Source organism: Streptomyces sp. NPDC026417 (assembly GCF_055567695.1).
Window position 1 is genome coordinate 41,067 of the sequence record NZ_JBVHPY010000022.1, and the last position, 54,013, is coordinate 95,079.

Genomic DNA, 54,013 nt, shown 5'->3' on the forward strand with positions numbered 1-54,013 from the left:
GTTCTTCTCCTCCCTCCCCCCCCCCCCCCCCCCCCCCCCCCCCCCCCCCCCCGCCCCCCCCCCCCCCCCCCCCCCCCCCCCCCCCCCAGCCGCACGGGTCCTGGTCCCTCAGGTGGGGAACTCCCCGAGCCAGCTGCGCTGGAGCAGGTGCCGGGGCAGGTACTCGGACTCGACCTCGACCGGCATGCCGACGTCGAGGGCGAGGCAGGCGATGGCCAGCGGACCGAGAGCGACCGCGCCGTCGGTGGACAGCCGGCGGTCCTCGTCCTTGGTCCAGTACGCCTTGTGCAGCCGCAGCGCCTGGACCAGCCCCTCGTTGAACTGCTCCGTGTCCCGCTTGAGGAACTGCAGGAACAGGTTCAGCGGCGGGTAGAGGATCTGCAGCATCAGCTCCCGGTCGGCGACCCGGAGCCGGTCCGGGTCGGTGCCCTCGAAGGCCGCGGAGAACTTCTCGCCGAGCCCGGGGCGTTCCGTCCAGTACGTCTGGAGCGCGTCCACCCAGTCGTAGATGTAGTCGTCGTAGACCGCGCCGGAAGCCCGCAGCACGTCGATGGGCACCCCGGCCAGCTGGGTCATCCGGGTCTGGTCGCGGCACACGACCGCCAGCCAGAACGCCGTGATCCAGTTGCCCGCGTCGGTGAAGTGCTTCGGCCCGGTGGCGGGGATCGTGCGCGTCTTGTGCGCGATGACGCACTCGACGGTGTCCTGGTCGGTGGTCGCCGCGGCGAACAGCGCGGAACCGACCTGCATCGCGGCGACCCAGGCCTCCCACGTCTCGGAGGTGTTGGCAGTGGGGTCGTGGAGGCAGTGCAGGTTCGCCGTGCTCAGGGCACTGCTGAAGGTCAGTCCGAACATCTCGGGCGAGTCCGAGAGCGACTCGACGGATTCGATCAGGTCGCGGTCGACGCTCGCGATGAACTCGGTCGGATCCCCGGACGGAGGCAGTTCCTCGCGGACAACGCGCTCGGGCATCATGGGCTCCTGGTTTCGCTGAGGTCGAACTTCTTCATCTCGTAGCCGGCGTACTTGCCGCCCGGCGCGGCGTCGGCCTTGACCACCACATACTCTACTTTTCCTGCGGCGAGGGCCTCGCGCAGGCTCTTCGCCAGGTTCTTCTCGGCGACGTCCCGTGTCCTCAGGGAACGCTTCTCCATCTCCCGGAGAATCGTCTCGAAGTACTCCCTGGTGCCCTGCTGGACCCGGTTGCCCAGGTAGCTCGTCCGGTCACCGAGGCCGGCCTTGAGCGAACCCTTCGCCTCCACCACGACGTATCGGCCGTCCTGCGTCCGGTAGACCTGGTCGAAGCGGTTGTTGCCGAGCGCGCGGTTGTCCACCCGGGTCGCGTTCTCGTAGTGCTCGGGGATCGCGTGCGTTTCCGCGACGTTCTCGCCGAACATCTCGCTCTGCCTGAGCATCTGGCCGTGCAGAGGTGAGTGCGCGGTCTCGGCCGCATCCCTGGCCGCCTCCAACTCCGCAGTGGGATGGGCCTTGTAGGCCTCCTCGGCGTGCTTGAGGTCCGTTTCGGCGATGTTGTCGGCATCGATCGCCGACTGGCGCGCCTTCGCCCACTCGTCGAGCTGCCCCAGGGTGTCCTTCGGGACGTCGACCCGCGTGCCCACCGCGGGGTTCGGGTCGAGGTACTTCGCCGGGGTCGCCGGCGGCAGGTCGCTCTTGGAGATCCACTTGCCGGGGTTGGCGGGGTCGGGCACCAGGGTCGGCAGCCGCTGGCCGAACACCTCCTGGTCGGCGAACCTGCGGTAGCCGTTGGACCGGTAGTGCTCCTTGAACCAGGCCGGGTCGTTGTTGGCCAGGTCGACCTGGCGCTGCATGATCTCGCGCGGGGTGCCCTCCGCCGGGCGCCCGCCCTGCGGGTCCCCGGGGGTGTGGTCGCCGCCGGTGGGTCCGGCGGTGTCGTCCGCGTGGGTGCCGCCGCCGAGGCCGTCGTCGCCGCCGCGGCCCAGGTCGTCCAGGCCGTCGAAGCCGCCGGTACCGCCCGTCCCGCCGGTGCCGTGGCCGCCCGTGCCGCCGGTGCGCGGCGGCAGCGTGTCGGTGCCGTGGCCGCCGGGCAGGTGGGAGCCGGTCCCGCCGGTGCCGACCGGGTCGCCGCCCCGGCCGACCGTGCCCACGGTGTCCGCGGTGTGCGCGCCGACCCCGACCAGCTCGCCGTCCCGGCCGGGGGTCGCCCCGTGCTCGGAGGTGACGCGCTCGGCGGCCGTGCCCTCGTGCGCGATGTCCGCGAGGGACTCCCGCACGGTGCCGTCCGCGTTGTGCATGACCAGCGTCTTGGTGTCGAGGTAGACGACCTCGCCCTTCGGGGTCTCCATGCGGACCGTGTTCTCGGGGGTGAGGCCCGCGGGCAGCACGTCCGTCTTCAGCGGCTGGTCGGTGATCTTGAAGGTGCTGTCGGCGAGCTTGATGTAGGTGCCGTTGGTGACCGCCTTGAGGCTCGCCATCACGTCGCCGAGACGCGTGATGCCGACCCCGACGCCCTTGGCGACGTACGTCATCGGGTCGACGATGCGGCCGGCCTTGCCGGCGAAGGAGATCGCCTTGGCGATGGCGCCGGTCTTCGCGGCGGTGCCCGAACCTCCGGTGAAGATGGTGGTCAGGACGTTGAAGGTGACGGCGCCTGCCGCGCGCGAGGGGTTCTTGCCCCACTCGTCGTATGCGATCAGGGCCTTGCCGGTCTCGACGACCGCGGTGCGCGAGTCGCGCAGCCAGGACGGCAGCTTGTCGTCGGGGACCAGCCAGTAGGCGGTGCCGACGATGGGCATGCCGGTGATGACGAGGCCGGTCAGCAGTTTGCCGAGGCCGGTCCAGGCCTGCCCCGCCGCGTCCCACCCGTCGAAGCCGACCAGGGTGCCCAGGCCCTTGATGGTGCCCCACACGCCGTCGACGAAGAAGCCCTTGGTGAAGTCCCACAGGTGCTCGTGGATCTGGTACCAGGGCGTGGACTCCTCGACCGGATCGCCCCAGGGCAGACCCTCGGCGAGCTTCAGGTCCTCGGCCCGGTAGCCGTACATGCCCTCTTTGTTGGACCCGTCGTTGACGATGAGGGGGGAGCCGCCGATGAGCGCGACGATCTTGCCGTAGCAGGTGCGCTCGGCCGCCTGGAACGCGGTCCAGGCGGCGTTGACCTCGTCGCGGCGGGCGTTGTTCTCGTCGACCAGGTCCGCGTCCTCGCGCCAGTCGTCGTCGTCCGCGATGCTGCTCGCGAAGGCGGCGGCGTCGCGGCGCAGGCTCTCGAACTTGGCGACGATGGGGCGGATCTCGGTGGCGTAGGCGCCCAGCGCCGAGGCGACCGTGCCCACCTCGGTGCACAGTTCGTCGCCCGCCTTGGCCACCGGGGCGGTGGTGGCGAACAGCTTCTCCGCCTCGGGCGCCTCGTAGTAGGCGGACAGGCCCTTGAACCGGGTGTCGATCTGGGACCCCGCGTCCCACAGGTCGAACGCGTCCGTGCTCAGCGCGGAGACGTCCTTCTCCAGCTGCTCCAGGCTGCCGGTGAACTTCGGTATCTCGTCCGGGTTCAGTGCGGTCTGGTCGCTCATTTGGCACCGCCCGCGGGAGCGCCCGGCAGGTCGATCTTCGGTTCCTTGAGCGCCGCCGCCTGCGCGTCGGCGGCCATGTCCAGGTCACCCTGGTTGTAGGCGTTGGTCGCCGCCACCGCGCCCTTCAGGGAGTTCACGGTCCGCTGCGCCATGTACGCCAGCTTCTTCTGGCGCTCCTCCAGGTACTGGCTCAGCGCGGCGGCGACCGGGCCCACCGGTACGCGCGGCGTGCCGGCCGGGACCGGGCCGACCATCGGCCCGTGGAACTGTCCGCCGGGCACGGCCGTCCCCGCCGAGGACGCCGCGCTGGCCATGTTCGTCACCAGGGAGGTGGCGGCCTTCTCCAGGTCCCCGCCCGCCTCGCCGGTCGTCGTCAGCGTGGCCTGCACGCCGACGGGATCGATGTCCCAAGCTGTCATTCCAGCCCCCGTAAAGCCTTTGACAGTCACGTTCATCAGCAACGTTTTCTCGGCAATGGCCGATCATTCGTACCAAAGAGACGCGTGTGGGGGCAACGCAGTTCCCCGCAGAGGCAGTTGGGGCCTAGGGAGTCTCGGGCGGAGGAGTGGGCGCGCCGGGCAGCCGAACCGTCGCGACCGTCCCGCCGCCCTCCGCGGGCGCCAGCGAGACCTCGCCGCCGGACTGCTGGACCGTGCGGGCCACGATGGACAGGCCGAGCCCTGAGCCCGGGAGCGCGCGGGCCGACGGGGAGCGCCAGAACCGGTCGTAGACGTACGGCAGTTCGTCGGCGGGGATGCCGGGACCGTGGTCGCGGACGGTGAGGACCCCGCCGTCGAGCGCGACCTCGACCGTGCCGCCCTCCGGGCTGAACTTCACCGCGTTGTCCAGCACGTTGACGATGGCGCGCTCCAGGGCGGAGGGCTCCGCGCGGACGAACCACGGGTGCAGGTCCGCCGAGATCGTCAGCTCGGGTCCGCGCAGCCTCGCACGGCGCAGCGCCGCGTCCACCGTGTCCTGCAGCGCCACCACCTGGACGCGGTCGCCGGTCTGGCCGGAGTCCGAGCGCGACAGCGTCTGCAGATCGCCGATCAGCGCCGCCAGTTCGGTCATCTGCGCCGTGACGGAGGCGAGCAGCGCCTTGCGGTCCGCCGGGGGGATCGCGCGGCCCGTCTCCTCGCTGCGGGCGAGCAGTTCGATGTTGGTGCGGAGCGAGGTGAGCGGCGTCCGCAGTTCGTGGCCCGCGTCCGCGATGAGCTGCTGCTGCACCTCGCGGGAGTTCGCCAGCGACGCGGTCATCGAGTTGAAGGAGCGGGACAGCCGGGCGATCTCGTCCTCGCCGTCCTCCTCCACCGGGATGCGGATGGTGAGGTCCTCGGTCCGCGCGACGTGCTCGACCGCCTCGGTGAGCTTGTCCACCGGCCGCAGCCCGGCGCGGGCGACCGCGAGACCGGCGGCCCCGGCACCGACGACACCGATCCCGGAGACGAGGAGGAGCAGCAGGGCGAGGTCGTCGAGCGTCTTGTCGGTGTCCTGGAGGGGGAAGGCGATGAGGAGAGCGGCGTCCTTGTACAGGCGGGGGCCGCTGGGACCGCTGCCGATCAGGGGGGAGGTCAGCACCCGTACGGCGTTGCCGTCCTCGTCGGTGCTGTTGTGGATCGGCCCGGTGCCCCGGGTCGGGTTCTCGGCGACGGTGGTGTCGCTGCCGGTCACCTTCACCGCGCCCGCGGAGTTCGAGAAGACGCAGGCCGTGCCGTCGGACTTGATCACCTGGATGTAGTAGGTGGCCGGCTGAGGGCCGGGGTCCTCCTGCTCGGCGGGCGTCGTGGTGCAGTTCGCGACGACCGCGTCCACCAGTTCGGACCGCAGGGGGCCGCTCGCCGCGCGCAGATCGCTGTCCACCTCGTCGTACAGCTTCCCCTGGACGATGAACCAGCAGGTCACCGACACCGCCGCCACCCCGAACGCCACCGCCGCCGCGACCAGCAGGGCCAGCCGGGACCGGATCGGCAGGGAGCGGAAACGCCGGCGGACTCCCTTCACTCCGCGCCGCCCGAGCGCAGCACGTACCCCACGCCCCGCACCGTGTGGACCAGGCGCGGCTCCCCGCCCGCCTCGGTCTTGCGGCGCAGGTACATGACGTACACGTCCAGGGAGTTGGAGCTCGGCTCGAAGTCGAAGCCCCAGACGGCCTTGAGGATCTGCTCGCGGGTGAGGACCTGGCGCGGGTGGGCCAGGAACATCTCCAGGAGCGTGAACTCCGTGCGGGTCAGCTCGACCTGCCGCCCGCCCCGGGTGACCTCACGGGTCGCCAGGTCCATGCGCAGGTCGCCGAAGGTGAGCGCGTCGTCCTCCGGGGTGCCGATCGCCGTGGCCGCGTACGAGCTGCGCCGCAGCAAAGCCCGGATGCGGGCGAAGAGTTCGTCCAGTTCGAAGGGCTTGACCAGGTAGTCGTCGGCGCCCGCGTCGAGCCCGGTGACCCGGTCGCCGACGGTGTCGCGGGCGGTGAGCATGAGGATCGGCGTGGTCGTGCCGGCGCCGCGCATCCGGCGGGCCGCCGTCAGCCCGTCCATCCGGGGCATCTGGATGTCCAGGACCACCAGGTCGGGCTGGTACGCGGTCGCCTTCTCCAGCGCGTCCGCGCCGTCCACGGCGACCTCGGTGCCGTACCCCTCGAAGGCGAGGCTGCGCCGGAGTGCCTCGCGCACCGCGGGCTCGTCGTCGACGATCAGAATGCGCTGGGGTTCACGGTCGCCTTCGGCGGGGCTCATCGGCGTTCTGTTCCTCGGGTGCGGTGGGACGGGTGCGGGGACTTTCAGCCTCGCACGTTTCCGGACTGCTCAGCAGGGACCGGGCCCGTACGGGAGCCGGGAGCCGGGAGCCGGGACGTGCGGCGGACGGCCTCAGCCGCCGGCGACGGCGCGGCGCCGGTCGCGGGACCGGCGGGCGGGCCGGGCGGCGGCCGGGGCCACCTCGGGGGCCCGCCCCACGGGCCGGTGCAGCGCGCGGGCGACGGTGAGGGCCAGGCCGAGCCCGGCCGGGTCACCGTCCGCGAGGGTGTGGCGGACCTGCCGGAACGGAACCTGCGTGCTCATGTCGACCTCCTGGATGACGGGTTCCCGGACGGGACGGCTCAGCTGCCCGAGCCCGCCCGCAGGGAGTCCAGGTCTGCCTTGACGGTGTTGACGGGGATCGCGAAGCCGAGGCCGACGCTGCCCGCGCTCGACGAGCCGGACGAGGAGTCCGAGGCGGCCGAGTACATCGCGGAGTTGATCCCGATGATGTTGCCGTTCATGTCGATCAGCGCGCCGCCGGAGTTGCCCGGGTTCAGCGAGGCGTCCGTCTGCAGCGCCTTGTACGTGGTCGTGGAGGAGCCGGTGTCGCCGTTGAACTCCCGGCCGCCGTACTCGAAGGGCCACTGGCCGCTGCCGCCGCCCTGCTCCTGGCTCTCCTCGGTGGAGACCGTGACGTCGCGGTCGAGCGCGGAGACGATGCCGCTGGTGACGGTCCCGGTCAGGCCCTCGGGGGAACCGATCGCGACGACCTCGTCGCCTACCTGGACGGCCGAGGAGTCGCCGAGGGTGGCGGCCTTCAGCCCGGACGGCGCGTTCTCCAGCTCGATCAGCGCCAGGTCCTTCTTGCTGTCGGTGCCGACGACCTTCGCGGTGTACGACTTGCCGTTGTCGGTCGTCACCTTGATCGAGGAGGCGCCGGAGATGACGTGGTTGTTGGTGATGATCTCGCCGCCGCCGGTGATGATCACGCCGGAGCCGGTGGACCGGCCCGAGTTCGACGTGGCGCTGATCTCCACGATGCTCGGGCTGACCGCCGAGGCGACCCCGGCGACCGTGCCCTTCTTGCTGACGGGGACGACGTGCGTACTCGTGCTGCTCGACACGGTGTCCTTGCCGGTCAGCTCCTGGAACGCGTACGCCGTGCCGCCGCCCACGGCCGCCGCCGCGATCGCCACCGCGGCCAGCAGGGCCAGCGGGCCCCGGGTGCGCCGGGGGGCCGGGGCGGCTCCGGGCGCGGCCGGGACCGCGGTCGGGGCGTCCGGCGGTCCGGGGTGGCCGGCGAAGGGGCCCGCGCCGCCCTCGCCGCCGTGCCCGCCGCCGTACCCGGACGCCGGCCACACGGTGGTGCCCGGCGCGACGGCGACGGGTGTCACCGGGTCGTAGGCCGGAGGGGGCGGCCACTCGGGGTTCACGGGGGAGGAGGCGGGCTGCTGCCGGGGGTACGCGGGCTGCCGGCCCTGGCCGTACCCGGACTGGTCGCCCTGCTCGGGGTGCTCGTACGCGCCGCTGCGGCGGAAGCTCTCGGTCATGGATGCAGACTCGCGCCCCATCATGAGAGCTCCCTGAGTGGCCGCTGAGAAGCCCGACAGAACCTCGTATGCCCGATATAAAGACGCTCGGCCCCGGCAAACGGGGGGTTGCGCCGGCGTGAGGGCACGGAAGGCCCCGGGCGAATACTTGTCTGCCCCCTGCGCGGCCCGTGTGCCGGACGGCGGCCCCGGCCTACGATCACCGCGCCGGAGGGGGGCTCCGCGGTTTCGCCCGACTGCCAAGCGCGGTCCGGGCCGGTGCGTCGTACGCCCTTCTCGGGCCCAGCCAGTCCCTTTCCGGGCCCCGCACGTCGCCAAGGGTCCGGGCGACACCCACCGACCAGGAGCCCTGAGTGATACGTGCCCTGCGCGCCCGTCTGAGACGCCCCGCCGCGGCGTTTCCCGCGGCCGCACTCGCGCTGGCGCTGAGCTGCGCCGGCGTCCTCGCGCAGCCCGCGACCGCCGCCGACACCCCGCCCGGACTGCCCGGGGCGGGCGTCGCCCGGTCCGCGGCTCCCGCGCCGGCCGCCTCCGACGCGGAGCTGCGCGCCCGCTACCTGAACGCCGTACAGGACCAGGCGACCCCGGAGAAGGCACCCCGGAAGACCCCGTTCATCATCGGCGGCAGCACGACCGGCATCGCGTCCGCGCCGTGGATGGTCCAGCTCTCCTACTACGACCCGGACACCGGCGACGGCTACTTCTGCGGCGGCACGCTGGTCGCCCCGAACAAGGTCCTCACCGCCGCGCACTGCGTCGCCGGACTCGACTGGGCCGGAAACGGCGCCGTGGTGGCCGGTACCGCCGGTCTCCTCGACGACACGACCGGCACCGTCGCGGGCGTCTGGCGCCAGTGGAACCACCCGCGCTACAACCCCGACACCATCCAGAACGACATCGCGGTGCTCACCCTCGACCGACCGCTGGAGCAGCCGTGGATGCGGCTGGCGGCCGCCAACGACACGCCCTGGTACACCCCGGGGCAGGAGGCCACGGTCTACGGCTGGGGCCTGACCTCCGGTGCGGCGGACGCCGACCTGTCGGCGACGCTGCGCAAGGTGAGCCTGCCGATGGTCGAGGACGCCACCTGCGACTCCGCGATGCGCTCGGTGCTCGGCGAGGACGACTTCGTCGAGGGCTCCATGTTCTGCGCAGGGACCCCGGCGACGGGCACCGACGAGGGCACCAAGAGCCCCTGCAACGGTGACTCCGGCGGCCCGGTGGTGTTCGGCGGCAAGGTCGTCGGCATCGTCTCCTGGGGCGTCGCCGGCTGCACAGCCCAGGGCGCCTACCCGGTGTTCACCAAGGTCTCCTCGTACACCTGGGCGGCCCAGCCGCGGATCGACGACACCGACGAGTCCTTCGACGGCCGTGCGGACCTGCTGGCGCGCACGCCGTCCGGCGGCCTCTTCGAGCAGGACAGCAAGGGCACCTCGCTCGCGCAGCGGCAGTACGTGGGCGGCGGCTGGGACGGCATCGGCTGGGGCCTGCAGGCCGACCTGGACCGCGACTCCTTCCAGGACTGGATCATCCGCGACAAGGCCGACGGCAAGCTCCACCGCCTGTACCTCGACCACGCCTCCGGCGAGTACACCTGGATGCAGATCAGCTCGGTGTGGGGCGGCTACACGTCGTACGCGATCCCCGGCGACATGACCGGTGACGCCCGCCCCGATCTGGTCGCGGTGGACGCCGACGGCTCGGTCTACCTCTACCCGGGCAAGGGCACCGGCCAGTTCTACGGACGGGTCAAGGTCGTCGACAGAGCCTGGAAGAACGTGAAGATCTTCGGTCACGGCGACCTGTCCGGCGACGGCCGGGCCGACCTGCTGGTCCGCAACAGCTCGGGCGTCCTGTACCTCTACCGGGGCACGCAGCAGGAGCACACGCCCTGGTCGGCCCGGATCCAGGCCCGCACCGGCTGGAACTTCACCGCGTACGTGGCGAACGGCGACACGACCGGGGACGGCATCGCCGACGTCGTGACCCGCGACTCCGGCGGCACGCTCTGGCTGTACCCCGGCACCAACAAGGCGTCCGGCAGCCTGTTCGGTCCGCGGATCAGCCTGGGCACCGGCTTCAACCAGTACAACCTGCTGTTCTAGGGAGCCGGAGGGGGCGCGGGCCGGCCACGGCCGGCCTGTGCGTCCGCCGCTACTCGCAGCCGCAGGACCTGCGCACGACCAGTCGCGAGGGGAACTGCTTCAGCCGTTCCCGCCGCGACCCGGCGACCCGCAGCCCGTCGTCGAGGACGAGGTCGACGGCGGCGCGGGCCATCGCGGAGCGGTCCGACGCGATCGTGGTCAGCGGCGGATCGGTCAGCGCCGCTTCCTTGACGTCGTCGAAGCCGGCCACGGCCAGCTCGCCCGGCACGTCGATGCGCAGCTCGCGCGCGGCCCGCAGCACGCCGATCGCCTGGTCGTCGGTGGAGCAGAAGATGGCCGGCGGCCGGTCGGGCCCGGCCAGCAGCTGAAGGCCCACCTGATAGGCGTCGTAGCGGTTGTACGGGGCCTCGAAGAGCCGGCCCTCGGTGGGGATGCCGGCTTCCTGCATCGCGCGCCGCCAGCCCTCGACGTGGTCGGAGACCGGGTCACCGACGGCGGGCGTATCGGCCGTGCCGCCCAGACAGGCGACGTACTCGTAGCCGTGCTCCAGGAGGTGGCGGGTGGCGAGCTGGGCGCCGCCGGTGTCGTCCGTGACGACCGCGACGTCGTCGATGGCCTCGGGACGCTCGTGCAGCAGGACCACGCGGGCGTCCCAGGCCTCGATCTCGGCGGCAGCGTTGTCATTGAGGGCGTGGCTCACGAGGATCAGCCCGGACACCCGCATCCCGAGGAAGGCCCGCAGATAGTGGACCTCGCGCTCCGCGATGTAGTCCGAGTTGCCGACCAGCACCATTTTTCCGCGCTCGGCGGCGGCCTGTTCGACCGCGTGCGCCATCTCCCCGAAGAAGGGCTGGCGGGCGTCCGGCACGATCAGGCCTATGAGCTCGGTCTTGCGCGAGGCCATGGCCTGGGCGACCCGGTCCGGCCGGTAGGCCAGCTCCTTGATCGCCGCGAGGACACGCTCGCGCGTGGCCGGGGCGACCGGCCGGGGTCCATTGTTGATGACATAGCTGACGACGGCGGTAGAGGTACCCGCCAGTCGCGCCACATCATCCCGAGTCACCTTGGCCACGCGCGGAGTCTACGCGGATGGACCTACCTCTGGGCAGGTCGTACGGCGGCTTCCTGCACCTTCGCCGCCGCCCCGGAGGCGTCCGCGGCATCGAGGTGAACCGTCTCGTCCGCCTCATCCGGCTTTGGCTGCGCCGCCTTGGCCTTCTTCTCGTCGGCTCCGCGGTCGACCTTTTCCGGCGTAACGAATCGATAACCGACGTTCCGGACGGTTCCGATGAGCGACTCGTGCTCCGGTCCGAGCTTCGCGCGCAGCCGCCGTACGTGGACGTCGACCGTGCGGGTGCCGCCGAAGTAGTCGTAGCCCCAGACCTCCTGCAGCAGCTGGGCGCGCGTGAAGACGCGGCCCGGGTGCTGCGCGAGGTACTTCAGGAGCTCGAACTCCTTGAAGGTCAGGTCCAGGACCCGGCCCTTGAGCTTGGCGCTGTACGTCGCCTCGTCCACCGAGAGGTCGCCGTTGCGGATCTCCATGGGGGAGTCGTCGTTGACGATCTGCTGGCGGCCCATGGCCAGCCGCAGCCGCGCCTCGACCTCGGCCGGACCCGCGGTGTCGAGCAGGACGTCGTCGATGCCCCAGTCCGCGGTGACGGCCGCGAGGCCGCCCTCGGTCACGACGAGGATCAGCGGACAGCCGGGCCCGGTGGACCGCAGCAGCTGACACAGGCTGCGGACCTGCGGGAGGTCGCGGCGGCCGTCGATGAGGATGACGTCGGCACCGGGGGTGTCCACGAGCGCGGGGCCCTCCGCCGGGGCCACCCGCACGTTGTGCAGCAGCAGGCCGAGAGCGGGCAGCACCTCCGTCGACGGCTGAAGGGCATTGGTCAGGAGCAGCAGAGAACTCATCGCGCCCCACCTGCCTGGGTCGTCCTGCGTTCGTGCACGGTTTGCTCGCCCATAACGTCTGGTTCCTCCTCGGTCCCTGCTGGGGGCACCTCCCACGCCTTTGGGGCGTGGGGGAGTCTGCGGCACTGCTTCGTACTCCGGTGCGGATCCCGCGCCCGGGAACCCGCTGCGCCGGTTCCGAACCGCTTTCGTATACCGGCTTCGTATACAACGCTTCAGAAAGCACAAAAGGACCCGGGGGCGTCTCTGCCCGAGTCCTCTGCCCAGGAGAATAGCCCACATGAGCTCAGGTCCGGCAGGTCGTGTGACGCGATCTCCCAGAATTCCACCAGGTGAGACAGGCGCCCGCACGCCTCTGCGGAGGTTTCTGCGTACCGCCGACGGGGTGACGGTCGACGCCGCGTACACCCCCGGAACGGGTCCGTCCGGGGACCTGGTGATCGTCGTCGCGCACGGTTTCACCGGCGACCTGGAACGCCCTCACCTGCGCAGGGCGGCGGACGCCTTCGCCCGGTACGCGGCCGTCGTGACGTTCTCCTTCCGAGGCCACGGGGCCTCCGGCGGCCGGTCCACGGTCGGCGACCGGGAGTTTCCTCGACCTCGCGGCCGCGGTGGCGTGGGCACGTGAGCTCGGGCACACCCGGGTGGCCACCGTCGGCTTCTCGATGGGCGGGTCCGTGGTGCTGCGCCATGCGGCGGGGGGCGGCTCGGCTGCGGGCGTGGAGCACGAGGGGCGCACGGAGGCGCGCGTCGACGCCGTGGTGGCCGTGAGTGCGCCGGCTCGCTGGTACTACCGCGGTACCGCCCCCATGCGGCGGCTGCACTGGCTGGTGACCCGCCCGGCGGGCCGCGTCGTCGGCCGCTACGGCCTGCGCACCCGCATCCACCACCGCGAGTGGGACCCGGTGCCGCCGTCCCCCGTCGAGTCGGTCCCGCTGATCGCCCCCACCCCGCTGCTGATCGTGCACGGCGACCGGGACGGCTACTTCCCGGTCGACCACCCGAGGATGCTGGCCGAGGCCGCCGCGGGCCACGCCGAACTCTGGCTGGAGCACGGGATGGGCCACGCCGAGAACGCGGCCGGCGACGAGCTGCTGGACCGTATCGGGCGCTGGACCGCCGCACACGCGGGCTAGCCTGGCCGTGCCGGCGCCACGGACGACGCCGGCACCGACTTCACCATTGATCGAGGAACCAGATGGCAAAGGGCACGGTGCGGTACTGGGCCGCCGCCAAGGCCGCGGCCGGCGTCGCCGAGGAGCCGTACGAGGCGGGCACGCTCGCCGAGGCGCTCGACGCGGCGCGCGAGCGACACCCCGGTGAACTCGTCCGGGTCCTGCGGCGATGCTCGTTCCTCGTCGACGGCGACCCCGTGGGCACCCGCGGACATGAGACGGTACGGCTGGCCGAGGGCGGCACGGTCGAGGTGCTCCCGCCGTTCGCAGGAGGGTGACGAGAGCATGAGCAACCAGCCCTACGAGCCGTACGAACCCCCGTACGAGGGGTACGACCCGTACCAGCAGGCCCAGCCGCGGAATCCGGCCCGGCCGCAGCCCGGCTGGCCCGGGCAGCAGGGGTACGACGAGGAGCAGCAGGCCCACCAGTACACGCAGCAGTGGGAGGGGCAGACCTGGGAGACCCAGGCGCAGCCGCACGCCTCCGCCGCGGACACCGCGTACCTGCCTCCGCAGGGATACGCCGATCCGGACCCGCACGGCACGCACGGCCGGCCGCTGCCGCCGGAGGCCCCGGCGGAGCAGTGGCGGGGGCCCGCCGACCCCGGCGTCCAGTGGGGTGCCCCGGCGCCCGACGCGGCATGGACCGGTGCCGCGGACTCCGGGAACACCCCGTGGGACGGGGCGGCCGGATCCGGCCCCGACACGGGCCACGCGGCGGCCGGACCCACCGGGCCCGCCGAACCGGTCGGGCCCGTCGGCGGTGCTTCCGCGGAGGGCGCCGCCGCGGCCGGATACGGTCCGCCGACCGTCACCGGAAATCCCCGGATCACCGACGCCCAGCGGGCCCGGGCCGAGGGCCGGTCGCCCATCATCGAACCGGGCCTGCAGCCGGCGGCCCTCACGGCCCTGCTCGGGCTGCTGCTCGCCGGTGCCGCGACGGCCGGGCAGTACGCCCTCGCCGTCCCCCTGGTGCTGCTGCAGGCCGTCACCGCGGCCGGCTGGTTCCGCCTGAACGGCATGTGGCCCGCCCGGCAGGGCATCGCGCTGGCCTTCGCCGGAGCGCTGGTCGCGGACGCCGCGGTGCTCGCGGCGGGGCGGGAGAACGCGCCCGCCGCGATCCTCGGCACCCTCGGGGTGTGGGTCCTGCTCACCCTGGTGCTGCAACTGCGCAGCCACGCCGATCCGGACACCCGGATGTACGGCCTGACGGCGACGGTGGCCTCGGCCGCACTGGCGATCATCGCCACCGGGCACCTGGCCGCCGAGCCGGACGCGGTGACCGTCGGCGCCGCGGCGGTCGCGGTGGCGGTCCTGGCGCGCGCCCTGCCGCTGCCGACGGCGGCGTCCGTGGTGGTGGCCCTGCTGGCCGCCGCGGGTGCGGGCATCGCGGTGGGAGGCATGACGGACCTCGGCACCCAGGGCGCCCTGCTCGGCCTCGGGGCGGGTGTCTGCGCGCTCGTCGGGCACCGGGTCGCGAGCTACGACTACCCGTCCCGCTTCGTCCACATGACGGCCGGCGTGGCGCTCCCGCTGACCGCGGCGGCCCCGGCGGTCTACCTCCTGGGACGCGCCCTCGGCTAGCACGGGTTCGTCACAGCTGATCGACAACTCCGCGGGGCCCTCCGATCGGGGGTCCCGCGGGATTAGGCTCACGCTGGACGGCCACTCAGGTCGTTGGCCGGCCGCCGAGTGGGGGAACACCGAGCATGCGCGCACTGCGAATACTTCTGATCGTCGTCGTGATCCTGGGCGGTCTCTTCGTGATCGCGGACCGCGTGGCGGTCGGGTTCGCCGAGGACGAGGCGGCCGACCGGATCAAGACCAGCGAGGGCCTGACCGAGACCCCCGACGTGTCCATCAAGGGCTTCCCGTTCCTCACCCAGGTCGCGGGGGGCGAACTCGACGACGTCGAGATCGGCATCCGGAACTACGAGGCCTCGACGGGTGGCAAGTCCGCGGCCGAGTCGATCCGCATCGACGACCTGAACGCCGAGATGCACGGCGTCGCCTTCAGCGGCGACTACAGCTCCGCCACCGCCGACCGGGCCACCGGCACCGCCACCATCACCTACGACGAGTTGCTCAAGACCGCCAAGTCCGAGCCCGTCCAGGTCGCGCCCGGTGTCACCGCCCGGGTCGTCGGCCTCTCGGACGGCGGCAGCGGCAAGATCAAGGTCAAGGTCGAGGCGACCGTCCTCGGCACCAAGCTGCCCCAGCCGGTCTCCGTGCTCAGCTCGGTCAGCGTCGCGGGCGACACGGTGAAGGTGCACGCCGACACGCTGCCCAAGCTGGGCGTCGAGCTCGCCGAGGGCAAGATCCGCTCCATCACCGACTTCGAGCAGAAGATCGACGAGCTGCCCGGCGGCATCGTGCTCGACAAGGTCCAGGCGGCGGACGGCGGCGTCGAGATCACGGTGAAGGGTTCCGACGTCCGGCTGGTCGGATAGGACGGGCGCTCCCCGGGTAGGACGGGGCGGAGCGGACAGGACGGGCCCCTCCCTGGGCAGGACGGGGCGGCCGGCGGGCCGTCCTCCGCGGGGTCGCGTCCCCGTCGGGCCCGGTTCCTTGCGGCCGGACATGCGTCCGATGGGCGAGACGGGTGGTCCGCCGGGCAGGCGCCGGGGCGGGCCGGGCGCCCGGAAACCGGGCCGGAGCCGCCGCGCCGGGGCGTGGCATCCCACATCACGGACGATCGCGTCTCATAATGCGACACACCGGTGACATCCGCGCCCGTCCGTCCCTACGATCGCAGTCATGAAGCGACAGGCGGATCTCACGAAGCGGCGGGCAGTAGACCTGTGCCGCGTCGCCGCCATGCTCTGTCGCACCTTCTGAGCGGAAGCCGCGTACTTCCGCATTCCCGGCCCTCGGGCCATCCCCGTCAGGGCCCTCGTGTGCCGCGGACGCCACCGCTGTCGTGACCGTGTACCGCGCACCCCGCCCCACCGCACAGCCCCGCCGCAACTGCCCCGGAGGAGAACGAGCATGAGCCGCAGCGACGTCCTGGTAGACGCCGACTGGGTCCAGGAGCACCTGGACGACCCGAACGTGGCCGTCGTCGAGGTCGACGAGGACACGTCCGCCTACGAGAAGAACCACATCCGCAACGCGATCCGGATCGACTGGACGAAGGACCTCCAGGACCCGGTCCGCCGTGACTTCGTCGACCAGGCGGGCTTCGAGAAGCTCCTGTCGGAGAAGGGCATCGCCAACGACACGCTGGTGGTCCTCTACGGCGGCAACAACAACTGGTTCGCGTCGTACGCCTACTGGTACTTCAAGCTCTACGGCCACGAGAACGTCAAGCTGCTCGACGGCGGCCGCAAGAAGTGGGAGCTCGACTCCCGCGACCTGGTCGACGAGGTCCCGACCCGCGCGAAGACGGAGTACAAGGCCAAGCCGCAGAACACCGCGATCCGCGCCTTCCGCGACGACGTCGTCGCCGCGATCGGCTCGCAGAACCTGGTCGACGTGCGGTCGCCCGACGAGTTCTCCGGCAAGCTGCTGGCCCCGGCCCACCTGCCGCAGGAGCAGTCGCAGCGTCCGGGCCACGTCCCGAGCGCCCGCAACATCCCGTGGTCGAAGAACGCCAACGACGACGGCACCTTCAAGTCGGACGAGGAGCTCAAGGAGCTCTACGCCGACGAGCAGGTCGACCTCGCCAAGGACACGATCGCGTACTGCCGCATCGGTGAGCGCTCCGCGCTGACCTGGTTCGTGCTGCACGAGCTGCTCGGTGTCGAGAACGTCAAGAACTACGACGGCTCCTGGACCGAGTACGGCTCCCTGGTCGGCGTGCCGATCGAGCTCGGCGCCAACAAGTAACCCGCGGCCTCCGCGACCCCTCATCACCCGAAGGACAGAACTTATGTGTGGAGCGAAGGCCGGCGGCCCCGACGCCTCGACGATCAAGCCCGGTGAGACCACCATCCAGGGTCAGGTGACCCGCGACGGCGAGCCCGTCACCGGTTACGTCCGACTCCTGGACTCGACGGGCGAGTTCACCGCCGAGGTCCCGACCTCGGCGACCGGACAGTTCCGCTTCTACGCGGCCGAGGGCACCTGGACCGTCCGGGCGCTGGTCCCCGGCGGCACCGCGGACCGTACGGTCGTCGCGCAGACGGGCGGCCTCGCCGAGGTCGCGATCGCCGTCTGACGACGCCCCATGAACGGCCGAAGGGCCGCACCCCCGGGTTGGACGCTCGGGGTGCGGCCCTTCGGCTGTTCCCGCCCTACGCTGGACGTATGTACGCGCGACGGCGGCACGCCTACTTCGCCCTGATGGCGACGTGCATCGGGCTGTTCGTGCTGGCCTGGTCGGTGGTGCGGATCTGGTCGGTGCCCGCGGCCGTCGGCATGTGCCTGGTGGCCATGGTGATCCCGCCGGTGGCGGCGATGGTGGCCAACCGGCGCGGTCCCGAGGACCGGTGGTGGGACGACCCCTCGGGGGACCCGAAGTCCGACGAGTGGTGGGACGAGCTGGACGGCAAGAGGCGCCGGCAGTCGTAGGCCGCCCCCTGGGCCGCTCAGTCGGGGCCGCTCAGTAGACGAGCGCCTGCGTCCCGTCGGCCATCGCCTCCTGCACGAACACCTGGGCGCCCGCGATGCGCACCCCCTGGAGGACGTCCTTCTCCGTGATGTCGCGGCGGGCCGCGCACTGGGTGCACAGGGTGATGCGTCCGGCCGACATGATCGAGTGGATCAGTTCGGGCAGCGGGGCCGCGTGCGGCAGCTCGAACTCCGCGGCCCGGCCCGGCAGGGCGAACCACGCGGACTCGCCGGTCAGCCAGAGGGAGACGTCGACACCGCTGGCCACGGCCACCGCCGCGACGGTGAACGCCTGCGAGCAGCGCTCGGGGGCGTCGGCCCCCGCGGTCACCTTGATCACGAGCTTTTTCGCCATGGCCGAATGGTAGTCCGAATCGTGATCAAGTCCCGTACAACTCGGTGCACCATCCATGGGTCTCCTGTGCGCGCGGATACGGAATCCGTGCTTCACGTTCTGTGGGGGGACGTCTTGGAAGAACCCCGATCACCTGAAGATTCCGGAGTGCCGGAAAGACCCGGACAGATCCCGGCTCCACCGGTGCTGCCGGACGCACCCGCGGACCCGGACACCCCGGCGCCGCCGGACGCCGCCGGCGCCGTCCCGCCCGTGCCGCGGGTCCGTCGGCGCGGACGCACGGCGCTGCTCGTCGCCGCGGCCGCCGTGCTCGGCGTCGTCGCGGGCACGTGCACCGGTTACCTGGTGCAGGTGGACCGCGATCCCACCGCGCTGCCCCCGCTGTCCCAGCCCGTCGTCAAGCAGGCGAAGGGCGAGGTCGAACCGCTCTCCGCCGCGCAGGACCGCCGGGTCAAGACCGAGGGCGACCTACGCAAGCTGCTCGTGAAACGACCGAGCGGGGCGCGCGACGCGGAGTTCAGCCTGGTGGACGACGGCTGGCTGAGCATGGCCGACTACGCGGAGACCTTCAAGAAGCCCGCCGTCGCCTTCGAGCACTCCTACGGGGACGAATGGCGGCGGGCCGCCGCCGTCGCCTGGCGCGAGGGCTCCACGCGCAGTGTCGAGGTCCGCCTGGTGCAGTACCGCCAGGAGGAGGCTCCCGCGGCGGCCGGCTCCGCCGACAACGGCCACTACTGGGCGGGCCGCGAGGCCGACAACGACAGCTGGCCCATCCCCGGCACCGGCGACGGCGAGGTCTACGTCGCCACCAAGCCCGAGGCCGAGCCCGGCTACGTGCCGGTGTACTCGGCCGAGGCGCATGCCTGGCGCGGCGACATCGCCCTGGAGATCTACATCTACGACACGAAGCCGATCCCCAAGAAGAAGATCATGGACCTGGCCAAGCGGCAGATGGAGCGGCTGTGACGGACGACCGGAACGGGCCCGAGGAGCCCGTACAGCCCGCGAGCGCCGCACCGGCCCCGGCTCCCGCGACCGGTACCCCCGCGGTACCGGTTCCCGCGGAGCCGGCCGCCCCGGCCGCACCCGGGGCTCCCGCACAGGCCCCGGTGCCCGACGCCGAGGTGCCCGTGCCGGACGCGCAGCCGGCACCCCGCACGCCCCGTCGGCGCGGCCGCATCGCCGCCCTCGCCGGCGCCGGCGTCCTGCTGCTCGCGGTCCTGGGCGGCACGGGATACACCGTGGTGTCCGTGCAGGACGCCGACCGCGACCCCGGCCGTCCGAGCTGGCAGTTCCCGAAGACCGTGGCGGACGACAAGCCCGCCGAGGCCCGGAAGACCGGGCTCGGCGCCCTGCTCCTGCCCTTCGGCGGCAGCAGCGGCTACGGGCGCGGCCCCGACATGGGCGAGTTCGGCTCGGACGCCGAGCTGACCGGCCGCCAGGCCACCGAGCTGCGCAAGGAGTCGGTCAGGGACCTGCCGCGCTCCCAGCGCCGGCAGCTGGAGCGGCTGATCGACAGGCAGCGGATCAAGGGCATGGCGATGCGCAGCTACCTCGGCTCCGCGAGCGCCGGCTCCTCGTTCGCCGACGAGAAGCCCTTCGTCGTCGACATCGTGCTGTCGCGCATGGGGAGCCGGGGCGCCGTGCGCTCCGTCGCCACCGCCCAGCAGGACTTCTTCGACACCCTGAGCATCTTCCGCGAGGGGCCGAAGATCGAGGGCCACAAGAACGCCCGGTGCTTCCTGCCGCCCACCGACGCGGACGAGAAGCTCGACATGATGATCTGCTCCGCCTACGAGGGCGACATCCTGATCTCCGCCACGGCGACCGGGAGCAAGAAGCTGGACAAGAAGGGCGTGGCGAGCCTGCTCCGCGAGCAGCTCGACCTCGTCAGCGACCCGGGGGAGGCGGTATGACCGAGCAGCAGGTCTCCGGGCCCGAGACGGCCGCACAGCACGTCTCCGGGACCCACACGGCCGAGGCGCCGGCCACCGGGGCGCCGGCCCCGCAGCCCGCCCCGCAGCCCGGGCCCCTCGTCGCCCCGCCGATGCCGGGACTCCCGCCGGCCGGGTACGCGGACGGACAGCCGTCCCCCGCGCCCGGGCCGCCCGTCAGGAAGGACCGCAGGGTGCTGCGGGCCGTCCTGCGCTGGACCGCGGCCGTCACCGTCTTCGCGGCGGTCGGCGCGTCGACGGCGTACGGCATCACACGGATGGAGCGCACCGACGTGCCGGGTCTCGCGACCGAGTCGGACGGGCGCTGGGACTACCCGCAGCTGACCAGGCCGCCGGTGCCGGAGGGCAGCCCGCGGCCGTTCGCCGACGAGAACACCGCCGGTGCCCACTACGCCGACCTGCGCGCGCTGCTGCTGCCCGCGCCCCGCGGTGCCACGGCGGATCCGGCGCTGACGGGCGAGGACGGCTGGCTGCCGACCGAGGACTTCCTGGCGGAGTACACCTCGAAGGACGACCGCGAGGAGTTCGGCCAGACCCTCACCGACAACGGGCTGCGGCACGTCGCCGCCCGCGGCTGGACCACGAAGGACGGCACCCACACGCGGATCTACCTGCTGCAGTTCGGCACCGCGGCGGTGGCGGAGGACGTGTACCGGGGCGACGACCTCACCGCGTTCGGCGGCCCGAAGTACCCGGTGCGCGGCGCCGCCGAGTCCGTCGGCGACGAGGACTACCCCGAGGCCGCGCGCATCGAGAACGTCAACCGCTCGGTCTACGTCGAGGCCAAGCCGTACGGCCCGGAGCAGGTCAGGCAGGCGTACCTCTCCGCCGGCGACACCGTGGCGCTGATCGTGCAGTCCCGCAAGGGGCTGGCCGCGGCCGTGCCGTTCCAGCAGACGGTGACCCTGCAGAGCCAGCTGCTGGACTGAGCCGCCCCGGACGCACCTCGCTGAGAGAGCCGGGCCCCCGCCGCGTAAGCTGGGGCCCGGCTCTTGTGTACACCGCCCAACCGCTCAATCGAGGAGCACCCCGTGCTTGAGGCATTCTTCGAAGCCCTGCTGGTCCTGGTCTGCGTCGGCGTCCTCGCCTTCGCCGGGCTGACCGTGAAGAAGCTGTACCAGGGCCAGCGCTGACCGCGCGTCGTCCCTGACCTCCGCGACGTCCCCGACGACTCCGACGAAAAGCTGCTCATGATCGAGATCCCGTCCGACCTCCACAAGGACCTCGTCCCGCTCGCCTTCCTGCTCGGCAACTGGGCCGGCGCGGGCGTCCACGACTTCCCCGGTTCCGAGAAGTGCAACTTCGGGCAGGAGGTCTCCTTCAGCCACGACGGACGGGACTTCCTGGAGTACCACTCGCACACCTGGGTCCTGGACGCCGACGGGAACAAGGTCAGGCCGCTGGAGTCCGAGTCCGGCTTCTGGCGGATCGACGGCAACCGCAAGGTCGAGGTCGTCATGACCCGCGACGACGGCGTCGTCGAGATCTGGTACGGCGAGCTGGCCGACAAGAAGCCGCAGATCGACCTGGTCACGGACGCCGTGGCCCGCACCGCCGCCTCCGGCCCGTACACCGGCGGCAAGCGCCTCTACGGCTACGTGAAGAGCGACCTCATGTGGGTCGGCGAGAAGCAGACCCCCGAGGTCGAGCTGCGCCCCTACATGTCCGCGCACCTGAAGAAGGTCGTCAGTCCGGAGGACGTCGAGCGCTGGGCCAAGGCCCTCCCGGACGACATGCCGGACGACGGGATCGCTTTCTTCAAGTAGACCTAGACTCTCTGGTGTGGTGAGCACCGACTGGAAGAGCGACCTGAGGCAGCGCGGCTACCGGCTGACGCCGCAGCGCCAGCTTGTCCTCGAAGCCGTGGACACCCTGGAGCACGCGACCCCCGACGACATCCTCATCGAAGTGCGGAAGACGGCGTCGGGGGTCAACATTTCCACGGTCTACCGGACCCTGGAGCTCCTGGAGGAGCTCGGTCTGGTCAGCCACGCACACCTCGGGCACGGCGCTCCCACGTACCACCTGGCCGACCGGCACCACCACATCCACCTGGTCTGCCGGGACTGCACGAACGTCATCGAGGCCGATGTCGAGGTGGCCGCCGAGTTCACCGCCAAGCTGCGGGACACCTTCGGCTTCGACACGGACATGAAGCACTTCGCGATCTTCGGGCGCTGCAAGAACTGCACGCTCAAGTCTTCAAATACCAAGTCGTAGGCTTAGGCGTATGAAGAGCCCCCTGCTGTCCCTGCCCGGCGCTGTCCCCGCCGAGGGTGTGGACGAAGGTGTCGCAGCCCACTACGGCGATCTGTTCCGCGAACAGCGGACCCTCGCCGACGGCACCGGCTTCGTCGACCTCTCGCACCGCGGTGTCATTGCCGTCTCCGGCTCGGACCGGCTGAGCTGGCTGCACCTGCTGCTCACCCAGCACGTCAGCGATCTCCCCGCCGGCCGGGCCACGGAGGCGCTGATCCTCTCCGCGCACGGCCACATCGAACACGCGCTGTACCTCGTCGACGACGGCGAGACGGTGTGGATGCACACCGAGCCCGGCACGCAGGACGCGCTGATCGCGTACCTGGAGTCCATGAAGTTCTTCTACCGCGTCGAAGTCGCCGACCGCACGGGCGAGTTCGCGGTGGTGCACCTGCCGGCCGGTTCCATCGCCGAGGTCCCGGACGGCGTCGTCGTGCGCGAGACGCCGTACGGGCGTGACCTCTTCCTGCCGCGGGCCGACCTGGAGGCGTTCGCGGCGGACACCGCGCAGCACGGCCCGGCCGTCGGGCTGCTCGCGTACGAGGCCCTGCGGGTCGAACACCACCTGCCCCGCCTCGGTTTCGAGACCGACCACCGCACCATCCCGCACGAGCTGGGCTGGATCGGCAGCGCCGTGCACCTGCAGAAGGGCTGCTACCGCGGTCAGGAGACCGTCGCCCGCGTGCACAACCTGGGCAAGCCCCCGCGTCGGCTGGTCTTCCTGCACCTCGACGGCAGCGAGGTCCACCTGCCGCCGCACGGCACCGAACTGCGCGTCGCGGACGACGGGCCCGACGGCCGCAAGATCGGTTTCGTGACGACGTCCGTGCGCCACCACGAACTGGGTCCCATCGCGCTGGCCCTGGTGAAGCGGAACGTCCCGCCGGACGCGCGGCTGCTCGCCGACACCACGGCGGCGGCCCAGGAAGTCGTCGTGGAACCGTAGGCCGCCGACCGGGGCAGCGGCGCTCACATCTCCAGCAGGACCGTGAACGGGCCGTCGTTCGTCAGCGAGACCCGCATCTTCGCGCCGAACCGGCCCGTCGCCACCGTCGCGCCCAGCGAACGGAGTTGGGCGACCACCTCGTCGACGAGGGGCTCGGCGACCGCACCGGGCGCGGCCGCGTTCCAGGTGGGGCGGCGGCCCTTGCGCGCGTCGCCGTAGAGCGTGAACTGGCTGACGACCAGCAGCGGAGCGCCGATGTCGGAGCAGGAGCGCTCCTCGCCCAGCATCCGCAGCGACCAGAGCTTGCGGGCCAGTTGGGCCGCCTTCTCCTTGGTGTCGTCGTGGGTCACCCCCACCAGGACGCACAGTCCCTCACCGCTGATCTCGCCGACCGTCTCCGGGCCGTCTTCCCCGTCCACGACGACGCTCGCGCCGTCCACCCTCTGCACCACCGCACGCATGCGGACCATCATGCCGTGCGGGCCCTTCGCGTGATTTACGGGGGGTTCGAACCCCCCATCTGGGGCCGATCGGGGGCACTCGGTCACATAGCGGGCCCTTGGGGTGGCACCATGCGTGTACCGCGAAGCTCATACGCGGTGGACCGCACCGGTCGAGGGGACGGCAGAGGCACATGAGCACACCGAGCAGTACCGGGCGCCCGCCCGGGACCGTGTCATTGACCCGGACCAGTCCGCGCGGGGGCGCCGAGGACCCGGGCGCCGCGCACCGGCCGCCCGCGCAGCGCACCGACAGCCCGCTGACCGTGGACCCGCCCGAGCCCGACCTCGCCGTACTGGGCCTGCCCGACCTGCGCACCCTGCGCCGCGACGCGCAGCGGGACGAGGCCGACCTCAGCTACGTACGGCGGCTGCTCCAGGGCCGCATCGACATCCTGCGGGCCGAGCTGGCGCGCCGCGGGGGGCTCCCGGCGCCGCCCGGACTCGTCGCGCAGCTGTCGCTGGTCGACCGGCTCCCGGAGATCCTCACGGACGCGCCCGCACGGCACCGCTCCTCGGCCCGGCACGTGACGGTCGGCACCCCGCACGGCGAGGAGTACCGGCGCCTGGCCTCGGACATGCTGTCCGAGGTGGAGCTGTCGGATCTGGAGGCCCGCACGGACGACGAGCTGAACGACGGGTTGGGCCGGCTCGTGCGCTACGAGCAGCAGGTCTCGCGGCGGCGCCAGCGTCTCCAGCGCACCGCGGACGATTGCAGCGCGGAGATCGCCCGCAGGTACCGTGAGGGAGAAGCACAAGTAGACGACCTGCTCATGTGACGCGGCGGCCCCGGCGATCCCGGGCGCCCCGGCCGGAGTGATCCCGGCGCCCCGACCGGGCGACCGCGGCGCACGCTCCGCCGTCGCCGGGGCGGGTCCCGCTCCGGAAGGCCACCGCGATGTCCGTCCCCGCCATACCCCCCGTCCTCGCCGAGATCGTCCGTTCCGGCTTCGTCGAGGGCCGTCACCGGGGCAGCCTGGTGCTGCTGGCCGCGGACGGATCGGTGGAGCTGGCCCTGGGAGACGTGACCGCACCCGTCTTCCCCCGCTCCTCGAACAAGCCGATGCAGGCCGCGGGCGTCCTGCGTGCGGGCCTGGACCTCGCGGGTGAGCGTCTGGCGCTGGCCGCCGCCAGCCATTCGGGCGAGCCCTTCCACCGCGACCTGGTCCTCAAGATGCTGACCGAGCACGGACTGACCCCGGAGCAGCTGCAGTGCCCGGCGGACCTTCCGCTGGACCCGGTCGAGGCCGAGACGTATCTGGCGGCCGGGGCGGTCCGGGACCGCGTCACCATGAACTGCTCCGGCAAGCACGCCGCCATGCTCGCCGTCTGCCTGCAGCGCGGCTGGCCCCTGGACTCCTACCTGGACGCCGCCCACCCCCTCCAGCAGCTGATCCACTCCGTGGTGGAGGAGGCGGCCGGGGAGCGGGTGGCCGCCGTCGGCACGGACGGCTGCGGGGCCCCGCTGATGGCGATCACCCTGACCGGTCTGGCGAGGGCCTTCCGCTCCTTCGTCCTGGCGCCGGCCGGCTCCGCCGAACGCCGTGTCGCCGACGCGATGCGCGCCCACCCCGAGTACGTCGCCGGTACCCGGCGGCCCGACACCTGGCTCATGCGGGAGGTGCCCGGCGCGCTGTCCAAGATGGGCGCCGAGGCCGTCCAAGCGGTCGCGCTGCCCGACGGCCGCGCCCTCGCCTTCAAGATCGACGACGGTTCGACCCGGGCGCTGGGACCGGTCCTGGCCCGCGCCCTCGCCCTGCTGGAGGTGGACGCGGCGGTGCTGTCCCGCATCGGGCACACGCCCCTGCTGGGCGGCGGCCGCGAGGTCGGGGAGATCCGCGCGGCGTTCTGAGCGGCGCCGGACCGCGGCGGCCGGAGGGGGGCGAAAACCGGGCGACACCCCCGCCGTCCCGGATCTAGCGTGACCTCATGACCCATCGTGACGACATCGACGTACGAGCGATCACCGAGGCCGAGATCCCCGACTGGATCCGCGCGCTGAACACCGGCTTCCTCCGGTCGCCGGCCGTGTCGGAGCGGGAGATCGCCGACCGGGGCTCGTACATCGTCCCGGAGCGGACCCTGGGCGCCTTCGACGGCACCCGGTGCGTGGCCACGTTCCGGTCGTTCGCGCAGGAGCTGACCGCCGTGGGCGGTACGCCGGTGCCCGCCGACGCCATCTCGAACGTGACCGTCACCGCCACGCACCGGCGCCGGGGTCTGCTGACCCGCATGATGGGCCGGGACCTCGCGGCCGCGAAGGAGCGGGGTGACGTGGTGGCGACGCTGATCGCCGCGGAGTACCCGATCTACGGGAGGTACGGCTTCGGCGCCGCGACCAGCGCCGTGGAGTGGACGATCGAGGTGCCGAGGACGGGCCTGGATCCCCGTTGGTCGGGTCCGGCGGACGGCGGACGCATCGATCTGGTGGACGGCGAGGACGTGCGGAAGGACGGCCCCGAGCTGCACGACCGGCTCCGGCGGCTGCAGCCGGGCGCCGTCAGCCGGGACGAGCGCTGGTGGCAGGCGAACACGGGTGCCCTGGTCCTGGACCGCGCCCCGTGGACGGAGCCCTTCTACGCCGTGTACCGCTCGGCGGCCGGCGAGGTCGAGGGCATGGTCTCGTACGAGTCGGACGACAACTGGGGCGACGCGAAGCAGCCGCTCAACACGGCGTCGGTCAACTGGCTGATCGCGGTGACACCGGCCGCGGAGCGCGCCCTGTGGCAGTACCTCTGCTCGATCGACTGGATCACCCGGGTGAAGACGGGCTGGCGGGCCCCCGACGATCTGCTGCCGCACTTCCTGCCCGACCCCCGCGCCGCCCGCGTCACCACGCACGCCGACTGGCTGTGGGTGCGGATCCTCGATGTCGTACGGGCCCTGGAGGCGCGTACGTACGAGGGGTCCGGGTCGCTCGTCCTGGAGGTGACCGACCGGGACGGGCTGTCGGCCGGGCGGTACCGGCTCGACGCGGCGCCGGACGGCGCGTCCTGCGTGCCGACCGGAAAGGACGCCGAACTCACCCTAGGTTCAGGAGAGTTGGCGTCCCTGTGGCTGGGCGACGAGTCGGCGGTGCGGCTCGCGGCGCTCGGCCGGGTGCGGGAGGAACGAGAGGGCGCCGCCCGTGTCGCCGACGCCCTGCTGCGCACGTCCAGGCGACCGTGGTGCCCGGACATCTTCTGAGATCTGCGTTCCTGCCGCCGGCGCGGTGTCCGTCCGGCCGTGGTGCCGTCTCCTTCCGTGGTCGGTGCGGTGGGCCGGCCGCAGGTGTCCGTAGCGGTCGAGCGCTCCTGCGGTTCGGTTGTGGAGCGGCGCGCCCCCGCACGGATGCGGTGGCGCGGTGGTGCGGCCGGACCGGGCTCCCGGCTCCCCTCCGGAGGGGAGCCCGGCCGGCCGGACTGCCGGACGTGCGTCCGGTCAGCCGGACTGGGCGAGCAGCATCACGAGGATCACGGCCCCGATGCCGCTGATCACGTTGTTCCTGGCCTTGAGCCCGATGGACAGCGCGACGAACGCGATGATGCCCATGGGCCCGTACTTCCACTGGACGAGGTACTCGAATCCGATGGCGAGTGTGGCGACGGCGATGGCGAGGAGCGGCATGACGGTCCCTCCTTCGGGACGTCTGTGGGACGCCTTCGGGACGGGGATACGGATCCCCCCGTGCGGGCCGGCCGCCCGGTCCAGGACCTGCGCCGTGGCGGCCAACCACTGTGAAGCTTGACCATGTTGCTCAAGTTGGTGACCAACTCCAACTGAGTTATCTCCGCTTGGGCGCGTCTCATAACCACCTTCCCGGCAACTGCCCAAAGATGGCCCGAAGTTGTAGGGTTCGGCCGTGGACCCGGAACATGCCGCCGCCCCCGGGCGGGAGAGGTCACATCGGCCACAGAGGTCACACCGCGAGGTGGCCGACGAACTGCGCAGCCGGATCAGGTCCGGCGAGCTGCGGCCGGGACAGCGCATGCCCACCCAGGCCAGGCTGGCCGACGAGTTCGGTGTCGAGCGGGGGGCCGTGCGGCAGGCACTGCGCATCCTGCAGGCGGAGGACCTGCTCGCGAACGTGTCCAAGGGGAGTCCTGCGATCGTCGCCCCCGCCGAGGGAGGGGCTCCGGCCGCGCCCGAAGCGCCGCCGCAGCCCACCATGGTGGCTCTGGCGCCCCGGGTCACCGCCGCCTTCGCCGCCCCGCAGGTGTCGATCGACGCCCTGTGCCTGACCGCGGTGTCGCTGACGCTCGCGATGAGCGGGCCGTTGCTCCGGATCCACTCGGGGCGTAGGAAACCGGCCAGGGTGGACGTACGGGTGCTGCTCCCCAGCCGGGACATCGACCTGGCGTTCCCGGCCCGCGTGGACGACCTGGACGACGGCCGTCCGCAGCGCCTCTGGCTGGCCCAGCGCAACGCGCAGGTGCAGGTCCTGCGGCACAATCTGCTGGCGCTGCGGGCCTCCCACGGCATCGACGTGCACGTCACGTTCCGGGCGCTGCCCTTCACGCCTCCGGTGAAGCTGTATCTGCTCAACGAGACGGAGGCGCTCTTCGCGTACTACACGCTGACGAAGCGGGACGCGGAGATCGACCACGAGTCCCTGGAGATGTACGACGCCACGGGCACCCAGTCGATGCTCTTCGGCTTCGGGCAGGGCGCCGGCCTGCGGGACACGACGTTCGTGGAGCAGTCGCACCTCTGGTTCAACGCCCTGTGGGAGACCATCAGTTCGGAGCTGCGGTCCACCGACTGAGGCGGTGCGGGTCAGAGTGCGGGCGCGGCGACGAGCAGGGCGAGCATGACCGCGCCGACGGAGCTGCAGGTGGGGCTCTTCGCCTTGATGCCCACCGTCAGCAGCAGCAGGCCGACGATGCCCATCGGTCCGTACCGCCACTGGACGGTCTGCTCGAAGCCGATCACGAAGACGGTGGAGAGGAGGGCGAGGGCGGGCATGGTGGTTCCTCCTTCGGTGGCTTGCGCGGGCTGCGGGGCGGCGGTAGGTGCGAAGCGTGCGCGAGAGGAGGCAAAACTTCCGCCAACTCCTCCGAGTTGGTAACCAACTCTGTTTGAGTTGTCCCCACTTGGTAGCCAGTTATAAACAACTTTCAAACAACTCCCCATAGATGGACAGAAGTTGTAGCGTTTGGTCGTGACCCAGGAGAACGGTGCAGTGAACGGCGACAGAAGGCGTTCGCCCCAGGAGATCGCCGAGGCCCTGCGGGACCGCATCCGCGGCGGAGACCTGAAGGCCGGGGACCGCCTGCCGACCCAGGCCGAGCTGGCCGAGCAGTTCGGCGTCGAGCGGGGCACCGTCCGCCAGGCGTTGCGGGTCCTCCAGGAGGACGGGCTGCTGAGCAACGTGAGCAAGGGGAGCCCGCCGAGGATCGCCGAGGCCTCGCCGGGCCTGGAGGTGCCGCAGCCCACGATGGTCGGCCTGGCGCCGCGGCTGACCGAGGCCTTCGCGTCCCCGCATGTCCGGGTGGACGCCGCGTGCCTCACCGCCGAGACGCTGATGCTGGCCCTGGGGGAGCCGGTCCGTCTCATCCACGAGGGCCGCATCCGGCCGGAGAAGGTCGACGTACGGATCCTGGTGCCGAGCCGGGAGATCAATCTGGCCTTCCCGGTCCCCGTCGAGAGCCGCGAGGAGGGCGACCCCGACCCCGTGCACCGGCGCTGGCTCGCGCAGCGCGACGCGCAGGTCCAGGTGCTCCGGCACAACCTGCGCTCCCTGCGCTCCTCGCACGGCATCGACGTGCGGGTCTCCTTCCGTGCGCTGCCGTTCACGCCGCCCGTCAAGCTCTACCTGCTCAACGGGACCGAGGCGCTGATCGCGTACTACACGGTCACCAGGCGGGAGGAGGAGGTCGGCACCGGGACGCTGGAGATGTTCGACGCGCTCGGCGGCCAGTCCCTCCTCTTCTCCTTCGAGAAGCGCGCCGGCCGGCGGGACGCCGCCTTCGTGGAGGAATCCCAGAAGTGGTTCGACGCCCTCTGGGAAACCATCACGACGGACCTGACACTCTCCTAGTGACTTCTGATGCGTCGAAGCAGACTGTTCGGGTGACGGAAGAGACGGATTCACTGACGGAGTTGATCGAAAAGGCACGCTTCGTGCTCTTCGACTTCGACGGGCCGATCTGCGGGCTCTTCGCGGGCCACAAGGCGGAGCGGGTGGCCGGGGACCTGGTCAGGTGGCTGGAGGGGCGGGGCCTGCACGGTCTGCTGACGGAGAAGGAGCGGGAGTCGCTCGACCCGCACACGGTCCTGCACGCCGTCGACCGCCGCCACCCCGGCAGTGACCTCGTGGCGGAGCTGGAGGAACGTCTCACGCAGGAGGAGCTGCGCGCCGCGGCCTCGGCGATGCCGACCCCGTACGCGGATCCGCTGGTCCGCACATGGACGGCGGTCGGCGCGCGGCTCGCCGTCGCCACGAACAACTCGCCCCGGGTGGCGCGCAGGTATCTGGGATCCCGGGGTCTGGCGGGCTGCTTCGAGCCCCACATCTACGGACGCACCCAGGACCTGCACCTCCTCAAGCCCCACCCCCACTGTCTCCACCGGGCCCTCAATGCCCTCGGGGCCGCGCCCGCCGCCGCCCTGATGATCGGCGACACCCCGTCCGACTTCCTGGCGGCCGACGAGGCGGGCGTTCCGTTCCTCGGCTACGCGCGTAACGAGGCCAAGGAAGGGCTCCTGCGCGCGGCGGGGGTGACGACGCTGGTGAACTCACTGCAGCCGGTGCTGGCGACGCTGCGGCGCTGATGCGGCCGTGCCGGGCGCGGCCTGCCCGGCCGGCGCCCGCCGGGCGGGCGCCGGAGCCCGGGTTCACGGCTTCAGGACGACCTTTCCCACCAGCGCGCGTCCCTCGATGGCGGTGTGGGCGTCGGACGCCCGGTGCAGGGGGAAGGCCTCGGCGATCACGGGGCGCAGGCGGCCCGCCGCGGCCTCGCCGAGGGCGGAGGCCATGAGACGGACCCGCTCGTCGGTGCCGAACTGCAGGTCGCCGATGCCGAGGAGGGTGATGCCGCGGCGGGCCGCCTCCTCCCGGTCGACCGGGGTGAAACCGCCGGTGGGGGCGCCGTGGGCCGAGAAGAGCCCGCCCTCGGACGTCAGCGGGAAGGCGGCGGCACCGACCCGGCCGCCGACGCCGTCGAGGACCACGTCGGCGGCGCAGTCGTCACCGCCGAGCGCCGCGGCGGCGGCCGACGGCCAGTCCTCCCGCGCCGCGTCGACCGCCGCGTCGGCCCCCAACTCCCTTACCAGAGCGAGCTTTTCCGGGCCGCGGGCGACCGCCACCACGCGGGCGTCGCGGGCGTGGGCCAACTGGACGAGAAGCGTGCCCATGCCTCCCGAGGCGCCGAGGACGAGCACGCGGTCGGTGGGTCCGACCCCGGTCAGTTCCAGCAGACCGCTCGCCGTCACACCGTCGTGCACCAGGGCCGCGGCGGTACGGAGGTCGAGGCCGTCGGGGACGGGGACCAGCGCCGGGACCGCGGCCACGGCCCGCTCCGCATAGCTGCCCGTCACGAAGGCGGCGACCCGCCGGCCCCGCCAGTCCGCCGCCACCTCGGGGCCCACGGCGCTCACCACTCCCGTCACGCCGCCGCCCGGCACATACGGGGGAGTCGACGGAAAGAACTCGCGGCCCCAGCCGCTCCTGAGCTGGGTCTCCACGAAGATCGTGTCCGCGTAGGCGACATCGATCACCACCTCGCCCGGCCCCGGGACCGGGTCGGGCAGGTCGACCGGCACCAGGACCTCCGGGCCGCCGAATTCCGTCACCTGTGCTGCCAGCATCGTGCTCTCCCCAGGGGTCGCCGAGTGCGCGGATCGGTGCGCACGCATCGCAGTCTTCGACCTCAAGTCGGCTTGAGGTCAAGGACGCCCGGTCGTGAACGTAGGCTCGGGGCATGGGTGAGATCGGGCTGCGCGAGCGCAAGAAGCAGCGGATGTACCAGGCTGTCTCCGACATCGCGATCGGGCTCTTCCTGGAGAGGGGCTTCGATCAGGTGTCGGTCGCCGAGGTGGCCGCCGCCGCGGAGATCTCCAAGCCGACCCTCTTCCGGTACTTCCCCACCAAGGAGGACCTCGTCCTGCACCGGTTCGCCGATCACGAGACCGAGGCGGCGCGCCTGGTCTCCGGCCGCCCGGCCGGGGAATCCGCGACGGGGGCCGTGCGCAGGCACTTCGTCGCCGGCCTGGAGCGCTTCGATCCCGTCACCGGGCTCAACGACGACCCCCGGGTGCTCGCCTTCCACCGGCTGCTCTACGGGACGCCCTCGCTGGCAGGACGCCTGCACGCCTATCTGGAACGCTCCGAGTCCGCCCTCGCCGACGCGCTCGGCGGCGACCTCGACGCCCGGCTCGCCGCCGGTCAGATCATCGCCGTACAGCGCGTCCTCGCCCTGGAGAACTGGCGGCGGATGGCGGCGGGGGAAACGGCCGCGGAGGTGCGGCGGGAAGCCGTCGCCACCGCCGAACGGGTCTTCGCCCGGCTGGAGCGGGCTCTCGCGGCAACCCGGTAAATTATGTTACCGAGTCACTGTTTCGGTTACGCTTCATGGAATGACGCCATCCGACCCCTCCCGTGCCCTCACCCGTGAACGCGCCTTCCACGAGGCCTGCCGCGCCGCCCTCGCCGCCATGGTCGAGGGCGCGCAGGAGCAGGTCGTCACCGGCGAGGACGTGTCCGCCTCCGGTGCCGACGCCGAAGTCCTCGGCTACCAATTCCGCAGCCGGGCCAAGGAACTGCGCGAACTGCCCGAGGGTCCGCTCTTCTTCGGGCGGCTCGACTTCGCGGAGAGCGGGGACGAGCACGCCGCAGGCGACAGCGTGAGCGGCCGGGGCGGACAGGCCACGGGCGGGCACGCCGGGCAGAGGTACCACATCGGCCGCCTCCGGATCACCGAGCGGCCCTCCGCCCCGCCGCTGGTCGTCGACTGGCGCGCGCCCGTGTCCCGCGCCTTCTACCAGGCGAGCGCCCGCGATCCGCAGGGCGTCGCCGTGCGCCGCCGGTTCGGCTGGGCGCCGGGAAGCCGCGGGGACTCCGCCGATCTCACCGGCCTGGAGGACGAGCTGCTGACCGGCGGACGTCAGGACGGCCTCGACGTGCCCGGTGGGCCCGGCGAGGGCAGCCGCATCCTCGCCCACGAGATCGAACGCCCCCGGGTCGGCCCGATGCGGGACATCGCCGCGACCATCCAGCCCGAACAGGACGACCTCGTACGGGGCGACCCGACGGTCTCGGTCTGTGTGCAGGGCGCCCCCGGCACGGGCAAGACGGCGGTCGGGCTGCACCGGGCCGCGTACCTCCTCTACACCTTCCCGCAGCGCATCCAGCGCGGCGGCCTGCTGATCCTCGGACCCAACCGCACCTTCCTGTCGTACATCTCGGAGGTGCTGCCCGCCCTCGGCGAGACGGGGGTGCGGCAGTCGACCGTCGGCGACGAGATCGGCCTGCACCCCGTCACCGGCGAGGACGACGAGCGGGCCGCCGCCGTCAAGCACGACGCCCGGATGGCCCGGGTGCTCCGCCGCGCCCTGTACTCCCGGGTGGCCCCTGGCCGGGCCTGTTCCCTGGTGGTGCCGGACGGTTCGTACCGGTGGCGGATCCCGGCGGACGCCTTCGAGCGGCTCGTGGACGGCGTACGCGCCGAGGAGCCGCCGTACGCGACCGGACGGGAGCGGGTCAGGACGCGGGCCGTGCGGTACCTGCAGGCACAGGCCGAGCGGCGCGCGGGGCCCCGGACGCCCGCGTGGGTGCAGCGGATCTCCCGCGCCCGGGCGGTGGGCGCCGGTGTGGACGCCGTCTGGCCCCGGGTCCGGGCGGAGGAGGTCGTGGCGGAGCTGCTCACCGAGCCGGGGGCGCTCGCCGCGGCGGCGGAGGGGATCCTCGACGCGGACGAGCAGAAGGCGATCCTCTGGGCGCGGCCCCCCAGGTCGTACCGGTCGGCGCGGTGGTCGGCCGCGGACCTCGTGCTCCTGGACGAGGTGGCCGGCCTCCTCGAACACCCGAAGAGCTACGCCCATGTGGTGGTCGACGAGGCGCAGGACCTGTCGCCGATGGAGTGCCGTGCGATCGCCCGCCGGGCCTCCTTCGGATCGCTCACGGTGCTCGGGGACCTGGCCCAGGGGACGACACCGTGGGCCGCCCGCACCTGGCCCCGGCTGCTCGCGCACCTCGGCAGGCCGGACGCCCCCGTGGTGCCGCTGACCACCGGCTTCCGGGTCCCGGAGGCCGTGGTCGGCATCGCCAACCGGCTGCTGGAGCGGCTGGAGGTGGAGGTGCCGGGGGCGCGTTCGCTGCGCAGGGACGGGGAGTTGCGGATCCGGGAGGGCGCCGACGCGCTGTCCGCGACGGTCGGCGCCGTGCGCGAGGCCCTGGCCCGGGAGGGCTCCGTCGGCGTGATCGCGGCCGACGCGCAGGCGCCGCGGGTGCGGGAGGCCCTCGACGCCGCGGGCATCCCGCACGCCGGACCGGACGCACTGGGCGCCCGGGTCACGGTGCTGGCGGCCTCCCTGGCCAAGGGCCTCGAGTACGACCACGTCGTCGCCGTCGAGCCGGCGGCGATCGCGGAGGCGGAGCCGCGAGGCCTGCACCGGCTCTACGTGGTGCTGACCCGGGCGGTGTCCCGCCTGGACGTGGTGCACACCCGGCCGCTGCCCTGGTGAGAGGGACCGCGGTTCACCAGGGCAGGGGCCGCCCGTCGCGGAAGAAGCCCCCGGTCGGGCCGTCGTCCGGCAGGGTGGCCGCCCAGACGATGCCCGCCGCGCCCTCCGCGACCGGCCGGCCGCCGGCGCCGCCCATGTCGGTGGCGACCCAGCCGGGGCAGACGGCGTTCACCAGGATCCTCGCGTCGCGCAGTTCCCCGGCGAGCATGCGGGTCAGCGCGTTGAGCGCCACCTTCGACGCGGTGTACGCGGGAGTGCCGCCGCCCATGCTCGCGAACGAGGCCGCCTCGCTGGACACGTTCACGACGCGGGGGTGCGCGCTCGCGCGGAGCAGCGGAAGCAGGGCCTGGGTGAGCCGCCACGGACCGTACAGATTGGTCTCGGCCGCCTCCCGCACGACGTCCAGGTCGGCGGTGTCCGCGCGTTGCCAGGTGTCGTAGGTGATGGCGGCGTTGTTGATCAGCACGTCGAGGGCGTCGAGCGAGCGGGCGGCCTCGGCGATGTCGGCCCCGGACGTGACGTCCAGCCGCAGCGGGCGGGCGAGCGGGCCGATCGCCCGGGCCGCCTCGGCCGCTGCCTCGAAGGAGCGTGCGGTCAGGAACACGGTGTGCCCCGAGGCGGCGAGCTGCCGCGCGACTTCGCGGCCGATGCCACGGTTGCCGCCGGTGACAAGCGCGATCATGGAAGCTCCCGGAAGGATCTGGTGCGGGTCTCTGCACGGGGAGCCTGGCACGCCGACCCGTCGCCACGAAGGCGGTCCGCCGCGATGCCGGGACCCGCGAGGGTCCGGGACGGTGGCGCCCGGCTCCCGGCGCGCCGACGGTGCGGCCGAGGAAGCGGCCCGGTGGGGGCACGTCGGCGCGGTCCCACCAGGTCCGGGGCACGCCGGCCCGGTAGGTCGGGCGGCAGCTAAATCGCTCGGCACGCCACTCGGGGAGAACTAGGGTTCCGCGCTATGGCAATTGCTTCCGATCCTCCCCCGCGTCTCGGCAGTCTGACCTTCCACGGGCCGCTCTCCGAAGCCCGCGCCGGGCGCATCGTCGCGCGGCTCGCCGCCGCCTCGCCCTCCACCGTCCTCGACATCGGCTGCGGCTGGGGCGACATGCTGCTCCGCGTTCTGGAGTCCGCCCCGGGATCGACCGGCGTGGGCCTCGACATCAACGCCGAGGACCTGGCCCGGGGCAGGGACCTCGCGAAGGAGCGCGGGCTGGCCGGACGGGTCGAATTCATCGAGGAGTCCGCCCTCGGCACGGCACGCGGGCCCGTGGACGCGGTGCTCTGCCTGGGGGCCGGTCAGGCGCTGTGCGACCCCGGGCAGCCGTACGATCCCGGCGCCGTACTGCACGAGCTGCGCCGCCTGGTCCGTCCGGGCGGACGTGTCGTCCTGGGCGAGGGCTTCTGGGAGCGCACCCCGACGGACGAGGAACTCGCGGCCATGTGGCCCGGGGCGCGGGCGGGCGACCACCTGCGGCTGGGACCACTCGTCGACCTCGCCGTCGAGGCGGGCTTCCGGCCGGCGTGGATCGAGTCGGCGAGCCGGGAGGAGTGGGAGGAGTTCGAGTCCGGCTACCGCCATGACACGGAACTCTGGCTCGCCGGGAACCCGGACCATCCCCGCGCCGCCGAGACCCGCGAACGGGTCGACCGCCAGCGGTCGTCCTGGGTCGACGGCTACCGCGACATCCTGGGCATCGCGTACCTGACCCTCGTCCCGGTCACCCGAACCTGAACACCGCGCGGACGTGGCGTGGCGCACTTTTGCTAGCAGGCGCTTGCAATTGTTAGCGAGAGTGCGGCAGGGTGGGGGCATGGCATCGCTCAACGTCGGCAATCTCGGTGAGTACCTGCGCGAGCAGCGGCGCAACGCCCAACTGTCGCTGCGGCAGCTCGCCGACGCCGCCGGGGTGTCCAATCCGTATCTGAGCCAGATCGAGCGCGGGCTGCGCAAGCCGAGCGCGGAGGTGCTGCAGCAGGTCGCCAAGGCCCTGCGGATCTCCGCCGAGACGCTGTACGTGCGGGCCGGCATCCTCGACGCCGAGCGGGACCGGGACGAGGTGGAGACGCGCGCCGCCCTCCTCGCCGATCCGACGCTCACCGAGCGGCAGAAGCAGGTGCTGCTCCAGATCTACGAGTCCTTCCGCAAAGAGAACGGGTTCGAGATCGCCGTGGTGGCCGAGGACGTTCGGGACACCGACGTGCAGACTGCTCCCGGCGCGCAGCACCCGCAGGACATACCGGACGCCCAGGACACCACCCGCCACGGCCCCCGCACGGCCGACGGCAGCGATGCCGGCCCGCAGCAGACGGCCAGTTGAGACGTCGTAGCGGCCGTCTCCGCAGCGGACCACACACACCCTCAGTCGACAGCCCATCCGGGAGGACCACCCTCATGGCCATCACCGACGACATCCGCAAGGCCGCCACCGACCCGACCCCGCTGTACTTCCTGGCCGGCACCGCCGACCTGGCCGTCCAGCAGGCCAAGAAGGTGCCGGCGCTCGTGGAGCAGATCCGCGCCGAGGCCCCGGCGCGCATCGACACCGTCCGCAACATCGACCCGAACGCCGTGCAGGAGAAGGCGAGCGCCCGCGCCAAGGAGGCGCAGGAGACGCTCTCGACCAAGGTGACCGGGTTCATCAGCACCCTCGACACCGACCTCAAGAAGATCGGTGAGTCCGCCCAGGACCTCGCCCTGCGCGGGGTCGGCGTCGCCGCCGAGTACGCGGTGAAGGCCCGGGAGACCTACGAGAAGGTCGCCGAGCACGGCGAGCAGGCCGTGAAGACCTGGCGCGGCGAGGCGGCCGAGGAGATCGAGGAGCTGGCCATCGCGGTCGAGCCCAAGGCCGAGCCCGGCGAGATCAAGGTCGAGGACAAGCCCGCCACGACCGGCACTGTGACCGCCGCCCCGGTGACGCCCGCGTCGGCCGCGAAGAAGACCCCGGCCAAGAAGAGCACCGCCAAGAAGACGACCCCGCCCGCCAAGTAGCGCGGCAAGGCGGACCGTCGCACGACGGATCGACGGAGCAGCGAGCGCGGCCGGGCACCCCTGGGGTGTCCGGCCCGTTCTCCGGGTACGGTTGCCGCGTCAGGAGTCGCGGCGGGAACGGGCGGTGGGCAGCATGCTGATGTTGGGCTTCGCGGGGTTGTTGGGACTGCTGAAGATCGTCCTGATGGCCCTCGCCGCCTTCGGGCTGTTCGACGCGGCCTTCCGGCGCGAGGACGCGTTCCGTGCGGCGGACAAGCAGACGAAGCCGTTCTGGCTGATCATCCTGGCGCTCGCGCTGGTGGTGAGCTACCTGTTCTCGATCCTGTCGTTCCTGCCGATCATCGGCGTCATCGCCAGCATCGTCTACATCGTGGACGTCCGGCCCGCGGTGCGCACGGCCTCCGGCGGCGGTGGCGGCCGCGGTCGCCGCGGCTCCAGCAGCGACGGCCCCTACGGCCCGTACAACGGCGGTCGCTGACCTGCGCCCCTTCGCGGGGCGACCGGCCTCGCTGCGAGCGGCGGTGATCGGCGGCAGTCCGCCGGGCGCCGACCCGCCTCGCTCCGAGCGAGGGTGATTCCGATGCGGGCCCGTACGGGCCACGCACCGGTGACCGCCGCCGCGCCCCGCTGCGCGCGGGGGACGGATCAGGGCGCGCGGTCGAGCAGCAGGACCGCCACGTCGTCGGTCAGCTCGCCGCCGTTGAGGTCCCTGACCTCGTTCACCGTCACGCGCAGCAGCTCCTCGCCCTGCAGGCCTTCGGCGAGCCGACGGCGCACCAGCTCCACCATGCCGTCCTGGCCGAGGCGCTCCTTGCCCTCGCCGACCCGGCCCTCGATCAGGCCGTCGGTGTAGAGCATCAGGCTCCACTCGGCGCCGAGCTCCACCTGCATGCGCGGCCAGCGTGCCTGCGGCAGCAGACCCAGCGCCGGGCCCCCGTACTCGTACGGCAGCAGCTGCGCCAGGCGTCCGGGGCGGGCGATCAGCGGCGACGGGTGACCGGCCAGGCAGAGCCCGGCCCGGCGGCCGTCGGGCGCGATGTCCACGGTGCAGAGGGTCGCGAAGATCTCGTCGTTGTCGCGCTCGTGCTCCAGCACCTGCTGCAGCGTCGAGAGCAGCTCGTCCCCGCACAGGCCCGCCAGCGTCAGTGCCCGCCACGCGATGCGCAGCTCCACGCCGAGCGCCGCCTCGTCCGGGCCGTGCCCGCAGACGTCGCCGATCATGGCGTGCACGGTGCCGTCCGGGGTGCGGACGGTGTCGTAGAAGTCGCCGCCGAGCAGCGCGCGGGAGCGTCCCGGGCGGTAGCGGGCGGCGAACCGCAGCTGGGATCCCTCCAGCAGAGGCGTGGGCAGCAGACCGCGCTCCAGACGGGCGTTCTCCTGTGCCCGCAGCCGGGACTCGGTCAGCCGTCGCTCGGCCGTGTCGGAACGTTTCCGCTCCACCGCGTACCGGATCGCGCGGCTCAGCAGCCGTCCGTCCAGTTCTTCGCGCAGGAGGTAGTCCTGGGCACCCACGCGGACCGCCTCCGCGCCGCGCTCGGCGTCGCCCGACCCGGTCAGGGCCAGCACGGCGTGCCGGGGCGCGAGCTGGAGCACGTGCTTGAGGGTGGCCAGCTCGTCGTCGCTCCCGGCGGCACGGCCGGGAGCGGGCAGGGTCAGGTCGAGCAGGATGCAGTGGACGTCGTCGGTGAGCAGGCGCTCGGCCTCGGTGAGGTTGCGTGCGGTGCGGATGCGGATCGGCTTGCCCGCCGCGTCCAGCATCTGGGGCACGCTCAGCGAACCTGCCGGGTCGTCCTCGATGACGAGCAGGGTGAGGTTGGTGGTGCTGTCGGCAGGAGCCGTGGTGCCGCCCGCCGGTGCGTTCGCGAACGGGGCCATGGGTGAGGACGCGGCTTGAGCCTGACCACTCTCCACGGCCGGGATCGCTCTCTGCCGCGGTACGGGTGCGGGCATCGTTGTGGGTTCCTTCCCTCCCCCCGAGGGTGTGGTGGGGCGAAGGTCCGACCCACCGACGGGGACCATAGCGGTACCCGGCGCCGCAACGGAATGGTGTGCGGCAAACGGCCACCGTCATATGCCGCATCCCGTACCGCAATTGGGCACGGCACCGGCCCGCAGGTAATGACGAAGGTCACGTCGCGCGGGTTGCCCGGCCGGGCGGACGTGACTCATCCCACGTGCGGCAGGTCACGTCGGGCCCGGCGCCGCCCGCACTCGTGCCGGAGCGGCGCCCGGACGTGTCCCGACAAGCCCTACTTGTCGGGCCGCACGACCCCGAGGATCGGCATCGAGCCGGCGCCCGCGATCGTCACCGTGCGCCCCGGCCGCGGGGCGTGGACGATCGCGCCGTCGCCGATGTACATCCCGACGTGGGTGGCGTCGTCGAAGTAGATGATGAGGTCACCGGGGCGCATGTCCTTCACCTCGACGTGCGGGAGCCGCTTCCACTGCTCCTGCGAGGTGCGCGGAATGCCCTGCCCGGCGGCGGCCCACGCCTGCGAGGTCAGCCCCGAGCAGTCGTACGTCCTCGGTCCCTCGGCGCCCCACTCGTAGGGCTTGCCGATCTGGGCGGTCGCGTACTGCACGGCCTTCCTGCCCTGCGCGGACGCCTTGCCGTTGATCTCGGCCAGGACTCCGGAGCCGAGCCAGGCCGTCTGCGCCGCGTGAGCGGCGTCCTCCTCCAGCTTCGCCAGCCGCTTCTTCTCCTCGGCGGCGAGCTGCGATTCGAGCTTCTCGGCGCTGGCGATCCGCTGCTTGATCTTCTTCTTCGCGGAGGCCTTCGCCTTGCGGTTGGCCTCCAGTCTGCGCCACTGGGCGGACGCGTCCTTCGTGTACTGCGCCAAGTCCTTCTGGGTGCGCGTCATCTCGGCGAGCATGCCCTTGGTCGCGTGCTCGCCCTGGCGCACCCGGCCCGCCCCGTCCAGGTACTGCTGCGGGTTGTCGCTCAGCCACAGCCGGGCGTCGGGCGGGAGCCCGCCGCCGCGGTACTGGGCGCGGGCCGCGGCGCCCGCGCGGTCCTGCAGTCCGTCCAGCTTTGCCTGGCCCTTGACGATCTCCCGGGCCAGCGCGACGAGCTGGGTGGACTGCTTCTCGGTCTTCTCCTCGGCCGCGTTGTACGCGTCCGTGGCGACCGCCGCCTCGTGGTAGAGGTCGGCCAGCTTCCTGCGGACCTCTTCAAGCTCCTTGCCGGACCGGGGGGTTGCGCCGGACGACGGTGCGGGGGTGGGGTTCGGATCGGCCGGGCTCGCGTAGGCCGTGCCCGGTGCGCTCAACACGGTGACCGCGCAGACGAGAGCCACGGCCGCCGTGGTCAGGCTCCGCTTGCCGCATCCCATACTTCGCCCCCAAAGCTGATTTACCGTCAGTAACTTACGACGCCTCGGGGATCGTGCCATGTCGGCGCGCGGTGCGACAGGGGCGGACTGCAACTCCCTTTCCGCTTTCCCCGCTTGCGGGCCCCCGAGGCGATCTCCCCGCCTGTGTGACGAACGACTCACGGAGATCGTTCCCCGCAGGTCAGGGGCCCGTGGCGACGGGATCTCCCGGCACCGGTCCGGGTGGGCTGCCATTCGGAGCCCTCAGCCCCCCGGCGCCAACGCCTCCCAGCGGACCGTCACTTCGCCCTGGCGCCAGCGCGCCGCGCCGTCCGTCAGGGGCCAGTCGGTCGTCAGTGCGCGCGCGGTCCGTATCCAGCGCTGCCGGGCGCCGTACGAGGCGTAGGGCGCGGCGGCGGCCCAGGCGCGGTCGAAGTCACGCAGGAAGGCGTGCACCGGCTCGCCCGGGACGTTGCGGTGGATGAGCGCCTTCGGGAGCCGCTCGGCCAGGTCGGAGGGGCGCTCCAGGGAACCCAGGCGGGTGGCGAAGGTGACCGTGCGCGGGCCCTCGGGGCCGAGGGCGACCCAGACGTGGCGGCGGCCGATCTCGTCGCAGGTGCCCTCGACGAGGAGTCCGCCGCGGGAGCCGGTCGCCGGATCGGCCGGCGCGAGCCGTCCGCACATCAGCTCCCAGGCCGCGGTCACCCGGTCCTCGTCGTACTGGCGCAGCACGTTCGCGGCGCGGATCAGCGACGGCCGGCCGGGCACCGGGACCTCGAAGCCGCCGCGCCGGAACGCGAGGCCCTCGCGCTCGTACGGCTTGGCGACCGCGACCCGGTCGGGCTCGATCTCCACGCCCACGACGCGAGCCCGTGGAGCGACCGTGCGCAGCCGCACCAGCAGCTCGACCGCGGTCCAGGGCGCGGCCCCGTACCCGAGGTCGACCGCGACCGGGTCGGGGGTCCGGCGCAGCTCGGCGCCGTGCGTGGCGGCGATCCAGCGGTCCATGCGGCGCAGGCGGTTGGGGTTCGTGGTCCCGCGCGTCACCGCTCCCACGGGGCGGGACGCGGCGCGGGCTGTCATGCGTACGAGGGTATGCGCAGGGTGCGAGGGTCCGGCGCGCCTGTGGACAACCGCGGAGCCCGAGCGCGGCAGCCCCCGCACGCGCGTTCGTCTCGAACGGTTGAGCGACAAGCGGTAATGATTCGGCAAAGAGGAAATGGAGCGGAGGGCTCCGGCGTTCCCCACCTTGGAGGGTGGCGTGCACCCTCCCGACGCCATGCCCGCAGCGAGGAGGACCGCCACGTGAGCCAGTACGTCAGCAGGCTCGGGCGTCGCTCGGCGACGGCACCCTCGAGGCTCAGGCTGTACCGCAGGCCCCGGCGCGTCGCCATGCTCTCCGTGCACACGTCCCCGCTGCACCAGCCCGGCACGGGCGACGCCGGCGGGATGAACGTCTACATCGTGGAGCTCGCCCAGCGCCTGGCCGCGATCAACATCGAGGTGGAGATCTTCACCCGCGCGACGACCGGGGCCCTTCCGCCCACCGTCGAGCTGGCCCCCGGCGTGCTCGTCCGGCACGTGGACGCGGGTCCCTACGAAGGACTCGCCAAGGAGGACCTGCCCGCCCAGCTGTGCGCCTTCACGCACGGCGTCATGCAGGCCTGGGCGGGCCACCGCCCCGGCTACTACGACCTCGTCCACTCGCACTACTGGCTCTCCGGCCACGTGGGCTGGCTGGCCGCCGAGCGCTGGGGCACGCCCCTGGTGCACGCGATGCACACCATGGCCAAGGTCAAGAACGCGGCACTCGCCGAGGGCGACACCCCCGAGCCCGCCGCGCGGGTCATCGGCGAGACCCAGATCGTGCGGGCCGCGTCCCGGCTCATCGCCAACACCTCCGAGGAGGCCGAGGAGCTCGTGCGCCACTACGACGCCGAGCCCGGCAAGGTCGCCGTCGTCCACCCGGGCGTCAACCTGGACCGCTTCCGCCCCGCCGACGGCCGGGCCGCCGCCCGCGCCCGCCTCGGTCTGCCGCAGGACGCGCTGATCCCCCTGTTCGCGGGCCGGATACAGCCCCTGAAGGCGCCCGACGTGCTGCTGCGCGCCGTGGCCGTGCTGCTGGACGAGCGGCCCGAGCTGCGCTCGAAGATCCTCGTCCCGGTGGTGGGCGGCCCCAGCGGCAGCGGCCTCGCCAAGCCCGAGGGGCTGCAGAAGCTGGCGGCCCGGCTCGGCATCGCCGACGTGGTGCGCTTCAGGCCGCCGGTCGGGCAGGAGCAGCTCGCGGACTGGTTCAGGGCCGCGTCGGTACTGGTCATGCCGTCCTACAGCGAGTCGTTCGGGCTGGTCGCCATCGAGGCGCAGGCGGCGGGCACGCCGGTACTGGCGGCGGCCGTGGGCGGGCTGCCGGTGGCGGTCCGCGACCGGCACACCGGGTTCCTGGTGCAGGGGCACGATCCGGCCGCCTACGCGCGCGTGCTGCGTGACTTCGCCGACGACCACGAGCTGCCCGCGCGGATGGGCGCGGCGGCCGCCCGGCACGCTCAGGGCTTCGGCTGGGACACCGCGGCCGCCGCGACGGCCGACGTGTACACCGCGGCGACGCAGGCGCACCGCCGCGGACTGCGCGCGCACCACGGCTGACCGCGCACCACGGGCCGGCGGCGCTCCTGGGTCGACCGCGCGTCACGGCCGGCCCGTGGTGCTGGGACGAGCGCGCACCACGGCTGACCGTGCTGCGGGGCTGTCCGCACGCCGCGGCCGGCCGCCCCCGGTACCGCATCGGGCGGGCCCCGGAGCCTCGCCCCGCCTGCCCGGGACCGCACGATCCGGCGCCCGCCCTCCCGCCCGGCCGGCCCCCGCGCTGACGTACGCTCGCTCCATGGCTGACGCAGCGTCGATCATCGAGCAGGTCCTCACCGAGGCCGAGCTGGAGTGGGAGAGCCCCGAGGCGGGCTCGTACGTCGTGAAGCTGCCCGGGACGCGCAAGCTGTCGACGACCGTGTCGCTGATCGTCGGCAAGCACTCGCTCTCGCTGAACGCCTTCGTGATCCGCCACCCCGACGAGAACGAGGAAGCGGTCCACCGCTGGCTCCTGGAGCGCAACCTCAAGCTGTACGGGGTCGGTTACGCGGTCGACCGGCTCGGGGACGTGTACCTGGTCGGCAAGCTGCCGCTGGCCGCGGTGACATCCGACGAGATCGACCGCCTGCTCGGCTCGGTGCTCGAAGCGGCGGACGGCTCGTTCAACACCCTCCTGGAGCTCGGTTTCGCGTCCGCGATCCGCAAGGAGTACGCCTGGCGGGTGTCCCGCGGTGAATCGACGCGCAATCTGGACGCGTTCAGCCATCTGACCGAGCGCCCGTCCAACTGACCGAGTCCACCTCCGTGCCGGGTCCTGCACGCCCCCTTCCCTCGCCCGGGTCGCCGTGGCATGCTCACCGCCGACGCAGATCTGAACGTCGTTCACGCATGTGAAAGGTGGCGGAGATGGGCAACCGGTACGCGGGGTTCACCAGGCGGAGTCTGCTCGGCGGTGCCACGGCCGTGGCCGCCGCAGCCGTCACCGGCGGCACGGTGGCGGCCGCCGCGCCGGGCCGGATCCCCTCCCTCTGGCGGGAGTTCACCCGCAGCCCCTTCACGCATCCGCAGATCCCGTACATCGGCCGGGCCGGCTACCGCGCCGGTGTCGCGCGCCCGCCCCGCCGGCCCGTCGTGGCCGACGTGCGCGACCACGGTGCCGTCGCCGACGGCGGCACGGACTGCGCCCCCGCGATCAACCGTGCCATCGCTGCCGCCGGAAGGGCCGGCGGTGGCACGGTTCTCATCCCGCCCGGCACCTACCGCATCGACGGTCTCGTCCACATCGGGTACGACAACGTCGTCCTGCGCGGCGCCGGAAGTTCCCGCACCACGCTGTACGCCACCAAGAACCTCACGGAGCTGATCGGGGTCTACGGCTCCCGCTACGGCGGCGACAAGTCGTCCTGGTCCTGGGCCGGCGGCCTGGTCTGGCTGGCGCCGAAGGCCCGCTGGGACGCGCTCGTCGATGCCGTCAGGGCGAAGGCGTGGCCCTTCGAGGGCTGGACCGGCAACGCCCGCGACGAGTGGGAGACCCTCACCACCGTCGCCCCCGCCACCCGCGGATCCTGGTCGGTGACGGTCGCCGACGCCCGTCGGCTGAAGCCGGGCCGGCTGGTCCTGCTGCGCCTCGCCGACGACGCCGGACACACGCTCCTGGAGCACGTGGCGGGCGGCGGGCCGGGCCCCGAGGCGTACTCCTGGGACGACAAGACCAAGCTGACCAGCTACGTCCCCTACGAATGGCCGGTGCGCATCGCGCGCGTGCAGGGCCGGAAGGTGACGTTCGAGCGCCCGCTGCCGCTGGACGTCCGCCCGGAGTGGGACCCGCGCCTCACCACCCACGTGACGGCGCTGACCGGGGCGGGCGTCGAGGGCCTCACCCTGGAGGCCGTCGAGACACCGCAGTCCCCGCACCTCCTCGACCGGGGCTACAACGGCGTCACCTTCCAGTGCGCCTACGACTGCTGGGCCGACGACGTCGTCGTACGGCATGTCGACAACGGCTTCGGGCTCGTCGCCGCCTCCGCCTGCACCCTGCGCCGTACGAAGGTCGCCGGACGCGGCGCCCACCACCCGTACTTCTGCCGCGAGGGCGCGCACGACAACCTCGTCGAGGACTTCACGATCGAACGGCGCACGGTCCCCGCCCCCGCCGGAACCCAGCTCCACGGCATCAACGTGGAGGGTCTCTCCTCGTACAACGTCTGGTCGCGCGGCGAGATGCAGATGGGCACCTTCGACTCCCACCGGGGCATGCCGTTCGCGAACGTCCGCACCGACATCACCGTCGACAACACCGGCCGCCACGGCGGGGACGCGAGCGCCGGGCCTCTCTTCGGCGCCCGCTTCACCCACTGGAACATCCGCGTCACCAACGGCCGCGCCGGACTGATGAAGATCGACGGCCTCGCCCCGTACAGCGCCACCGTCGGCATCGGAGAGGTCACCGAGTTCGACCAGACCGACGTGCCCGACTTCACCGGAGACCTGCACTCCCGCCTGGAGCTGTACGGCACCACCGACGTCGTACGGCCGCGGAACCTGTACGACGCTCAGCGGGAACTGACGCGGTAGCGGCCCGGGGCCACGCCGACCAACCGCTTGAAGTGGCGGGTGAGATGGGACTGGTCGTAGAAGCCGGTCGCCGTCGCCACCTCCGCCGGCCTTCCGCCGTCCAGGAGGAGCCGCCGGGCGCGGTCCACCCGACGGGACATCAGGTACTGGTGCGGAGCGATGCCGAACGCCGCGGTGAACGCCCGCACCAGGTGGGCGGGATGGGCGTGCAGCAGCCGCGCGGCCTCGTCGAGGGCGACGCCGCGGGCCACCCGCTCGTCGAGGAGTTCGCGCAGGCGCAGGGCGAGCGGGCGGTCCGGCCGCCGCCGACCGGCGGCGCGTCCGGGCCGCAGGTGCGTGCGCAGCCGCTCGTCGATCAGCGTCAGCCGGCTCTCCGCCTCCAGTTCGTCGCCGGGGCGCGCGAGAGCCGAGTGCAGCAGCCCGACGCGGTGGCGGAGCACGGGGTCGACCAGGTCGGGCCCGTCCACCGCGGGCCCGATGAGGCTCTCGTCGAGCCGGCTGAGATCCAGGTAGAGGACCCGCTTGCGGAAGCCGTCCGCGGTGGCGGGCGATCCGTTGTGCGGGACGTGCGGCGGGAGCAGCGAGACCGTGTCGTGCGGGGTGCCGTGCTCGTGCCGGTCCAGGTCGTAGCGCACGGCACCGGCGTCGACGATCAGCAGCGTCCACGCGTCGTGCACGTGCATGGGGTACGCGTACTCCGTGTAGTGGGCGTGGAAGACCTCCACGACACCCGGTACGCGCGGGCGCCATGCGGAGATCTCGCGCTGGGCCACCATGCAAGAAACGTACAAGACCGCGGGCCGCCCCGGTCGGCAGTCTCACGGCATGAGCAGCGAGAACTCTCCACGCACCGACACCGCGGGCCCGGTGCCCGGGGACGCCGGATCCCCGGATGCGCCACCCGTCCGCTTCGACACCAAGATCGCCGTGCTGCTGCGCGACGACCTGGAGCCCTGGCAGCGTCTGAACGTCACCGCGTTCCTGGTCAGCGGCCTCGGGGCGAGCGTCCCCGAGGTGGTGGGCGAGCCCTACGAGGACGCGGACGGCGTCCCGTACCTGCCGATGTTCCGCCAGCCGGTGCTGATCTTCGAGGGCTCCAAGGAGACGCTGACCACCGCGCACGGCCGGGCCCTCACCCGGGCCCTGCCGCGTGCCGTCTTCACCGCCGACCTCTTCGCCACCGGCAACGACCGGGACAACCGGGCGGCCGTACGGGCCGTGCCGACGGCCGAACTGGACCTGGTGGGGCTCGCCGTGTACGGACCGCGCAACGGGGTGGACAAGGTGCTCAAGGGAGCGCGGATGCATCCGTGACGGGGCCGGCCGGCCCGTGTGCGCCGATCCGGGCCCCGTGGACGGGGTGCCCGCGGGTCAGACCGCGGTCACCTCGGGGCAGGCGCCCGATGCGGGAGCGGTGGCGGGCCCCGCCACCGGTGCCGTCCCGGTCGGCGCCGCCTTCGGTGCCGTTCCGGTCGGCGCCGCCTCCGTGAGGCCGGTCGGCGGGGCCGTGGCCGGGGTGGGCCGGAGACCCGTCGCCGAAGCCCTGGCCGGATCGGGGGCGAGGGCGGCCGGCAGGGGAGCCGTGGCCGGGTCCTTGGCCACGCCCCCCGGCCGGGCGGTCGGGACGGTGGGCTGGTTCGCGCCCGGGCCCGCCGGCAGCGGCGCGGCCGGGTCCCCGAGGAGGCCGGGCGGCAGCGGCGTGGCCGGGTCCGCCGGGACGCCGGTCGGGAGGGCGTCGGACGGCGGGGTGGGCAGCTCCGCCTCGCGGGCCTCGGCGACAGCGGCCGGCCGGCCGGTGGCCGGGGGCTCCGGCGGCAGACGTCGCATCAGGACGCCGTATCCGGCACCCGCCACCGTGCCCACCACCGCGCACAGCGCCCACAGCCAGGCCGCGCCGAACCGGTCGATGACCACGCCGGACATCACCGGCGCGACGAGGGCCGCGAGCGACCAGGACATGGTGTACATGCCCTGGTAGCGGCCACGGCCGTCAACCGGGGACAGGCGGACGACCAGCCCCGTCTGCGTCGGCGCGTTGACGATCTCGGCCAGCGTCCACACGCACACCGTGAGGGCGAAGAGGCCGACGGAGCCGGCGAAGACGGTGAGGCCGAAGCCGTAGCCCGCGAGGAGCGACGAGACCACCAGCAGCCGCTTGGGGTCCCGGTGCTGGATGAACCGCGTGACCGGGATCTGCAGCGCCACGATGAGGACACCGTTCACGGCGATCGCCATGCCGTAGTCCGCGGCCGTGAAACCGGCCGCGCCCATCGCCACCGGCAGTCCCACCGAGCCCTGCTGGAAGACGACGGCGACCAGGAAGGACAACCCGACGACGCTCATGAAACGGCCGTCGCGCAGGACGGTGCCGAGGTTCGCCGCGGGTTCGGCGGAGGTCTTGGCCGCGGGTGCGGGGCGGGACTCGGGCAGCTTGGCGAAGACGACGAGCGCGCACACCAGGGTCATGCCCGCCTCGATGAGGAAGCCGGCGAGATAGCTGAACTCGGCGATGAAACCGGCGGCCGTCGAGGAGACGGCGAAGCCGAGGTTGATGGCCCAGTAGTTGAGGGAGAACGCCCGCACCCGGTCCTCGGGGCGGACGATGTCGGCCATCATCGCCTGAACGGCGGGTCGGGAGGCGTTGCTCGCCATGCCCACGACGAAGGCGACGGCGGCGATCGCGACGGGGTCGTGCACGAAGCCGAGCACCGCGACGGACACCGCCGTCGAGGTCTGCGCCACGAGCAGCGTGGGCCGCCGCCCCAGCCGGTCGGTCATCACTCCCGCGCCGAGCGAGGAGATGACCCCGCCGAGGCCGTGCAGCGAGGCGACGAGACCGGCGTACGAGGCGGAGTAGCCGCGGTCCAGCGTCAGGTAGAGCGCCATGAACGTGGCGACGAAGGCGCCGAGGCGGTTGACGAGCGTGCTGGTCCACAGCCACCAGAACTCGCGGGGGAGTCCCGAGACGGTCTCTCGGACGGCGCGTCTCACGACGGCGATCGGCATCGGGAATCCCCCCACGGGTAAGCGGCTCAGGCGGTGAGCACAACTTACGAGCGGCGGAGTCCGGGGAGCCAGTCAATTAGCAGATGCCGTCAACTGTCCGGCTTCCGGGCAGGCGAGCGAGGGGGCGAAGGCTTCGATTACGCTCGGAGCCATGGCCGACGCACCGTACAAGCTGATCCTCCTCCGCCACGGCGAGAGCGAATGGAACGCGAAGAACCTGTTCACCGGCTGGGTGGACGTCAATCTCAACGAGAAGGGCGAGAAGGAGGCAGTCCGCGGCGGTGAGCTGCTCAAGGACGCCGGCCTGCTGCCCGACGTGGTCCACACCTCGCTCCAGAAGCGCGCGATCCGCACCGCGCAGCTGGCCCTGGAGTCCGCGGACCGCCTCTGGATCCCGGTCCACCGCTCCTGGCGCCTGAACGAGCGCCACTACGGCGCCCTCCAGGGCAAGGACAAGGCGCAGACGCTCGCCGAGTTCGGCGAGGAGCAGTTCATGCTCTGGCGCCGCTCGTACGACACCCCGCCGCCGGCGCTGGACCGCGACGCCGAGTACTCCCAGTTCTCCGACCCGCGCTACGCGACCCTCCCGCCGGAGCTGCGCCCGCGGACGGAGTGCCTGAAGGACGTCGTCGTCCGCATGCTGCCGTACTGGTTCGACGGCATCGTCCCGGACCTCCTGACCGGCCGCACGGTCCTGGTCGCCGCCCACGGCAACTCGCTCCGTGCCCTGGTCAAGCACCTGGACGGCATCTCGGACGCCGACATCGCCGGCCTCAACATCCCGACCGGCATCCCCCTCTCCTACGAGCTGGACGCCGACTTCAAGCCGCTGAACCCGGGCGGCACCTACCTCGACCCGGAAGCGGCGGCAGCCGCCATCGAGGCCGTGAAGAACCAGGGCAAGAAGAAGTAACGCGACACCAGCAGACCCCCGCCCCGCCATGTCCTGGCAGGGCGGGGGTTTTTGCTTGGCAGAAGGCGCACCCGTTGATCTGGCTGACGCGGAGCAACACCAGTCCGCGGGTCGGAGCCGGCAGCGTCGAGCGTGCCCCGGTACGACCTGCGCCTCCCCTCGCGGCGGCCGGCTCCGGCGGGCGGGGGCGTTGCGCTGGATGGGCGCGGGCAGGTTTGCCCGGATCGGCCCCGGTCCATGGCTGTTGACGACCCTTCAACCCCCAAGACAAGGGAGTCTCTTCATGCGCATGCGCACCTTGGTCACCGCAGTGGTCCTGTCCGCCGGTTGTGTGCTGGGTGGTTCGGCCCAGGCGCTGGCCGCCGACTGGGGCGGTTCGGGCGACGGCGACGGCCACGTGTCCGGCTGCGGCATCCTCGCCGGTGCGGGCGGCGGTTACGCCTGGTACGCCGAGGGCTGTCTGAACGTCGACGAGGACGCCGAGGAGAACGGCGACGACGACGGCCGTGAGCTGGCCGGCGACGAGAGCCGTGGTGCCCACCCCGCAGGCATGTCGGACCCGCTGCACCTCGGCGGCGTCCAGTACTGACGCACGCGACACGGAAGGGGCCCCGCCGGAATCGGCGGGGCCCCTTCTCCGTCGTGGCGGATCAGCCGCACTGGCAGGGGTTGCCGGACTGGCAGCCGCAGCCGCAGCCGGAGCCGCACCCGCAGGCACCGAACAGCGGGAGACTCTTGATCTCGGCGGGCTGCTGCGTCTCGCGGTCCTGCGTGGGGTCGGGCGTACTGGGGGATTCGGCCATGGGTCCCTCCTTCGGACACGAAGGTGTGCGGTGCGGCGCGCGAGCGCACCGCACCGCACAGCTTCCGTTCGCCCATTGCATGCCCACCGGGGCGGGCGCATCAACGGCGCACGGAGGCTTTCGGGCGCCGCGCGAAGCCCGGTTCAGGCCCCCTCGCCGCTCGACGGCAGGGTGCGGACCGGCAGGACGCCCGGACTCAGGCCCCTTCGACCCCCGTGACCGGCTGGATGTCCGTCTGGAGGTCGTCCGCGTGCTCGCCCGTGACCAGGTACACGACCCGCTTGGCGACGGACACCGCGTGGTCGGCGAAGCGCTCGTAGTAGCGGCCGAGCAGCGTGACGTCGACCGCCGTCTCGATGCCGTGCTTCCACTTGTCGTCCAGCAGGTGCTGGAACAGGGTGCGGTGCAGCAGGTCCATCTCGTCGTCGTCCTGCTCCAGCTGGAGGGCGAGGTCGACGTCCTTGGTGATGATCACCTCGGCCGCCTTCGCCATCAGGCGCTGGGCCAGCTGCCCCATCTCCAGGATCGTGGCGTGCAGGTCGTGCGGGATCGCCCGCTCGGGGAAGCGCAGCCGGGCGAGCTTCGCGACGTGCTGCGCCAGGTCGCCGGACCGCTCCAGGTCGGCCGACATCCGCAGCGAGGTCACGACGATCCGCAGGTCCGTCGCCACCGGCTGCTGCCGGGCCAGCAGTGCTATCGCCCGGGCCTCCAGCTCGTGCTGGAGATCGTCGACCTTCTGGTCGGCCGCGATCACGCTCTCGGCCAGCTTCAGGTCGGAGTCCAGGATGGCCGTCGTGGCGCGTCCGATCGCCGACCCGACGAGCCGGGCCATCTCGACCAGGCCCTCGCCGATCGAGTCCAGTTCCTCGTGGTACGCGTCCCGCATCAGGATGTCCCTCTCTTACGTCTTCGGGGGTTCCGGGGGCTGGGCCCTGACCGCCGGACAGGCCCTGTGAACCCCACGCTCCCACGGTCGGCCCCGTACGCGTCCGTTTCCGTCACCCCAAATGAACCATCACTGGCTCCCAGGTGAACTCTGGGCGACGAGTGTTCGAGCTCGCACTCGGATGGCTGTGGCCTCGACCGGCGACATGCCTAACCTGGGGGCATGGACGTGAACGCGGCGGTCGCCGCAGCGGCAGCGATCGCCGGAGTACTCACCGGTGTCATCGCCATGCTGGCGTTCCGCTGGAGCGAGCGCGACCAGAAGCGGCCCACCAGGACCTCTCTGCACACCGACCCCGTGCTTCCCCCGGGCGTGGACACGGTGCTGTCCGTGCTCCGGTCGTCCGCCGTCGTGCTCGACGAGGCGGACGCCGTGGTGAAGGCCAGCTCCGCCGCGTACGCCCTCGGGCTGGTGCGGGGCGGGAAGCTGGCCGTCGAGCCGATGATGCAGATGGCCCGCGACACCCGCCGCGACGGGGAGATACGCCAGGTCGAGCTGGACCTGCCCCGGCGGGGCACCGGCAGGGGCGAGGCCCTCGCCGTGTCCGCCCGGGTGGCTCCGCTCGGCTCCCGGCTGGTGCTCCTGCTGGTCGAGGACCTCACGGAGGCGCGCAGGATCGAGGCGGTACGACGCGACTTCGTCGCGAACGTGAGCCACGAGCTCAAGACGCCCGTGGGCGCGCTGTCGCTGCTCTCCGAGGCCGTCATGGACGCCTCGGACGACCCCGAGGCCGTGGAGCGCTTCGCCGGCCGGATGCAGATCGAGGCCACCCGGCTCACCAACCTCGTCCAGGAGCTCATCGACCTGTCCAGGGTGCAGAACGACGATCCGCTCGAGGACGCCGAGCCCATCCGGGTGGACGAGCTGGTGGCCGAGGCGATCGACCGCTGCCGCCATCAGGCGGGTACGAAGCAGATCACCATGGCCGCGGGCGGTACCGCGGAACTGCACGTCTGGGGCAACCGCGGCCAGCTCGCCGCGGCCCTGGGCAACCTGGTGGAGAACGCCGTCAACTACTCCCCGGCCCGCACCCGGGTCGGCATAGCCGCGCGCCGGGTGACCGCGCCCGGCGGAGACCTCATCGAGGTGGCCGTGACCGACCAGGGCATCGGCATCTCGGACAAGGACAAGGAGCGCATCTTCGAGCGCTTCTACCGCGTGGACCCGGCCCGTTCCCGTGCCACCGGAGGCACCGGCCTCGGACTCGCGATCGTCAAGCACGTGGCCGCCTCGCACGGCGGGGAGGTCACGGTGTGGAGCTCGGAGGGACAGGGCTCCACCTTCACCCTGCGGCTGCCGGAGGCGGGCGCGGCCCGCGACCGCCTGACCCATCACCACATGCCTGGACTCGACGAAGACGACGAGTACGCGCAGCCCGACGGGACGACCACCGTCACATCCCCGTACGAACCGCTTCCTGCCCCGGAGGTCCTTCCGTGACCCGTGTGCTCGTCGTCGAGGACGAGGAGTCCTTCTCCGACGCCCTGTCGTACATGCTCCGCAAGGAGGGCTTCGAGGTCGCCATCGCGACCACCGGGCCCGACGGCCTCGACGAGTTCGAGCGCAACGGCGCCGACCTCGTCCTGCTCGACCTGATGCTGCCCGGCCTGCCGGGCACGGAGGTCTGCCGCCAGCTGCGCGGGCGCTCCAACGTCCCCGTGATCATGGTCACCGCCAAGGACAGCGAGATCGACAAGGTCGTCGGACTGGAGATAGGGGCGGACGACTACGTCACGAAGCCCTTCTCCTCCCGCGAGCTGGTCGCCCGTATCCGTGCCGTCCTGCGCCGCCGGGGCGAGCCCGAGGAGGTCACGCCGGCCGCGCTGGAGGCGGGCCCGGTCCGGATGGACGTCGACCGCCACGTCGTGACCGTCGCCGGATCCAAGATCGACCTCCCGCTGAAGGAGTTCGACCTCCTGGAGATGCTCCTGCGCAACGCGGGCCGTGTGCTGACCCGTATGCAGCTCATCGACCGGGTGTGGGGCGCCGACTACGTCGGTGACACCAAGACCCTCGACGTGCACGTCAAGCGCCTGCGCGCGAAGATCGAGCCCGACCCGGGCGCGCCGCGGTACCTCGTGACGGTACGAGGCCTCGGCTACAAGTTCGAGCCGTAGACCGCGGGGCCGGGGACCGGCGGATCCGGGCCGGCGAGCGGCCGGCCGACGTACGAAGGGCGGAACCCCCGGGAAGGGGTCCCGCCCTCTGTCGTGTGCGAGCCGCGCGGCCCTCGGGTCAGTGACCCGCGGCCGACTGGGAGGCCGAGGCGGTGGCGCTCGCCGAGGCGGCGTCCGAGACCTCCTCGGACGGCGAGGCCGACGCACCGGCCGACTTCGACGGCTTGCCGCTCGCGGACGGCGACGCGGAGGCGCCCGGCGCGGCCGGGATCTCGCTCGGGCCCCACTTGCTGAAGTAGCTCTCGGCGGGGACGACGAAGGCCCGCAGGCTCACGTCGCCGGTCTTGCTGAAGCTGAAGGTGATCTTCTGCGCGTCGCCGTCCTGGATGGCCTCACGGCTGCTGTCCAGGACCGCGGAGGCGTTGCCCTTGCCGCCGATGATGACGGAGCCGTGGGGCGGGACCGTCAGCTTGCCGGATCCCTTGGCGGGCTTGACGGTGGCGGTCTTGCCGGTGCCCGGGA

The 54,013-nt window shown here is 72.5% G+C and carries 56 protein-coding genes and 2 pseudogenes (1 of these 58 running past the window's edge); 35 read left to right on the forward strand and 23 right to left on the reverse strand.

All coding sequences use genetic code 11. The annotated features are described in order from the left end of the window. Positions 1 to 108: 108 nt before the first annotated feature. The 7 genes from ACZ4NT_RS29885 to ACZ4NT_RS29915 all read right to left on the reverse strand — a co-directional run bounded on the left by ACZ4NT_RS29885 (position 109) and on the right by ACZ4NT_RS29915 (position 7,830). A complete protein-coding gene (locus ACZ4NT_RS29885) occupies positions 109 to 972 on the reverse strand; it encodes an immunity 49 family protein (protein ID WP_467728368.1) in 864 nt (287 codons plus the stop codon). Beyond that, a complete protein-coding gene (locus ACZ4NT_RS29890) occupies positions 972 to 3,548 on the reverse strand; it encodes a hypothetical protein (protein WP_467728369.1) in 2,577 nt (858 codons plus the stop codon). Before ACZ4NT_RS29890 ends, ACZ4NT_RS29885 begins: the two co-directional genes overlap by 1 nt. Then, complete coding sequence (locus ACZ4NT_RS29895; RefSeq protein ID WP_121402143.1) at positions 3,545 to 3,967, reverse strand: DUF6507 family protein; 423 nt, start codon at positions 3,965 to 3,967, stop codon at positions 3,545 to 3,547. Before ACZ4NT_RS29895 ends, ACZ4NT_RS29890 begins: the two co-directional genes overlap by 4 nt. A 124-nt stretch (positions 3,968 to 4,091) precedes the next feature. Next, positions 4,092 to 5,549 carry a sensor histidine kinase gene (locus tag ACZ4NT_RS29900; RefSeq protein WP_121402144.1) on the reverse strand — a complete coding sequence of 486 codons (1,458 nt, stop codon included), beginning with the start codon at positions 5,547 to 5,549 and terminating at the stop codon, positions 4,092 to 4,094. Beyond that, positions 5,546 to 6,277: a response regulator transcription factor gene (locus ACZ4NT_RS29905; RefSeq protein WP_121402145.1), complete on the reverse strand. Its 732-nt coding sequence runs from the start codon at positions 6,275 to 6,277 to the stop codon at positions 5,546 to 5,548. The genes ACZ4NT_RS29900 and ACZ4NT_RS29905 overlap by 4 nt, the downstream gene beginning before the upstream one ends. Positions 6,278 to 6,409: 132 nt before the next feature. Beyond that, positions 6,410 to 6,601, reverse strand: coding sequence for a hypothetical protein (locus ACZ4NT_RS29910; RefSeq protein ID WP_467728370.1), 192 nt, complete (start codon positions 6,599 to 6,601; stop codon positions 6,410 to 6,412). Between the two features lie 38 nt (positions 6,602 to 6,639). Further along, on the reverse strand, positions 6,640 to 7,830 hold the full coding sequence (locus ACZ4NT_RS29915; protein ID WP_467728371.1) for a S1C family serine protease: 1,191 nt from the start codon (positions 7,828 to 7,830) through the stop codon (positions 6,640 to 6,642). 353 nt (positions 7,831 to 8,183) lie between these two features. On the opposite strand from ACZ4NT_RS29915, the gene ACZ4NT_RS29920 reads away from it, so the two are divergent. After that, positions 8,184 to 9,935, forward strand: a complete 1,752-nt coding sequence (locus ACZ4NT_RS29920) for a trypsin-like serine protease (RefSeq protein WP_121402148.1) — start codon at positions 8,184 to 8,186, stop codon at positions 9,933 to 9,935. A gap of 49 nt (positions 9,936 to 9,984) precedes the next feature. On the opposite strand, the gene ACZ4NT_RS29925 is transcribed toward ACZ4NT_RS29920, so the two are convergent. Continuing rightward, positions 9,985 to 11,007, reverse strand: a complete 1,023-nt coding sequence (locus ACZ4NT_RS29925) for a LacI family DNA-binding transcriptional regulator (RefSeq protein WP_121402149.1) — start codon at positions 11,005 to 11,007, stop codon at positions 9,985 to 9,987. A gap of 23 nt (positions 11,008 to 11,030) precedes the next feature. Further along, entirely contained in the window at positions 11,031 to 11,849 is an 819-nt protein-coding gene (locus ACZ4NT_RS29930; RefSeq protein ID WP_467728372.1) for a response regulator transcription factor, read from the reverse strand. 280 nt (positions 11,850 to 12,129) lie between these two features. Between ACZ4NT_RS29930 and ACZ4NT_RS29935 the strand changes: the two are divergent. The 8 genes and pseudogenes from ACZ4NT_RS29935 (at position 12,130) to ACZ4NT_RS29970 (ending at position 17,536) form a co-directional block, all read left to right on the forward strand. Beyond that, positions 12,130 to 12,985 (forward strand): annotated as a pseudogene (locus tag ACZ4NT_RS29935) (alpha/beta hydrolase). 62 nt (positions 12,986 to 13,047) lie between these two features. After that, positions 13,048 to 13,302: a MoaD/ThiS family protein gene (locus tag ACZ4NT_RS29940; RefSeq protein ID WP_121402152.1), complete on the forward strand. Its 255-nt coding sequence runs from the start codon at positions 13,048 to 13,050 to the stop codon at positions 13,300 to 13,302. Between the two features lie 7 nt (positions 13,303 to 13,309). Beyond that, positions 13,310 to 14,608, forward strand: a complete 1,299-nt coding sequence (locus ACZ4NT_RS29945) for a hypothetical protein (protein ID WP_467728373.1) — start codon at positions 13,310 to 13,312, stop codon at positions 14,606 to 14,608. Positions 14,609 to 14,733: 125 nt separating this feature from the next. Further along, a complete protein-coding gene (locus tag ACZ4NT_RS29950; RefSeq protein WP_121402154.1) occupies positions 14,734 to 15,474 on the forward strand; it encodes an LmeA family phospholipid-binding protein in 741 nt (246 codons plus the stop codon). A 307-nt stretch (positions 15,475 to 15,781) separates the two neighbouring features. Next, positions 15,782 to 15,862: a putative leader peptide gene (locus tag ACZ4NT_RS29955; protein WP_350310325.1), complete on the forward strand. Its 81-nt coding sequence runs from the start codon at positions 15,782 to 15,784 to the stop codon at positions 15,860 to 15,862. Between the two features lie 150 nt (positions 15,863 to 16,012). Continuing rightward, positions 16,013 to 16,852, forward strand: coding sequence for a sulfurtransferase (locus ACZ4NT_RS29960; protein ID WP_121402155.1), 840 nt, complete (start codon positions 16,013 to 16,015; stop codon positions 16,850 to 16,852). A 43-nt stretch (positions 16,853 to 16,895) separates the two neighbouring features. Next, positions 16,896 to 17,183 (forward strand): DUF1416 domain-containing protein, encoded by a 288-nt coding sequence (locus ACZ4NT_RS29965; protein WP_054232391.1) that lies wholly within the window; start codon positions 16,896 to 16,898, stop codon positions 17,181 to 17,183. Between the two features lie 89 nt (positions 17,184 to 17,272). After that, positions 17,273 to 17,536 (forward strand): DUF3099 domain-containing protein, encoded by a 264-nt coding sequence (locus ACZ4NT_RS29970; protein WP_121402156.1) that lies wholly within the window; start codon positions 17,273 to 17,275, stop codon positions 17,534 to 17,536. Positions 17,537 to 17,567: 31 nt separating this feature from the next. On the opposite strand, the gene ACZ4NT_RS29975 is transcribed toward ACZ4NT_RS29970, so the two are convergent. Further along, positions 17,568 to 17,930 carry a DsrE family protein gene (locus tag ACZ4NT_RS29975; RefSeq protein WP_121402157.1) on the reverse strand — a complete coding sequence of 121 codons (363 nt, stop codon included), beginning with the start codon at positions 17,928 to 17,930 and terminating at the stop codon, positions 17,568 to 17,570. A gap of 147 nt (positions 17,931 to 18,077) precedes the next feature. Between ACZ4NT_RS29975 and ACZ4NT_RS29980 the strand changes: the two genes are divergently transcribed. The 6 genes from ACZ4NT_RS29980 (at position 18,078) to ygfZ (ending at position 23,090) form a co-directional block, all read left to right on the forward strand. Beyond that, positions 18,078 to 18,896: a hypothetical protein gene (locus ACZ4NT_RS29980; protein ID WP_467728374.1), complete on the forward strand. Its 819-nt coding sequence runs from the start codon at positions 18,078 to 18,080 to the stop codon at positions 18,894 to 18,896. Continuing rightward, on the forward strand, positions 18,893 to 19,846 hold the full coding sequence (locus tag ACZ4NT_RS29985; RefSeq protein WP_467728375.1) for a hypothetical protein: 954 nt from the start codon (positions 18,893 to 18,895) through the stop codon (positions 19,844 to 19,846). Before ACZ4NT_RS29980 ends, ACZ4NT_RS29985 begins: the two co-directional genes overlap by 4 nt. Continuing rightward, positions 19,843 to 20,814 (forward strand): hypothetical protein, encoded by a 972-nt coding sequence (locus ACZ4NT_RS29990; RefSeq protein WP_121402158.1) that lies wholly within the window; start codon positions 19,843 to 19,845, stop codon positions 20,812 to 20,814. Before ACZ4NT_RS29985 ends, ACZ4NT_RS29990 begins: the two co-directional genes overlap by 4 nt. Before the next feature lie 261 nt (positions 20,815 to 21,075). Further along, entirely contained in the window at positions 21,076 to 21,651 is a 576-nt protein-coding gene (locus ACZ4NT_RS29995) for a heme-binding beta-barrel domain-containing protein (RefSeq protein WP_121402159.1), read from the forward strand. Between the two features lie 16 nt (positions 21,652 to 21,667). Then, positions 21,668 to 22,105, forward strand: coding sequence for a transcriptional repressor (locus tag ACZ4NT_RS30000; RefSeq protein ID WP_121402160.1), 438 nt, complete (start codon positions 21,668 to 21,670; stop codon positions 22,103 to 22,105). 10 nt (positions 22,106 to 22,115) lie between these two features. After that, positions 22,116 to 23,090, forward strand: a complete 975-nt coding sequence (ygfZ, locus tag ACZ4NT_RS30005; protein WP_121402161.1) for a CAF17-like 4Fe-4S cluster assembly/insertion protein YgfZ — start codon at positions 22,116 to 22,118, stop codon at positions 23,088 to 23,090. Positions 23,091 to 23,113: 23 nt separating this feature from the next. Here the strand turns inward: ygfZ and dtd are convergent, their stop codons facing one another. Further along, positions 23,114 to 23,551, reverse strand: a complete 438-nt coding sequence (gene dtd / locus ACZ4NT_RS30010; protein ID WP_121404655.1) for a D-aminoacyl-tRNA deacylase — start codon at positions 23,549 to 23,551, stop codon at positions 23,114 to 23,116. 173 nt (positions 23,552 to 23,724) lie between these two features. On the opposite strand from dtd, the gene ACZ4NT_RS30015 reads away from it, so the two are divergent. From ACZ4NT_RS30015 to ACZ4NT_RS30025, 3 genes are all read left to right on the forward strand, one after another. After that, on the forward strand, positions 23,725 to 24,369 hold the full coding sequence (locus ACZ4NT_RS30015) for an RsiG family protein (RefSeq protein ID WP_467728376.1): 645 nt from the start codon (positions 23,725 to 23,727) through the stop codon (positions 24,367 to 24,369). A 119-nt stretch (positions 24,370 to 24,488) separates the two neighbouring features. Continuing rightward, a complete protein-coding gene (locus ACZ4NT_RS30020; RefSeq protein ID WP_467728377.1) occupies positions 24,489 to 25,442 on the forward strand; it encodes an asparaginase in 954 nt (317 codons plus the stop codon). Between the two features lie 77 nt (positions 25,443 to 25,519). Beyond that, entirely contained in the window at positions 25,520 to 26,776 is a 1,257-nt protein-coding gene (locus ACZ4NT_RS30025) for a GNAT family N-acetyltransferase (protein WP_467728378.1), read from the forward strand. Positions 26,777 to 27,010: 234 nt separating this feature from the next. Here ACZ4NT_RS30025 and ACZ4NT_RS30030 read toward each other — a convergent pair whose 3' ends face one another. Further along, complete coding sequence (locus tag ACZ4NT_RS30030; protein ID WP_467728379.1) at positions 27,011 to 27,196, reverse strand: hypothetical protein; 186 nt, start codon at positions 27,194 to 27,196, stop codon at positions 27,011 to 27,013. 235 nt (positions 27,197 to 27,431) lie between these two features. Here ACZ4NT_RS30030 and ACZ4NT_RS30035 point away from each other — a divergent pair, with 235 nt between their 5' ends. After that, positions 27,432 to 28,334: a winged helix-turn-helix domain-containing protein gene (locus tag ACZ4NT_RS30035; RefSeq protein ID WP_121402166.1), complete on the forward strand. Its 903-nt coding sequence runs from the start codon at positions 27,432 to 27,434 to the stop codon at positions 28,332 to 28,334. A gap of 11 nt (positions 28,335 to 28,345) precedes the next feature. Here the strand turns inward: ACZ4NT_RS30035 and ACZ4NT_RS30040 are convergent, their stop codons facing one another. Next, positions 28,346 to 28,534, reverse strand: coding sequence for a hypothetical protein (locus ACZ4NT_RS30040; protein WP_121402167.1), 189 nt, complete (start codon positions 28,532 to 28,534; stop codon positions 28,346 to 28,348). 190 nt (positions 28,535 to 28,724) lie between these two features. Between ACZ4NT_RS30040 and ACZ4NT_RS30045 the strand changes: the two genes are divergently transcribed. Together ACZ4NT_RS30045 and ACZ4NT_RS30050 are read left to right on the forward strand one after the other, a co-directional pair. Then, positions 28,725 to 29,609, forward strand: coding sequence for a GntR family transcriptional regulator (locus tag ACZ4NT_RS30045; RefSeq protein ID WP_121402168.1), 885 nt, complete (start codon positions 28,725 to 28,727; stop codon positions 29,607 to 29,609). Between the two features lie 32 nt (positions 29,610 to 29,641). After that, positions 29,642 to 30,343 carry an HAD family hydrolase gene (locus ACZ4NT_RS30050; protein WP_467728380.1) on the forward strand — a complete coding sequence of 234 codons (702 nt, stop codon included), beginning with the start codon at positions 29,642 to 29,644 and terminating at the stop codon, positions 30,341 to 30,343. Positions 30,344 to 30,406: 63 nt separating this feature from the next. Here the strand turns inward: ACZ4NT_RS30050 and ACZ4NT_RS30055 are convergent, their stop codons facing one another. Further along, complete coding sequence (locus tag ACZ4NT_RS30055) at positions 30,407 to 31,378, reverse strand: zinc-binding dehydrogenase (RefSeq protein WP_467728381.1); 972 nt, start codon at positions 31,376 to 31,378, stop codon at positions 30,407 to 30,409. A gap of 113 nt (positions 31,379 to 31,491) precedes the next feature. Between ACZ4NT_RS30055 and ACZ4NT_RS30060 the strand changes: the two genes are divergently transcribed. Together ACZ4NT_RS30060 and ACZ4NT_RS30065 are read left to right on the forward strand one after the other, a co-directional pair. Then, a complete protein-coding gene (locus tag ACZ4NT_RS30060; RefSeq protein ID WP_121402171.1) occupies positions 31,492 to 32,106 on the forward strand; it encodes a TetR/AcrR family transcriptional regulator in 615 nt (204 codons plus the stop codon). Positions 32,107 to 32,146: 40 nt separating this feature from the next. Next, a complete protein-coding gene (locus ACZ4NT_RS30065) occupies positions 32,147 to 34,252 on the forward strand; it encodes a HelD family protein (RefSeq protein ID WP_467728382.1) in 2,106 nt (701 codons plus the stop codon). Positions 34,253 to 34,265: 13 nt separating this feature from the next. Here the strand turns inward: ACZ4NT_RS30065 and ACZ4NT_RS30070 are convergent, their stop codons facing one another. Then, positions 34,266 to 34,934 carry an SDR family NAD(P)-dependent oxidoreductase gene (locus ACZ4NT_RS30070; RefSeq protein WP_121402173.1) on the reverse strand — a complete coding sequence of 223 codons (669 nt, stop codon included), beginning with the start codon at positions 34,932 to 34,934 and terminating at the stop codon, positions 34,266 to 34,268. A 273-nt stretch (positions 34,935 to 35,207) separates the two neighbouring features. On the opposite strand from ACZ4NT_RS30070, the gene ACZ4NT_RS30075 reads away from it, so the two are divergent. The 4 genes from ACZ4NT_RS30075 to ACZ4NT_RS30090 all read left to right on the forward strand — a co-directional run bounded on the left by ACZ4NT_RS30075 (position 35,208) and on the right by ACZ4NT_RS30090 (position 37,716). Next, entirely contained in the window at positions 35,208 to 35,981 is a 774-nt protein-coding gene (locus tag ACZ4NT_RS30075) for an SAM-dependent methyltransferase (RefSeq protein WP_467728383.1), read from the forward strand. A 79-nt stretch (positions 35,982 to 36,060) separates the two neighbouring features. Then, complete coding sequence (locus ACZ4NT_RS30080; RefSeq protein WP_121402175.1) at positions 36,061 to 36,567, forward strand: helix-turn-helix domain-containing protein; 507 nt, start codon at positions 36,061 to 36,063, stop codon at positions 36,565 to 36,567. Positions 36,568 to 36,641: 74 nt separating this feature from the next. Next, a complete protein-coding gene (locus ACZ4NT_RS30085) occupies positions 36,642 to 37,238 on the forward strand; it encodes a hypothetical protein (protein WP_121402176.1) in 597 nt (198 codons plus the stop codon). Positions 37,239 to 37,371: 133 nt separating this feature from the next. Continuing rightward, positions 37,372 to 37,716 (forward strand): DUF2516 family protein, encoded by a 345-nt coding sequence (locus ACZ4NT_RS30090; RefSeq protein ID WP_183116814.1) that lies wholly within the window; start codon positions 37,372 to 37,374, stop codon positions 37,714 to 37,716. Between the two features lie 167 nt (positions 37,717 to 37,883). Here ACZ4NT_RS30090 and ACZ4NT_RS30095 read toward each other — a convergent pair whose 3' ends face one another. The 3 genes from ACZ4NT_RS30095 to ACZ4NT_RS30105 all read right to left on the reverse strand — a co-directional run bounded on the left by ACZ4NT_RS30095 (position 37,884) and on the right by ACZ4NT_RS30105 (position 41,632). Continuing rightward, positions 37,884 to 39,188 carry a response regulator gene (locus tag ACZ4NT_RS30095; protein ID WP_121402178.1) on the reverse strand — a complete coding sequence of 435 codons (1,305 nt, stop codon included), beginning with the start codon at positions 39,186 to 39,188 and terminating at the stop codon, positions 37,884 to 37,886. Between the two features lie 299 nt (positions 39,189 to 39,487). Next, a complete protein-coding gene (locus ACZ4NT_RS30100; protein WP_121402179.1) occupies positions 39,488 to 40,570 on the reverse strand; it encodes a C40 family peptidase in 1,083 nt (360 codons plus the stop codon). Between the two features lie 243 nt (positions 40,571 to 40,813). Continuing rightward, the gene (locus ACZ4NT_RS30105) at positions 40,814 to 41,632 is read right to left on the reverse strand and encodes a class I SAM-dependent methyltransferase (protein WP_467728384.1); all 819 of its coding nucleotides are present in this window, start codon (positions 41,630 to 41,632) and stop codon (positions 40,814 to 40,816) included. A gap of 222 nt (positions 41,633 to 41,854) precedes the next feature. On the opposite strand from ACZ4NT_RS30105, the gene mshA reads away from it, so the two are divergent. From mshA to ACZ4NT_RS30120, 3 genes are all read left to right on the forward strand, one after another. Continuing rightward, a complete protein-coding gene (gene mshA / locus ACZ4NT_RS30110; RefSeq protein WP_121402181.1) occupies positions 41,855 to 43,192 on the forward strand; it encodes a D-inositol-3-phosphate glycosyltransferase in 1,338 nt (445 codons plus the stop codon). 238 nt (positions 43,193 to 43,430) lie between these two features. Further along, complete coding sequence (locus ACZ4NT_RS30115; RefSeq protein WP_121402182.1) at positions 43,431 to 43,922, forward strand: type III secretion system chaperone family protein; 492 nt, start codon at positions 43,431 to 43,433, stop codon at positions 43,920 to 43,922. 116 nt (positions 43,923 to 44,038) lie between these two features. Next, positions 44,039 to 45,706 (forward strand): glycosyl hydrolase family 28-related protein, encoded by a 1,668-nt coding sequence (locus ACZ4NT_RS30120; RefSeq protein WP_467728385.1) that lies wholly within the window; start codon positions 44,039 to 44,041, stop codon positions 45,704 to 45,706. Here ACZ4NT_RS30120 and ACZ4NT_RS30125 read toward each other — a convergent pair. Then, on the reverse strand, positions 45,685 to 46,482 hold the full coding sequence (locus tag ACZ4NT_RS30125) for a helix-turn-helix transcriptional regulator (protein WP_467728386.1): 798 nt from the start codon (positions 46,480 to 46,482) through the stop codon (positions 45,685 to 45,687). The genes ACZ4NT_RS30120 and ACZ4NT_RS30125 overlap by 22 nt on opposite strands. Between ACZ4NT_RS30125 and ACZ4NT_RS30130 the strand changes: the two genes are divergently transcribed. After that, positions 46,481 to 47,020 (forward strand): DUF2000 family protein, encoded by a 540-nt coding sequence (locus ACZ4NT_RS30130; RefSeq protein WP_467728387.1) that lies wholly within the window; start codon positions 46,481 to 46,483, stop codon positions 47,018 to 47,020. The genes ACZ4NT_RS30125 and ACZ4NT_RS30130 overlap by 2 nt on opposite strands. Positions 47,021 to 47,467: 447 nt before the next feature. On the opposite strand, the pseudogene ACZ4NT_RS30135 reads toward ACZ4NT_RS30130, so the two are convergent. Next, positions 47,468 to 48,712: pseudogene (locus ACZ4NT_RS30135) on the reverse strand (MDR family MFS transporter); the annotation flags it as partial. 151 nt (positions 48,713 to 48,863) lie between these two features. Here ACZ4NT_RS30135 and ACZ4NT_RS30140 point away from each other — a divergent pair. Together ACZ4NT_RS30140 and ACZ4NT_RS30145 are read left to right on the forward strand one after the other, a co-directional pair. Continuing rightward, complete coding sequence (locus tag ACZ4NT_RS30140; protein WP_467728388.1) at positions 48,864 to 49,625, forward strand: phosphoglyceromutase; 762 nt, start codon at positions 48,864 to 48,866, stop codon at positions 49,623 to 49,625. Positions 49,626 to 49,908: 283 nt separating this feature from the next. Continuing rightward, a complete protein-coding gene (locus ACZ4NT_RS30145; RefSeq protein WP_121402187.1) occupies positions 49,909 to 50,214 on the forward strand; it encodes a hypothetical protein in 306 nt (101 codons plus the stop codon). Positions 50,215 to 50,275: 61 nt separating this feature from the next. On the opposite strand, the gene ACZ4NT_RS30150 is transcribed toward ACZ4NT_RS30145, so the two are convergent. Beyond that, positions 50,276 to 50,428: a hypothetical protein gene (locus ACZ4NT_RS30150; protein WP_183116816.1), complete on the reverse strand. Its 153-nt coding sequence runs from the start codon at positions 50,426 to 50,428 to the stop codon at positions 50,276 to 50,278. A gap of 196 nt (positions 50,429 to 50,624) precedes the next feature. Next, a complete protein-coding gene (phoU, locus tag ACZ4NT_RS30155) occupies positions 50,625 to 51,314 on the reverse strand; it encodes a phosphate signaling complex protein PhoU (RefSeq protein WP_121402188.1) in 690 nt (229 codons plus the stop codon). A gap of 222 nt (positions 51,315 to 51,536) precedes the next feature. Here phoU and phoR point away from each other — a divergent pair, with 222 nt between their 5' ends. Next, positions 51,537 to 52,814, forward strand: coding sequence for a two-component system sensor histidine kinase PhoR (gene phoR / locus ACZ4NT_RS30160; RefSeq protein WP_121402189.1), 1,278 nt, complete (start codon positions 51,537 to 51,539; stop codon positions 52,812 to 52,814). A 5-nt stretch (positions 52,815 to 52,819) separates the two neighbouring features. Next, positions 52,820 to 53,491 (forward strand): two-component system response regulator PhoP, encoded by a 672-nt coding sequence (gene phoP, locus ACZ4NT_RS30165; protein WP_467728417.1) that lies wholly within the window; start codon positions 52,820 to 52,822, stop codon positions 53,489 to 53,491. 118 nt (positions 53,492 to 53,609) lie between these two features. Here the strand turns inward: phoP and ACZ4NT_RS30170 are convergent, their stop codons facing one another. Further along, a protein-coding gene (locus ACZ4NT_RS30170) for a copper chaperone PCu(A)C domain-containing protein (RefSeq protein WP_121402191.1) crosses the window boundary here: on the reverse strand, positions 53,610 to 54,013 show its 3' portion. 262 nt of this gene lie beyond the right edge of the window; 404 of the gene's 666 nt are visible here — the last part of the coding sequence; its start codon lies beyond the right edge, outside the window — the gene reads right to left on this strand; the stop codon is at positions 53,610 to 53,612.

Bases quoted from the DNA above. Each gene is read 5' to 3' on its own strand.
- ACZ4NT_RS29885 (WP_467728368.1), bottom strand. From the start codon at position 972: ATGCCCGAGCGCGTTGTCCGCGAGGAACTGCCTCCGTCCGGGGATCCG.
- ACZ4NT_RS29890 (WP_467728369.1), bottom strand. From the start codon at position 3,548: ATGAGCGACCAGACCGCACTGAACCCGGACGAGATACCGAAGTTCACC.
- ACZ4NT_RS29895 (WP_121402143.1), bottom strand. From the start codon at position 3,967: ATGACAGCTTGGGACATCGATCCCGTCGGCGTGCAGGCCACGCTGACG.
- ACZ4NT_RS29905 (WP_121402145.1), bottom strand. From the start codon at position 6,277: ATGAGCCCCGCCGAAGGCGACCGTGAACCCCAGCGCATTCTGATCGTC.
- ACZ4NT_RS29910 (WP_467728370.1), bottom strand. From the start codon at position 6,601: ATGAGCACGCAGGTTCCGTTCCGGCAGGTCCGCCACACCCTCGCGGAC.
- ACZ4NT_RS29915 (WP_467728371.1), bottom strand. From the start codon at position 7,830: ATGACCGAGAGCTTCCGCCGCAGCGGCGCGTACGAGCACCCCGAGCAG.
- ACZ4NT_RS29930 (WP_467728372.1), bottom strand. From the start codon at position 11,849: ATGAGTTCTCTGCTGCTCCTGACCAATGCCCTTCAGCCGTCGACGGAG.
- ACZ4NT_RS29940 (WP_121402152.1), top strand. From the start codon at position 13,048: ATGGCAAAGGGCACGGTGCGGTACTGGGCCGCCGCCAAGGCCGCGGCC.
- ACZ4NT_RS29945 (WP_467728373.1), top strand. From the start codon at position 13,310: ATGAGCAACCAGCCCTACGAGCCGTACGAACCCCCGTACGAGGGGTAC.
- ACZ4NT_RS29950 (WP_121402154.1), top strand. From the start codon at position 14,734: ATGCGCGCACTGCGAATACTTCTGATCGTCGTCGTGATCCTGGGCGGT.
- ACZ4NT_RS29955 (WP_350310325.1), top strand. From the start codon at position 15,782: ATGAAGCGACAGGCGGATCTCACGAAGCGGCGGGCAGTAGACCTGTGC.
- ACZ4NT_RS29960 (WP_121402155.1), top strand. From the start codon at position 16,013: ATGAGCCGCAGCGACGTCCTGGTAGACGCCGACTGGGTCCAGGAGCAC.
- ACZ4NT_RS29965 (WP_054232391.1), top strand. From the start codon at position 16,896: ATGTGTGGAGCGAAGGCCGGCGGCCCCGACGCCTCGACGATCAAGCCC.
- ACZ4NT_RS29970 (WP_121402156.1), top strand. From the start codon at position 17,273: ATGTACGCGCGACGGCGGCACGCCTACTTCGCCCTGATGGCGACGTGC.
- ACZ4NT_RS29975 (WP_121402157.1), bottom strand. From the start codon at position 17,930: ATGGCGAAAAAGCTCGTGATCAAGGTGACCGCGGGGGCCGACGCCCCC.
- ACZ4NT_RS29990 (WP_121402158.1), top strand. From the start codon at position 19,843: ATGACCGAGCAGCAGGTCTCCGGGCCCGAGACGGCCGCACAGCACGTC.
- ACZ4NT_RS29995 (WP_121402159.1), top strand. From the start codon at position 21,076: ATGATCGAGATCCCGTCCGACCTCCACAAGGACCTCGTCCCGCTCGCC.
- ygfZ (WP_121402161.1), top strand. From the start codon at position 22,116: ATGAAGAGCCCCCTGCTGTCCCTGCCCGGCGCTGTCCCCGCCGAGGGT.
- dtd (WP_121404655.1), bottom strand. From the start codon at position 23,551: ATGCGTGCGGTGGTGCAGAGGGTGGACGGCGCGAGCGTCGTCGTGGAC.
- ACZ4NT_RS30015 (WP_467728376.1), top strand. From the start codon at position 23,725: ATGAGCACACCGAGCAGTACCGGGCGCCCGCCCGGGACCGTGTCATTG.
- ACZ4NT_RS30020 (WP_467728377.1), top strand. From the start codon at position 24,489: ATGTCCGTCCCCGCCATACCCCCCGTCCTCGCCGAGATCGTCCGTTCC.
- ACZ4NT_RS30025 (WP_467728378.1), top strand. From the start codon at position 25,520: ATGACCCATCGTGACGACATCGACGTACGAGCGATCACCGAGGCCGAG.
- ACZ4NT_RS30030 (WP_467728379.1), bottom strand. From the start codon at position 27,196: ATGCCGCTCCTCGCCATCGCCGTCGCCACACTCGCCATCGGATTCGAG.
- ACZ4NT_RS30040 (WP_121402167.1), bottom strand. From the start codon at position 28,534: ATGCCCGCCCTCGCCCTCCTCTCCACCGTCTTCGTGATCGGCTTCGAG.
- ACZ4NT_RS30055 (WP_467728381.1), bottom strand. From the start codon at position 31,378: ATGCTGGCAGCACAGGTGACGGAATTCGGCGGCCCGGAGGTCCTGGTG.
- ACZ4NT_RS30060 (WP_121402171.1), top strand. From the start codon at position 31,492: ATGGGTGAGATCGGGCTGCGCGAGCGCAAGAAGCAGCGGATGTACCAG.
- ACZ4NT_RS30065 (WP_467728382.1), top strand. From the start codon at position 32,147: ATGACGCCATCCGACCCCTCCCGTGCCCTCACCCGTGAACGCGCCTTC.
- ACZ4NT_RS30070 (WP_121402173.1), bottom strand. From the start codon at position 34,934: ATGATCGCGCTTGTCACCGGCGGCAACCGTGGCATCGGCCGCGAAGTC.
- ACZ4NT_RS30075 (WP_467728383.1), top strand. From the start codon at position 35,208: ATGGCAATTGCTTCCGATCCTCCCCCGCGTCTCGGCAGTCTGACCTTC.
- ACZ4NT_RS30080 (WP_121402175.1), top strand. From the start codon at position 36,061: ATGGCATCGCTCAACGTCGGCAATCTCGGTGAGTACCTGCGCGAGCAG.
- ACZ4NT_RS30085 (WP_121402176.1), top strand. From the start codon at position 36,642: ATGGCCATCACCGACGACATCCGCAAGGCCGCCACCGACCCGACCCCG.
- ACZ4NT_RS30090 (WP_183116814.1), top strand. From the start codon at position 37,372: ATGCTGATGTTGGGCTTCGCGGGGTTGTTGGGACTGCTGAAGATCGTC.
- ACZ4NT_RS30095 (WP_121402178.1), bottom strand. From the start codon at position 39,188: ATGCCCGCACCCGTACCGCGGCAGAGAGCGATCCCGGCCGTGGAGAGT.
- ACZ4NT_RS30100 (WP_121402179.1), bottom strand. From the start codon at position 40,570: ATGGGATGCGGCAAGCGGAGCCTGACCACGGCGGCCGTGGCTCTCGTC.
- ACZ4NT_RS30105 (WP_467728384.1), bottom strand. From the start codon at position 41,632: ATGACAGCCCGCGCCGCGTCCCGCCCCGTGGGAGCGGTGACGCGCGGG.
- ACZ4NT_RS30115 (WP_121402182.1), top strand. From the start codon at position 43,431: ATGGCTGACGCAGCGTCGATCATCGAGCAGGTCCTCACCGAGGCCGAG.
- ACZ4NT_RS30120 (WP_467728385.1), top strand. From the start codon at position 44,039: ATGGGCAACCGGTACGCGGGGTTCACCAGGCGGAGTCTGCTCGGCGGT.
- ACZ4NT_RS30130 (WP_467728387.1), top strand. From the start codon at position 46,481: ATGCAAGAAACGTACAAGACCGCGGGCCGCCCCGGTCGGCAGTCTCAC.
- ACZ4NT_RS30125 (WP_467728386.1), bottom strand. From the start codon at position 46,482: ATGGTGGCCCAGCGCGAGATCTCCGCATGGCGCCCGCGCGTACCGGGT.
- ACZ4NT_RS30140 (WP_467728388.1), top strand. From the start codon at position 48,864: ATGGCCGACGCACCGTACAAGCTGATCCTCCTCCGCCACGGCGAGAGC.
- ACZ4NT_RS30145 (WP_121402187.1), top strand. From the start codon at position 49,909: ATGCGCATGCGCACCTTGGTCACCGCAGTGGTCCTGTCCGCCGGTTGT.
- ACZ4NT_RS30150 (WP_183116816.1), bottom strand. From the start codon at position 50,428: ATGGCCGAATCCCCCAGTACGCCCGACCCCACGCAGGACCGCGAGACG.
- phoU (WP_121402188.1), bottom strand. From the start codon at position 51,314: ATGCGGGACGCGTACCACGAGGAACTGGACTCGATCGGCGAGGGCCTG.
- phoR (WP_121402189.1), top strand. From the start codon at position 51,537: ATGGACGTGAACGCGGCGGTCGCCGCAGCGGCAGCGATCGCCGGAGTA.